General features: G+C 69.4%; 49 protein-coding genes (1 of these 49 cut by a window edge). 27 read left to right on the plus strand and 22 right to left on the minus strand.

Features of this window, described 5'->3' with window-relative positions; translation table 11 throughout:
* Positions 1–92 precede the first annotated feature (92 nt).
* From ACLARN_RS04595 to ACLARN_RS04610, 4 genes are all read right to left on the minus strand, one after another.
* Entirely contained in the window at positions 93–827 is a 735-nt protein-coding gene (locus ACLARN_RS04595) for a DUF2637 domain-containing protein (RefSeq protein WP_409490023.1), read from the minus strand.
* 1,134 nt (positions 828–1,961) lie between these two features.
* The gene (locus tag ACLARN_RS04600; protein WP_409490024.1) at positions 1,962–2,624 is read right to left on the minus strand and encodes a helix-turn-helix domain-containing protein; all 663 of its coding nucleotides are present in this window, start codon (positions 2,622–2,624) and stop codon (positions 1,962–1,964) included.
* A 79-nt stretch (positions 2,625–2,703) separates the two neighbouring features.
* Entirely contained in the window at positions 2,704–4,110 is a 1,407-nt protein-coding gene (locus ACLARN_RS04605) for a helix-turn-helix domain-containing protein (protein WP_409490025.1), read from the minus strand.
* A gap of 104 nt (positions 4,111–4,214) precedes the next feature.
* Positions 4,215–5,165, minus strand: coding sequence for a M28 family metallopeptidase (locus tag ACLARN_RS04610; protein ID WP_409490026.1), 951 nt, complete (start codon positions 5,163–5,165; stop codon positions 4,215–4,217).
* 151 nt (positions 5,166–5,316) lie between these two features.
* Here ACLARN_RS04610 and ACLARN_RS04615 point away from each other — a divergent pair, with 151 nt between their 5' ends.
* Together ACLARN_RS04615 and ACLARN_RS04620 are read left to right on the plus strand one after the other, a co-directional pair.
* Positions 5,317–6,150, plus strand: coding sequence for a trypsin-like serine peptidase (locus ACLARN_RS04615; protein WP_409490027.1), 834 nt, complete (start codon positions 5,317–5,319; stop codon positions 6,148–6,150).
* 13 nt (positions 6,151–6,163) lie between these two features.
* On the plus strand, positions 6,164–7,717 hold the full coding sequence (locus tag ACLARN_RS04620; RefSeq protein ID WP_409490028.1) for a M28 family peptidase: 1,554 nt from the start codon (positions 6,164–6,166) through the stop codon (positions 7,715–7,717).
* A gap of 1,034 nt (positions 7,718–8,751) precedes the next feature.
* Here the strand turns inward: ACLARN_RS04620 and ACLARN_RS04625 are convergent.
* Both ACLARN_RS04625 and ACLARN_RS04630 read right to left on the minus strand, forming a co-directional pair.
* Positions 8,752–9,045, minus strand: coding sequence for a hypothetical protein (locus tag ACLARN_RS04625; RefSeq protein WP_409490029.1), 294 nt, complete (start codon positions 9,043–9,045; stop codon positions 8,752–8,754).
* A gap of 32 nt (positions 9,046–9,077) precedes the next feature.
* The gene (locus tag ACLARN_RS04630; protein ID WP_409490030.1) at positions 9,078–9,344 is read right to left on the minus strand and encodes a hypothetical protein; all 267 of its coding nucleotides are present in this window, start codon (positions 9,342–9,344) and stop codon (positions 9,078–9,080) included.
* A 153-nt stretch (positions 9,345–9,497) separates the two neighbouring features.
* On the opposite strand from ACLARN_RS04630, the gene ACLARN_RS04635 reads away from it, so the two are divergent.
* The 5 genes from ACLARN_RS04635 to ACLARN_RS04655 all read left to right on the plus strand — a co-directional run bounded on the left by ACLARN_RS04635 (position 9,498) and on the right by ACLARN_RS04655 (position 12,612).
* Positions 9,498–9,923, plus strand: a complete 426-nt coding sequence (locus tag ACLARN_RS04635) for an XRE family transcriptional regulator (protein WP_409490031.1) — start codon at positions 9,498–9,500, stop codon at positions 9,921–9,923.
* A gap of 2 nt (positions 9,924–9,925) precedes the next feature.
* On the plus strand, positions 9,926–10,408 hold the full coding sequence (locus ACLARN_RS04640; protein WP_409490032.1) for an ImmA/IrrE family metallo-endopeptidase: 483 nt from the start codon (positions 9,926–9,928) through the stop codon (positions 10,406–10,408).
* Positions 10,405–11,487, plus strand: a complete 1,083-nt coding sequence (locus ACLARN_RS04645) for an MAB_1171c family putative transporter (protein ID WP_409490033.1) — start codon at positions 10,405–10,407, stop codon at positions 11,485–11,487. The genes ACLARN_RS04640 and ACLARN_RS04645 overlap by 4 nt, the downstream gene beginning before the upstream one ends.
* 97 nt (positions 11,488–11,584) lie before the next feature.
* Positions 11,585–12,358: an endonuclease I family protein gene (locus ACLARN_RS04650; protein ID WP_409490034.1), complete on the plus strand. Its 774-nt coding sequence runs from the start codon at positions 11,585–11,587 to the stop codon at positions 12,356–12,358.
* A gap of 110 nt (positions 12,359–12,468) precedes the next feature.
* Entirely contained in the window at positions 12,469–12,612 is a 144-nt protein-coding gene (locus ACLARN_RS04655) for a hypothetical protein (protein ID WP_409490035.1), read from the plus strand.
* Positions 12,613–12,753: 141 nt separating this feature from the next.
* On the opposite strand, the gene ACLARN_RS04660 is transcribed toward ACLARN_RS04655, so the two are convergent.
* Positions 12,754–15,060, minus strand: a complete 2,307-nt coding sequence (locus tag ACLARN_RS04660) for a PQQ-dependent sugar dehydrogenase (RefSeq protein WP_409490036.1) — start codon at positions 15,058–15,060, stop codon at positions 12,754–12,756.
* A gap of 415 nt (positions 15,061–15,475) precedes the next feature.
* Here ACLARN_RS04660 and ACLARN_RS04665 point away from each other — a divergent pair, with 415 nt between their 5' ends.
* Genes ACLARN_RS04665 through ACLARN_RS04680 form a run of 4 tightly spaced genes read left to right on the plus strand, consistent with a single transcriptional unit; the run spans position 15,476 to position 20,221 of the window.
* Entirely contained in the window at positions 15,476–16,459 is a 984-nt protein-coding gene (locus ACLARN_RS04665) for an ornithine cyclodeaminase (RefSeq protein ID WP_409490037.1), read from the plus strand.
* Entirely contained in the window at positions 16,450–17,796 is a 1,347-nt protein-coding gene (locus ACLARN_RS04670) for a Y4yA family PLP-dependent enzyme (RefSeq protein WP_409490038.1), read from the plus strand. The genes ACLARN_RS04665 and ACLARN_RS04670 overlap by 10 nt, the downstream gene beginning before the upstream one ends.
* On the plus strand, positions 17,793–18,851 hold the full coding sequence (locus ACLARN_RS04675; RefSeq protein WP_409490039.1) for a PLP-dependent cysteine synthase family protein: 1,059 nt from the start codon (positions 17,793–17,795) through the stop codon (positions 18,849–18,851). Before ACLARN_RS04670 ends, ACLARN_RS04675 begins: the two co-directional genes overlap by 4 nt.
* Entirely contained in the window at positions 18,848–20,221 is a 1,374-nt protein-coding gene (locus ACLARN_RS04680; RefSeq protein WP_409490040.1) for an MATE family efflux transporter, read from the plus strand. The genes ACLARN_RS04675 and ACLARN_RS04680 overlap by 4 nt, the downstream gene beginning before the upstream one ends.
* Positions 20,222–20,270: 49 nt before the next feature.
* Here the strand turns inward: ACLARN_RS04680 and ACLARN_RS04685 are convergent, their stop codons facing one another.
* From ACLARN_RS04685 to ACLARN_RS04695, 3 genes are all read right to left on the minus strand, one after another.
* Entirely contained in the window at positions 20,271–21,230 is a 960-nt protein-coding gene (locus ACLARN_RS04685) for a hypothetical protein (protein WP_409490041.1), read from the minus strand.
* 68 nt (positions 21,231–21,298) lie between these two features.
* A complete protein-coding gene (locus ACLARN_RS04690; RefSeq protein WP_409490042.1) occupies positions 21,299–22,048 on the minus strand; it encodes an ANTAR domain-containing protein in 750 nt (249 codons plus the stop codon).
* A 169-nt stretch (positions 22,049–22,217) separates the two neighbouring features.
* On the minus strand, positions 22,218–22,595 hold the full coding sequence (locus tag ACLARN_RS04695) for a VOC family protein (protein ID WP_409490043.1): 378 nt from the start codon (positions 22,593–22,595) through the stop codon (positions 22,218–22,220).
* A 98-nt stretch (positions 22,596–22,693) separates the two neighbouring features.
* Here ACLARN_RS04695 and ACLARN_RS04700 point away from each other — a divergent pair, with 98 nt between their 5' ends.
* The 3 genes from ACLARN_RS04700 (at position 22,694) to ACLARN_RS04710 (ending at position 24,528) form a co-directional block, all read left to right on the plus strand.
* Entirely contained in the window at positions 22,694–23,242 is a 549-nt protein-coding gene (locus tag ACLARN_RS04700; RefSeq protein WP_409490044.1) for a hemerythrin domain-containing protein, read from the plus strand.
* A 39-nt stretch (positions 23,243–23,281) separates the two neighbouring features.
* Positions 23,282–23,623, plus strand: a complete 342-nt coding sequence (locus tag ACLARN_RS04705; protein WP_409490045.1) for an STAS domain-containing protein — start codon at positions 23,282–23,284, stop codon at positions 23,621–23,623.
* 119 nt (positions 23,624–23,742) lie between these two features.
* Entirely contained in the window at positions 23,743–24,528 is a 786-nt protein-coding gene (locus ACLARN_RS04710) for a SigB/SigF/SigG family RNA polymerase sigma factor (RefSeq protein WP_409490366.1), read from the plus strand.
* On the opposite strand, the gene ACLARN_RS04715 is transcribed toward ACLARN_RS04710, so the two are convergent.
* Positions 24,525–24,920 (minus strand): DUF6292 family protein, encoded by a 396-nt coding sequence (locus ACLARN_RS04715; protein WP_409490367.1) that lies wholly within the window; start codon positions 24,918–24,920, stop codon positions 24,525–24,527. The genes ACLARN_RS04710 and ACLARN_RS04715 overlap by 4 nt on opposite strands.
* 86 nt (positions 24,921–25,006) lie before the next feature.
* Complete coding sequence (locus ACLARN_RS04720) at positions 25,007–25,447, minus strand: Hsp20/alpha crystallin family protein (protein WP_409490046.1); 441 nt, start codon at positions 25,445–25,447, stop codon at positions 25,007–25,009.
* 103 nt (positions 25,448–25,550) lie between these two features.
* Between ACLARN_RS04720 and ACLARN_RS04725 the strand changes: the two genes are divergently transcribed.
* Complete coding sequence (locus ACLARN_RS04725; RefSeq protein ID WP_409490047.1) at positions 25,551–26,168, plus strand: HSP18 transcriptional regulator; 618 nt, start codon at positions 25,551–25,553, stop codon at positions 26,166–26,168.
* Between the two features lie 358 nt (positions 26,169–26,526).
* On the opposite strand, the gene ACLARN_RS04730 is transcribed toward ACLARN_RS04725, so the two are convergent.
* Positions 26,527–26,652: a hypothetical protein gene (locus ACLARN_RS04730; protein WP_007031507.1), complete on the minus strand. Its 126-nt coding sequence runs from the start codon at positions 26,650–26,652 to the stop codon at positions 26,527–26,529.
* 134 nt (positions 26,653–26,786) lie between these two features.
* Positions 26,787–27,530, minus strand: a complete 744-nt coding sequence (locus tag ACLARN_RS04735) for a nucleotidyltransferase domain-containing protein (RefSeq protein ID WP_409490048.1) — start codon at positions 27,528–27,530, stop codon at positions 26,787–26,789.
* 75 nt (positions 27,531–27,605) lie between these two features.
* Here ACLARN_RS04735 and ACLARN_RS04740 point away from each other — a divergent pair, with 75 nt between their 5' ends.
* Complete coding sequence (locus tag ACLARN_RS04740) at positions 27,606–28,082, plus strand: TspO/MBR family protein (protein ID WP_409490049.1); 477 nt, start codon at positions 27,606–27,608, stop codon at positions 28,080–28,082.
* On the opposite strand, the gene ACLARN_RS04745 is transcribed toward ACLARN_RS04740, so the two are convergent.
* Positions 28,075–29,391 carry a type VII secretion protein EccE gene (locus tag ACLARN_RS04745; RefSeq protein ID WP_409490050.1) on the minus strand — a complete coding sequence of 439 codons (1,317 nt, stop codon included), beginning with the start codon at positions 29,389–29,391 and terminating at the stop codon, positions 28,075–28,077. The two genes, ACLARN_RS04740 and ACLARN_RS04745, sit on opposite strands and share 8 nt — an antisense overlap.
* Positions 29,392–29,694: 303 nt before the next feature.
* Here ACLARN_RS04745 and ACLARN_RS04750 point away from each other — a divergent pair, with 303 nt between their 5' ends.
* The 4 genes from ACLARN_RS04750 to ACLARN_RS04765 are packed head-to-tail and all read left to right on the plus strand — an operon-like array spanning position 29,695 to position 36,102.
* Positions 29,695–31,851 carry a fibronectin type III domain-containing protein gene (locus ACLARN_RS04750; RefSeq protein WP_409490051.1) on the plus strand — a complete coding sequence of 719 codons (2,157 nt, stop codon included), beginning with the start codon at positions 29,695–29,697 and terminating at the stop codon, positions 31,849–31,851.
* Entirely contained in the window at positions 31,848–32,801 is a 954-nt protein-coding gene (locus tag ACLARN_RS04755; RefSeq protein ID WP_409490052.1) for an AAA family ATPase, read from the plus strand. The genes ACLARN_RS04750 and ACLARN_RS04755 overlap by 4 nt, the downstream gene beginning before the upstream one ends.
* 2 nt (positions 32,802–32,803) lie before the next feature.
* Positions 32,804–33,931: a DUF58 domain-containing protein gene (locus ACLARN_RS04760; RefSeq protein ID WP_409490053.1), complete on the plus strand. Its 1,128-nt coding sequence runs from the start codon at positions 32,804–32,806 to the stop codon at positions 33,929–33,931.
* Entirely contained in the window at positions 33,928–36,102 is a 2,175-nt protein-coding gene (locus tag ACLARN_RS04765) for a DUF3488 and DUF4129 domain-containing transglutaminase family protein (RefSeq protein WP_409490054.1), read from the plus strand. Before ACLARN_RS04760 ends, ACLARN_RS04765 begins: the two co-directional genes overlap by 4 nt.
* A gap of 548 nt (positions 36,103–36,650) precedes the next feature.
* Here the strand turns inward: ACLARN_RS04765 and ACLARN_RS04770 are convergent.
* Positions 36,651–38,069 carry a serine/threonine protein kinase gene (locus ACLARN_RS04770; RefSeq protein ID WP_409490055.1) on the minus strand — a complete coding sequence of 473 codons (1,419 nt, stop codon included), beginning with the start codon at positions 38,067–38,069 and terminating at the stop codon, positions 36,651–36,653.
* Positions 38,070–38,171: 102 nt separating this feature from the next.
* Between ACLARN_RS04770 and eccD the strand changes: the two genes are divergently transcribed.
* Both eccD and eccB read left to right on the plus strand, forming a co-directional pair.
* A complete protein-coding gene (eccD, locus tag ACLARN_RS04775) occupies positions 38,172–39,554 on the plus strand; it encodes a type VII secretion integral membrane protein EccD (RefSeq protein WP_409490056.1) in 1,383 nt (460 codons plus the stop codon).
* Positions 39,555–39,558: 4 nt separating this feature from the next.
* The gene (gene eccB / locus ACLARN_RS04780; RefSeq protein ID WP_409490057.1) at positions 39,559–40,992 is read left to right on the plus strand and encodes a type VII secretion protein EccB; all 1,434 of its coding nucleotides are present in this window, start codon (positions 39,559–39,561) and stop codon (positions 40,990–40,992) included.
* Between the two features lie 348 nt (positions 40,993–41,340).
* Here the strand turns inward: eccB and ACLARN_RS04785 are convergent, their stop codons facing one another.
* The 5 genes from ACLARN_RS04785 to eccCa form a co-directional block, all read right to left on the minus strand.
* Positions 41,341–42,564 carry a hypothetical protein gene (locus ACLARN_RS04785; RefSeq protein WP_409490058.1) on the minus strand — a complete coding sequence of 408 codons (1,224 nt, stop codon included), beginning with the start codon at positions 42,562–42,564 and terminating at the stop codon, positions 41,341–41,343.
* Between the two features lie 10 nt (positions 42,565–42,574).
* Complete coding sequence (locus tag ACLARN_RS04790; protein ID WP_409490059.1) at positions 42,575–42,988, minus strand: hypothetical protein; 414 nt, start codon at positions 42,986–42,988, stop codon at positions 42,575–42,577.
* Between the two features lie 12 nt (positions 42,989–43,000).
* Positions 43,001–44,449, minus strand: a complete 1,449-nt coding sequence (locus tag ACLARN_RS04795; RefSeq protein WP_409490060.1) for a hypothetical protein — start codon at positions 44,447–44,449, stop codon at positions 43,001–43,003.
* 10 nt (positions 44,450–44,459) lie between these two features.
* Complete coding sequence (locus tag ACLARN_RS04800; protein ID WP_409490061.1) at positions 44,460–44,678, minus strand: hypothetical protein; 219 nt, start codon at positions 44,676–44,678, stop codon at positions 44,460–44,462.
* Between the two features lie 246 nt (positions 44,679–44,924).
* Complete coding sequence (gene eccCa, locus ACLARN_RS04805) at positions 44,925–48,899, minus strand: type VII secretion protein EccCa (RefSeq protein ID WP_409490062.1); 3,975 nt, start codon at positions 48,897–48,899, stop codon at positions 44,925–44,927.
* A 129-nt stretch (positions 48,900–49,028) separates the two neighbouring features.
* Here eccCa and ACLARN_RS04810 point away from each other — a divergent pair, with 129 nt between their 5' ends.
* Positions 49,029–49,358 carry a hypothetical protein gene (locus ACLARN_RS04810; RefSeq protein WP_409490063.1) on the plus strand — a complete coding sequence of 110 codons (330 nt, stop codon included), beginning with the start codon at positions 49,029–49,031 and terminating at the stop codon, positions 49,356–49,358.
* 19 nt (positions 49,359–49,377) lie between these two features.
* Positions 49,378–49,686, plus strand: coding sequence for a hypothetical protein (locus ACLARN_RS04815; protein ID WP_409490064.1), 309 nt, complete (start codon positions 49,378–49,380; stop codon positions 49,684–49,686).
* Positions 49,687–49,963: 277 nt separating this feature from the next.
* Here the strand turns inward: ACLARN_RS04815 and mycP are convergent, their stop codons facing one another.
* Positions 49,964–51,229: a type VII secretion-associated serine protease mycosin gene (mycP, locus tag ACLARN_RS04820; RefSeq protein WP_409490368.1), complete on the minus strand. Its 1,266-nt coding sequence runs from the start codon at positions 51,227–51,229 to the stop codon at positions 49,964–49,966.
* Between the two features lie 132 nt (positions 51,230–51,361).
* Between mycP and ACLARN_RS04825 the strand changes: the two genes are divergently transcribed.
* The 3 genes in view from ACLARN_RS04825 to ACLARN_RS04835 are tightly spaced (at most 15 nt apart) and all read left to right on the plus strand, a layout consistent with a single transcriptional unit that may run on beyond the window.
* Complete coding sequence (locus tag ACLARN_RS04825) at positions 51,362–51,745, plus strand: YbaB/EbfC family nucleoid-associated protein (RefSeq protein ID WP_409490065.1); 384 nt, start codon at positions 51,362–51,364, stop codon at positions 51,743–51,745.
* The gene (locus ACLARN_RS04830) at positions 51,742–52,095 is read left to right on the plus strand and encodes a hypothetical protein (RefSeq protein WP_409490066.1); all 354 of its coding nucleotides are present in this window, start codon (positions 51,742–51,744) and stop codon (positions 52,093–52,095) included. The genes ACLARN_RS04825 and ACLARN_RS04830 overlap by 4 nt, the downstream gene beginning before the upstream one ends.
* A 15-nt stretch (positions 52,096–52,110) precedes the next feature.
* Positions 52,111–56,623, plus strand: partial view of a toxin glutamine deamidase domain-containing protein gene (locus ACLARN_RS04835; protein WP_409490067.1) — the 5' end (the start) only. It continues 8,354 nt past the right edge of the window; only the first 4,513 of its 12,867 coding nucleotides appear in the window; the start codon lies at positions 52,111–52,113; the stop codon falls past the right edge of the window.

Genomic DNA, 56,623 nt, shown 5'->3' on the forward strand with positions numbered 1-56,623 from the left:
TCAGCGGCGCCTTCACTCAGGACTCGACTACAAGACACCCCACGAAGTCCACACCGAGTACCTGAAACACCACGTCGCAGCATGAGAAACCACTAAGCGACTGTCCGGAAGACGCGAGGCAGCTCAGTGTTTCGTGTGGCGGGGTGCGGTTCGGAGTTGGCTGGGGTTGTATGCGGGAGTGTGCCTTCTTTGCGCCATTTTCGGAGGATGCGGCGACCGTAGTTGTGGGTTCCGGCGATGCGGTCGAGTTCGGCGCCGGTGGGTGTTCGGCCTTGGGTGTGCTCGCGCTGGTAGTGGGTCCACATCAGTTGTTCGGCGGTGGGCCTAACCGGCTGGTCCGTCGGGTTTGGTGTAGTAGGCCGAAGGGTGACCGGAGTTGGGGCGAGGGGTTCGGATTCCTTGTGAATGCGGTCGGAGGGTGAGGGCATTGGTGGTTCGGTGCGGTGGCGTTTGAGTGCGCGGTTGAGCAGTTCGACGGCCAGCAGCAGAGCGAGCGGTGGGCAAGCGGCGACGGCGACGCCGAACGCGCTGGTCACGGGTGCCGAGGCGATGTTCGCGCAGAGTGACAGTGAGATGCCGAAGACTAACGCTGCCCAGGCCGGCCACCGGCTGGAGCCGTCGCGACTGGGTTTCCAGAGCTCGACGGTCGCGGTAGTGAGAAGGCCGTCGACGATGAGCGGCCAGATCGAGGCGGTCATCGTGTCGGCGCCGAAGCGGAGCGCGAACTGACGTCCATGGATGTAGGAGGCGTAGGCCGCGCCGAGCGCGACCAAGGCAGTACAGCCGCATTGAATCCAGAGGGCGAGGTCCCGGCGGACGCTGTTCATGACGCGTCGCCACCGCGGTCTCGGCGGAGCCGGTTGATCCTCAGTGTGGCGGAAAGTCGCAGCTCAGAGGGTTGAGATGATGCGTGGTTGCTGCCCGTACCTCGTCGGGGGTACTCGTAAGTAGTCGAAAGCGCTGATCATTTTGATCGGCGCTTTTTGCTATTTCTGTAGCCGATATGGCGTCGGTGATCCTTTCTCCTGCTTCCGCTATCGCTATCGCTATCGCTATCGCTATCGCTATCGCTATCGCTATCGCTATCGCTATCGCGGGCACTTGAGCTGCTGGCCGTTCAGCTTGCACGGTGAGCTGTGTTACCTCGAAGAGCGTCTGAAGCAGGGCTGCGGCGCCCTGGCCAAGTTGACCCGTAAGTAGGGGACAGCGTCCAGGAGGCTCAGGTCCGTTGGCGTGGGTGGTGCTGGAGTCTCGATGTCTCGCGCGTCCAGTTGAGCCACTTCGGCTTGAACAGTGTTCTTGTTTGCTGTCAGCTCGTTGTAGCTCTGCCTCAGCGCCTTGGCGGAGCAGGGCTTCCTGTTTGCGTTCGATGTCGGTGAGCTGTCGTTGTAGATGTTCTCTGTCTTCAGCGCGTGCTTGCGCGGCGCTGTCGTCCACAGTGGTCAGGTCTGCTTCCAGAATGGACGTACGGTCAGGTCCGAAGATCCGGTCGGCGAAGAAGCGTCCCGCTGCGTTCTTGCGGGGCCAGCACAGGTAGTACGTCGGCCGTCCCTTCCGGGAGTCCCCGATCATGCGTCGCCCGCAGCTATGGGTGACCTTGCCGCGGAACAGGTACGTGCGTTTGGTCTGCGGGTGTTGGTTGGTGGTCCCGTACTTCGAGGGTGTCGAGGACTTCGTACTCGGCGATGGACTGGTTGATGCGGCGCTCGAACGCGCGACGCGTGAGATGCCCTCGCAGATGACGACGTCGAATGTCCGAATGTTCCCTGGATCTTCCTTGAGCAGGTCGGTGACACCGCCCGCTCGCGGGATAGGAATGTCGAAGCGGTCGTAGTTCGCCCCGCGGCCTCGGTTGTCCAGGGCACGCGGCGGGCACACCCGCGCGAAAGTGCTCGCTCGACGGGGAATCAACTGCACGAGCCCGGCTTCACCGGCCCAACCACCGTCGGGGCGGCCGGAGTTCACCACGGCGCGGAGTCGCCCCTGTTTTCGTTGACGCTGGGGTCGGGATCCAGCAGCCGGAGCCTGCCGACTCGCAGCCCGGCCTGGAAGCGGGTCTGCGAGCGGAGCCCTTCGAGCAGTGCCCGGACCTGCCGCTGCACGGTGCGCTGGCCGATGCCGAGCTGGCGGGCGATCGACTTGTCGGTGAGGCCCGCGGCGAGCAGGATCATCAGCCGTGGGTCGCCGGGGCCCCGTCCGGATGAGTCCAGCGCGGCGAGCGGCACCGCGCCCTGCCACCACGTCTCGTACGCCGCGACCAGGGTGGCCACCAGGACAGGGCCGCGCACCAGCAGCACCTCGGACGACGGGCACGCGGTCAGCGGGAGCAGCGCCACGGCGCGGTCCACGATGACCATTTCGGACGGCAAATCGGCGACCACCCTGATCGTTTCGCCGCGTCTTGCCCGGCGCCGCAGTTCGGCCAGCCGGTCCGGGCAGCCAAGACTGCTCCGGTGCACGATGATCCGGCACGGCACGCTGGTGCCGTGGGTGGTGACGGTGAACCGCTTGCCGGAGCCGAGCAGCCAGATCTCCCTGCTGGCCGCGTGCAACATCCGCACCCAGCACTCCGTCGGGTGCCGGACCACCTGGACCGAGCCGTTCTCATCCATCGCGGGCCTCATGAGATGAAGGTGCGGACTATGTTCTGATCTGCACGGTAAGTCGCGCGCTGGTGCATCTCTTCGAATCGGGCTTCAACTGTCAAGTCGTGTCAACACGCGCGCGCTCGGCCCGGAGCAAGTCGTCGAACTCACGCACCTCCGCTAGCTCGCCCCACGTTCGCCACAGCCTGCCGCGCAGCCCGTGCAGCTCGGCGTTGATCAGCGTGGTGTCCAGTGCCACCGCCTCCGGCGCCGCGGCGGCGGCGATCTCCACGGCGGAATCCGGGACGCCGGAGCACGCGTAGGCGTCGGCCAGCCGCAGGGTGAGCAGTACCTCGCTCGGCCGCATCCGCGGCGACACGTTCGCCAGCGCCAGCTTGGCCGCGGTCAGCGCCGACCCGGCGGCACGCGCGTCGCCGCTGAGCGCCGCGATGTCCCGGAATCCGGCGGACACGCTCGATTCGACGAACGCGTGCCCCTTGCGCCCGCTGAGCCATGAGGGGTCGTCATCGGCGCGGTCCAGCAGGTTCCGAGCCGCGGAGACGTGCGCGGTCAGGCCTGCGAGGTCACCGGTCACCGCGCGGGCACGCAGCAGGTGGATCTCCGCGAGCACCTCGGCCCATAGCCTGCCTGCCCCGGCCGCGCGCAAGGCTTCGGCGTACCCGGCCGCGCACGGGCCGTCCCGTTCCAGCCTGGCCACCAGGCTCATCCGGCCGAGGCATTCGCACACCGCCGGGACGTTGCCCGCCGCGCGACCCCAGTCGACACCGCGGTCGAACCACAGCATGCCGAGCCCGCGCTGGCCGAGCTCGACCCGAAGCCAGCCGGCCAGGTGCGCGTACTGGGGGGCCAGGTACCGCAGGCCGGTCGCCGTCTTCCCGCCGGTATGCCCGGCCAGCCGGGTCAGCGCGCGCAGGCACCGTTCGGTGGAGGCGATCGTGCCCGCCGCCTTGGTCTCCACGTTGGCCTTGGTGAACGCGGCCAGCAGCACCGCGAAGCCGTGCACGACCTCGGCGCCCGCGCGGTGATGACCGGACGGTGCGCCGGCTCGCAGATGCGGGATCAGTGCGTCCTCCTCCAGCGCCGCCTGGCAGCCATCGGCGCCGTGCGCGGGACAGGTCACCCCGAACAGCGGCAGCCGGAGCCCGCGCAGACCTGCCAGCTCGGGGAAGCCGAGCCGCTCTCGCGGCGGGTCCGGCTCGGCCCCGCACGGCACCGGTGCCTCGAGTGGCGTGTCGTCCGGCGACCCGCTGCGGGCGGAGACCACCACCCGCCACAGCGCGCTCAGCTCTCCGTCGGCGCCGAGCACCTGGTCGGCGTGGCTGAGCAGCAGGGGCGGTGGCCAGCGCGCGCCGGACTCGATCTTGCTGATGAACGAATGGTGGTAGCCGAGCCGCCTGCCGAGCTGGTGCTGGCTCAGCCCGGCCGCCCGCCGCCAGTGGTGCAGGAGGGAGCCGATGTGGGCGCGCAGGGCGCAGGACGGGTCAGCATGCTCGGACATCGCCATGAATGCCTCCGTCGTCGCATCGTATTGGATGCGACGGAGGCGGGGCCAGGCGTGCGGAACCGTTGTGGTTAACCGTTTTCCCGCCCCTCGTCCCTAGCGGACCATCAAGGTGCGAACGGTGCAGCGGCGAGCGTCCATACGGCGTACGCGACCGCGTCGGTGTTGCGGTCCAGCGCGGTCGCGTGGATGTTGCCGGTCCGGTCGCAGGCACGGTGATAGCAGACGTCGTACGCGCGCCCGGCGGTGCCGCCCCATTTGTTCGCCTGCGCGGTGGTCTTGATCCCCTCCGCGCCGGTGAACGGGCCGCCGACGGCGATGCCGTAACGGGAGAAGGACGCGTGGTCGCCGCGCCCGCCCATGTCGATGTCCTCGGCAGGCACGCGGATCGAGGTGAAGTAGTCCTTCAGCGCCCGCTCGATGGCGACCGAGCCGGTGGGGTACCGGTCGCCGTCCAGCACGAAGTAGGCGGGGTTCGGCGAGCCGATCATGTCCACGTTGAGATAGGACTTGATCTTCGCGCGCTCGGTCTGCGGGAGTTTCTTCGTGTAGTGATCGGAGCCGATCAGCCACAGCTCCTCCGCACCCCACCAGGCGAAGCGCAGATGGCGGCGTGGCTGGAAGTTCTGCTTCGCCACGGTCAACGCGATCTCCAGCACGGCGCCGGAGCCGGACGCGTTGTCGTTGATGCCGGGCCCGGTGGTGACGCTGTCCAGGTGGCCGCCGACGAGCAGCACGTTGTCCTGGTCGCCGCCCGGCCAGTCCGCGATCACGTTCCAGCCAGTGGCGCCGTTGTACGTGAACGGCTGCAAGGTGGTGCGGAAGCCCGCCTCGTCCAGCTTCGCCCGCACGTAGTCGACCGAGGGGCGGTAGCCGGGACGGCCGTGCGCGCGGTTGCCGCCGTTCGCGTCCGCGATCCGCTGGAACTGCCCGAGGTGTGCCTGCACGGCGGCCAGGGAGATGTCCGGCGGCGCCGGCACCGCGTTCGAAAAGCCGCTGAGCAGGGTCATGGCTGTCAGCGCGAGCGCCGAAGTCAGCGCGGTCTTGGTGAACCTCATGGTTTCCTCCAGCAGGGATGCCCATGGAGTGTGCGGCGACCGCGCATCGTGACCGCCCGCACGGCGTAAATACGTCAGCTCGCCCGGTGTTGCGATGGAACGGAATACCTTGCCGTGGCACGATTCCCTGCCATCGAATGCGAGTTTTGTCATGAAAGCCACAAGAATCGTCCGCAGGGCACTCATCGTCGTTACAGGTCTGACCCTGCTTTCCCCGCCTGCCCTCGCCTCGGCGGACGAGCCCCTCCGTTACTGGACAACGGATCGGATGGCGGCCGCCGAGCCGGAGTCTTCGAGTTCCGCGCAGGTTCTCATAAGTGAGCCGGGAGTCGGCGCGGCACTGCCGCCGACCCCGTTGACCGCATCGCCACGGCCGTACACCGACCCTGGCGAACGTGCGCACGGAAAGGTGTTCTACACCAAGGGCGGGCGCAACACCTGGTGCTCGTCGGCCGTCGCGACCGCGCCGAACAAGAGTCTGGTGTGGACGGCGGCGCACTGTGTGTCCGGTGCGTCCAACGTGATTTTCGTACCCGCCTACAACTCCGCGGGCGGCAACGACGCGCCCTACGGCCGGTGGCCTGCCCGCCGGGTGCGGACCAGCGGCAACGACCACGCGGTGGTGGTGGTCGGACAGGTCGGCGGCCGGTCACTGGAGGAAGTGGTGGGTGCGAACGGGATCCGGTTCAACGGTCCGCTCGCGAACCGGACCACGATCTGGGGGTACCCCGGTGCCCGCCAGTGGACCGGACGTGACCTCACCTACTGCGACGTGCGTGCCCAGTCGTCCGGGTCGAGTGTCAGTACCTCCTGCGTGACCCAGCCGGGCAGCAGCGGTGGCGGATACGTGACCGGGGCCGCCACACCCGCCGGGCTCGGCTACCTGTGGGCCAACCACACCGCGGGCGACGGCGCGGGCCATGCCGTCGGCTCGGTGTTCGGCGCCACCGCGAAACAGCTCTACGACGCCAACTCTTCTCACTGATGGGAGAAAGACCATGAAACTCCGCAAGTTCTTCGTCCCGCTCGCCACCACCGCGGTCGCGGCCGCCGTCGTGGTCTCGGTCTCCGGGCAGGCGCAGGCCGTGCCCGCGTCCGCCGAGGCCGTGCCGCCGGACATCCCGGCCGCCAACGTGATGGCCCATCTGCAGGAGTTCCAGAACATCGCCGTCCGAAACGGCGGCAACCGCGCGCACGGCAGACCGGGCTATCGCGCGTCCGCGGACTACGTGAAGGCGAAGCTGGACGCCGCCGGATTCCAGACCACGTTGCAGCCGTTCAGCCACAACGGCGCCACCGGCTGGAACGTGATCGCGGACTGGCCGCGCGGCAACGCCAATGAGGTCGTCTTCCTCGGCGCACATCTGGACGGGGTGACCGCCGGCGCCGGGATCAACGACAACGCGTCCGGCTCGGCCGCCGCGCTGGAGACCGCGCTCGCGGTGTCCAGGGCCAACCTGCAGCCACAGAAGCGGCTTCGCTTCGGCTGGTGGGGCGCCGAGGAGCTTGGCCTCATCGGGTCCCGCTACTACACCACCAACCTGCCGTCCGCGGAGCGGGCCAAGATCAAGAGCTACCTGAACTTCGACATGGTCGGCGCCAAGAACACCACCACCTGGGGGGTGTACAACGACAACGCCAGCCTGCGCCAGATGTTCGAGACCTACTTCCGCGGCAAGGGAATCCCGACCAGGCCGATGAACATCGGCGGCCGTTCCGACCACGCCAGCTTCGCCAGGATCGGGATACCGGTGAGCGGGATCGCCAGCGGCAGCGACCCCTGCTACCACTCGGCGTGCGACAACATCAACAACGTCGGCTCGAACGTGATGGGGGTCAGCACGAACGCGGTCGCGTATGCCGCGTGGACGTTGTCCGGTGCCGCCAGCGAGAGCGCGGTGGAGGCGTCCATCGTCGGCGGCCGCACCGTGTCCGATGCCAAGCCGTGGGCGGCAGCGCTGCACCGCAACGGCAGGTTCACCTGCACCGCCGAGCACATCGCGCCGCAATGGGTGCTCACCGCCGCGCACTGCGTCGGTGGCTCCTCGGGCTACTCGGTGCGGATCGGCTCGCTCGACCGGTCCACCGGCGGCACGCTGGCCGACGTCACGCAGGTGATCCGGCATCCGAAGCACAGCGGGGCGAACGAGGACATCGCGCTGCTGAAGCTGGCGCGGTCGGTGGGGAACACCCACCCGACACTGGCCACTCCGCAGGACCTGAAGAATAGCCAGCAGGCGACGATCTACGGCTGGGGTTCGGAGAACGCCGACTGGAGCGGACCGCTGCCGCGGCGGCTCAAGTACGCCACCGGCAGGGTCAGCGACATCAGTTGTGCCAGCCGGACCGCGCCGCTGATCTGCACGCAGACCGAGGGCAGCGTGGCCGGTGGCGACTCGGGCGGGCCGGTGTTCGTGCGCGGTGCGGTCACCGGCGAGGAGGTCCTGGCCGGGGTCTGTTCGCTCGGCAGGCGACCGGCGGGTGATGGCTGGGCGGGCTACACCTCGGCCGCACGCAACCGCGACTGGATCCGCCAGCACACCGGAGTCTGATCCCAGGCCCCTGCCTTGCCCGCGTCCGCGACGCGGGCAAGGCAGCCTCGGCAGCAAACTTCCAATCCACTTAGGACGGTTTGGTTGCGCTATGACCCCCAGTCGTGCATCAGCTCCGATGTAATCCCCTGGCTGCCGGTGTTCGCCGGGCTTCTCCCCGAGTACGCAGCTCACATCAGCCAGGCGCTGAACGCACCGGACACGACTTTCCCGCCCGAGCCCACCCCAAGTTGATCCCCGGCAAGTGCGTGTACGGCAACTCGACGGCCCCAGGACTGCACAGGCTGCCCGACTCGGAGAAGAAACCCAACAGCGACGAAAAAGACAGGGCCTGCGCGTTGCCCGCCGGCTCGCCGACCTCTTCTTTGGTGAGGCCGGGCACTCCGGCCTTGGCGAGCCGGGTGCGGACCCCGGACACCAGGTGATCGGCCTTCTTGTACGTCCGGTGCGCCGGTACTGCTTCGAAGTGCAGGCGACCGACAGCCGGGTCATTTACACGAGCCCGCCCAGGTCGATCCGGGGAGCCGCTTGCCGCCCTTGAGGAGGTGACTCCGGGGGGCGTCCAGGGTGTCGTGAGTGGTTCTGATGGATCTGTATCTGCTTCCCCGCTCGGCTGTGCCGGGGGTGGCTTGAGCTTGATCGACGGAGGATTGGGGACGTCGAGTGTCCCCGATCCTCCGTTGATCAAGCTCCAAGACCGGCGCGACCTCGTGACGATGTAGGAATCTGGACGTTGAACGTCCCAATTCCCGCATCGTCTGAAGTACATGAAGCCCCTCTTCCTCCCCACTCGGCCCTTGCGGGCACTAGCGATGTCAAGCCCGGATTACCAAGAGCACCGCTGGCCAGCCAGCTCTGCGACTTTGCCGGGACCCTGGGCACTAGGCGCAAGGAAAGGGGCCTTCATGTACTTGGGGAAGGTGTGAAGGTCGCGTTTCCTCGGCTGAGCCGAGGGAAGGGGGCCTTCACGCGCGGCGCGGTGATTGCCGGAGCGGCGACCGGGTGGCCGGTCGCCGCTCCGGGCCGATCGCGATCTACGGTTTCGTGCAGTGGATCCCGGCTTCACCCCGGTACATCACGAAGCTGATCTTCACCGAGTAGAGGTGGATGGTCACGCACTGATCGGGCGTGTACCCGTAAACGGCCGCGTGGTCGTAGGCCTGCTGCAACGCCGTCCGTTTGGCCGACGCCGAGGTCTTCTCGACGGTCGTCCCGAGGAACGCACGGGTCTCCTGTGCGCTCGTCGCGGCACTCGCCACCGTCGGCGCGAGTGTCATGAGTCCGGCGAGGACCGCGGCCCCCGCGCCGCGGGCGATCATTCTGGTCATGTTCGTTTCCCTCCCTGGTTCTGGATGAGACGTCAGCGCTGGCAGTAGAGCCAGACGACCGCGCTGTAGTAGCTCGTGTGCGACCGGACGTCGCTGGCACGCACGTAGCACTGCGAGTCCAGCCAGCCCGTGTTGCGGGCGAAGGTGCGGGCGACCTTTTCCGCCGACGTGATGGCGGCCGACGGGCCCGGGCCGATGCCGCTGGCGTGGAACTCTCCGGTCTCCACCGCGAAAGCCGGCGACGCCGACATGGTCACCGCGGCCGCCGCCAGTGCCGCGGCGGTCAGGAACTTCTTCATGGGAACTCCCCCTCCAGGTCGTCAGCCAGCATTGACCGACTCCCATCAGTCATTCATCTCAGCTAACGTGGAAGACGTTAAGGGAGCGCCGTCACGGTTGTCAACTCATGTGAACAGACAGTCGAGATGCATTCATTTCAGCTAACGGAGGTGATGATGACCGAACCGCGGGCGACCACGCTCACCGACCGGATCGACCGCCTGTTCCAGGTGGTCCGGCGGCCCAACGGTGAGCAGCACAGTCACGAGGAGGTGGCGCGGGCCTGCCGGGAGAGCACCGGCGAGTCGTTCTCCGCGGTCTACCTCTGGCAACTGCGGACGGGCCGCCGGGACAACCCGACCAAACGGCACCTCGAAGCGCTCGCGGCGTTCTTCCAGGTGCCGCCCGCGTACTTCTTCGACGACGAACAGGGAAGGGCACTTGCCGAAGAGATCGAGTTGCTGGGAGCGTTGCGTAACAGCGCGGTGCGCGACCTGGCGTTGCGTGCGGTGACACTGTCCGAGGAGGGGCTCGGCACCGTGGCCGATATCGTCGAGGCGATCAAACGGCGCGAGGCCAAGCGTGATCAGGGGGAGTAGCCATGCTTGGCAGGAAGAGCGCGCTCTGGCTCAGATGTGAGCGCATCGCGTCCGCTGTGCGACTACCGGATCCGTTCGATGTCACCACGTTGTTCGGCGAGGTCGCGGCGATGCGGGGGCGGCCCATCGAACTGGTGGCGCTCGAGGCGCGGCCAGGAGCGCCGTGCGGTGTGCTCGCGGCCACCGAACGAGCGGACTACATCTTCTACACGCGAGACACGTCCCCGTTGCACCAGCGGCACATCCTGCTGCACGAACTCGGTCATCTGCTGTGCGGGCACGTCGAAGGCGATCTGCTGCCGGAGACGGTGGCCGCGATGGTCACGCCCTCCCTGTCGGTGGACCTGGTCCGCCGGGTCCTCGGCCGCACGACATACGCGCAGGAGCAAGAGAAAGAGGCCGAACTCGTCGCGTCGTTGCTCATGCGCCGCGCCGTGAGCACCGGTCCCGGATCCGATCGGCTGCGCCACGCCCTCGGTTCATGATCAGCTACCTGTCCGCGGGGCTGCTGGCGTTGATCGGCCTCGCCCGGCTGGTGGCGGTACGCGGCGGGCCGAGGCATCTGGTCACGTTCTTCCTCAGCATGGCGGCCGGTCTCGCCGTCTCCGCCGACGCCACGGTCCGGTTGCTCGGCGACGACCTGCTCCCGCGGCTGGTCACCAACGCGCTGCAACTGCTCGCGATGCGCGCGCTGGTGCAGTTGGTCCGCAGTACCCGGTCCCCGGAGAAGCCGACGGCGTTCTGGCCGATCCTGCTGTGCTGGGCCCTGATGATCCTGTGCTACCTGGACTTCGCCCCGCATCGGTTCGAGGTGGGCACATCCGGGTTCCAATGGCGCTCGAGTGTCGTGGTCTATCAGGTGAGCCTCGTGACGTACGGGGTCGCGTGCCTGGTGATGTTCACTTTCAGTCTGGCCCGCAGTGCCGCGGGCCGTCCACGGGGGACGTTCCGGACAGGACTGCGGATCCTCGTCTGCGCCGCCGTCATGACCATCGCGTGGGTGCTGTTCTCCGGGCTTCCCTCGCTGTGGCTGTCGATCACCGACCTCGCGGACCAGGACTTCCTGCCCCGCGCCCGTCTTGTCGGACTCTGCGCGATGGTGCTGTGGGTCGTCGGCGGACTGTTCACCACCTGGGACGGCGCTCTCCGGCTGGTGCGCGCGTGGCAAGGGATCCGGGCGGTGACACCGCTGTGGAAAGAACTCGTCGCCGCCCATCCGCAGATCGCCCTGCCCGTGCGCCACGACATCGAGTTCACGTTGTACCGCCGGGTGATCGAGATCCGCGACGGCCTGCTGGCGTTGCGGGCACACGTCCCGCCGCATCTCGGGGACTGGCTGCGCACCCCGGTCGACGAACCGACGCGCGCCGCCGCCGAACTCGCGGCGGCGCTGGTGATGCGTGAGGCAGGCCGTAGCTGGCCGCACCATCCGGCAGGGCCGGATGACGCGCACCCCAGCATGCGGGAGGAAAGTGCCTGGCTGAGTGCCGTGTCGTCCGCGTTCACGAACTCCCTTGTCGTGCGGGAAGTGCGGGAGCGCGCGGTGGCGGACGTCCGTCCATAGTGGACTGGAGACTTCTCGCAAGTGGCCTATTGACAGGTATGACAGTATTTTTCCAACTGCACGGCTAGTGCGTTGACTCTGGGGAGAGGACCGGATCATGCTCACAGCTCGCCGGACATCGTTCGTGGCCGCGCTCGGCGCCGCCGTCGGCCTGGTCTGCGCCGTACCCGCCGCGGCAGGCCCGGTCGATGACTACTACCAGGACGCGCTGGGCAAGACCGGTGCCGAGCTGAAAACCGCTCTGCACGGGATCATCAGCACCAACACCAAGCTGTCGTACGAGCAGGTGTGGGACGGAATCAAGGCCACTGACGAAGATCCCGCCAACCCGGCGAACGTGATCTTGCTTTACAGCGGTCGTTCGCAGGCGAAGTCGACGAACGGCGGCGGTACGGACGACTGGAACCGTGAGCATGTCTGGGCCAAGTCGCACGGTGACTTCGGCACCGCGATCGGGCCCGGCACCGACCTGCATCATCTCCGGGCCGAGGACGTGTCGGTGAACAGTACCCGGGGGAACAAGGACTTCGACGCCGGCGGTTCCCCGGTCGACGAGGCGCCCGGGAGCCTGACCGACGACGATTCGTTCGAACCGCGGGACGAGGTCAAGGGCGACGTGGCCCGCATGATCCTCTACATGGCCGTCCGGTACGACGGCGGTGAGGGGTATCCGGACCTCGAACCGAACGACGCCGTCGACAACGGCTCCAAACCCAACATCGGACGTCTCTCGGTCCTGTTGTCCTGGAACACCCAGGACCCGCCCGACGCCGGGGAGCAACGCCGTAACCAGGTCATCTACGACCAGTTCCAGCACAACCGCAACCCGTTCATCGACCACCCGGAATGGGCTGCCTCCATCTACGGCTAGGACGGTTTCGTCGTAGCCTCGCACGAAAACTCTGAATACGGCCCGTCACCGTGGCTCGGCCGTTAGTGTGAACGACCGATGTAGTCGTCACTCTTGAGGAGTAGCAGGCCATGATCGCCGAGAGCGCGCACCAGCAGGGGGATTCCTTCCCGAAGGAGGCGACGCCGATTTTCGACCTGGTCACGATGATGGTCTCGCGGACGCGGCAGGAGGACGAGCGCGACCTCGAAACCGGCCTCGTGACCTCGGCCTAGGTGAGACCGCGACGTCGCTCGGTCACCGGCGCCCTGGTCGCTTGCAGTACATGAAGGCCCCCTTACTTGCGCTAGGCGCAAATAAGGGGGCCTTCGCGCGCTGCCGTTACGGACACTCGGCTCAGCGTCCACAAAGGACTGTCAGCAGGGGTTCAACAGCCAGCAGAGCCGGTAGTTCGCCCGGTAGGTCGTGGACGTGCCCGGCGCGACGATGTTCTGCGTCCGCGCGCCGCCGTGCGCCCAGCTGGTGAAGGCGTGCTTCAGGTTGAGCGGTGGCAGGTTCTGCGGGCTGTCCGCGCTGATCGAGTTGGTGGAGCCGGCGATCACCGTCCGGGAGAACGGGGTGCGCTGCTGGGTCCCGCCGACGGTGAGCATCGCCTGATTGGGACTGGAGGTGAAGTCCAGTGACACCGTTTTCGGCTGTAGGTCGACGGTTTTGGTGCCGGTGCGGCCGCTCGAGTCGGTCGCGGTGAGGGTCAGTTGCAGGTACGACGGGTAGTCGTGGTCCGGTGCGACGAACGAGCCGGACGCGACGCCGGGGAAGTCCTGGACGTTGTGCGTATGGCAGGTGCCGTTGGTCGCGCAGTGCCGGATCGCGAGCCGCCACGACAGCGCCGACGCCGGGAGTTGCCCGTCCTGGGCGTCGACCGCGCGCCCGGAGAACGGCACGGTCTGGCCGACCGACCACGTCAGCGTGCCGGTCGGGGTGTCGATGACCGGTACCGGATCGAGGCCAACCGGGTTCCCGACGGTCACCCGAACCGTCGTGGTCGCGCTCACGCCGTGGGAGTCCGTCACCCGCAGTCCGGCGTCGACGGCGGCGACCGCCGTGTAGGTCCAGGTGGGGCGGGAGACCGACGAGTCGTCGTACGCGCCGTCGGCGTCGAGGTCCCAGGCGTAGGTCAGGGTGTCCCCGGCGTCCGGGTCGGTGGAGCCGGTGCCGTCGAACTGGACTGACAGGGGTGCGGGGCCGCTCGACGGGGTCGCCGTGGCCACCGCGACCGGCGGCCGGTTGGTGCCGCTGGGGTGGCTCACGCGATGGAGTTCACCGCTGCCCAATGCGACGTAGAACAGGTCGCCGCCCGGGCCGGTGAGTACCTGCACCGGAACGTTGACGCCGGTCACGAAGGGCACCAGACGGCTCGGGCTCGGCTGGCCGGCGACGGTCTGCATGGCCCAGATGCATCCTCGCGAGGAGTCGGAGAAGAACAGCGCGCCGGAGTATTCGGCGGGGTAGTTGCTCCCGGACTCGAAGGTGATGCCGCTGATCGAAGAGCCGCCGGTGGGGCACGCGTCGCCCGCCACGACCTTGGCGTTGTGGTTGTAGGCGTAGTACGGCGCGGACTGCCCGCCCGAGGTGTACAGGGATTCGCACGTGTTGAGGTTCGCGCCGTCGTAACCGGCCTGCCGGGCACCGCCCTCGAAGCAGGGCCAGCCGAAGTTCTCGGCCGCACTGTCACCGACGTCGGCGACGCGGTTGATCTCCTCCCAGGTGTCCCAGCCGACGTCGCCCGCCCACAGCTCGCGGGTGCCCGGCCGGAAGTCGAACCGGAACTGGTTCCGTCCGCCGTAGGCGATCACGCGCCGGGCGTTGGCGTCGGTGCTGTTCGCGAACGGGTTGCCGGGCGCGCCTTCGCCGGTGTCGGGGTCGAGGCGCAGCAGTGCGCCGTTGAGCAGCACCGGTTCCCCGGCGGCACGTCGCGGTGACTGCGAACGCAGCGCGCCGCCTTCGGCCGTCGGCGGGGTGAGGTTCGTCCCGGCGAGGGAGGGCGGGTCGGCGCAGGGGTTCCCGACCTGGCCGTAGTCGGCGAAGGTGAAGCTGGCGCCGTCGCCGCCGCCCGCGTAAAGGGCGCCGTCCGGCCCGAAGGTGAGTGCGCCGATCGAGTGGCTGGGGTACTGCTGGCACCAGCCCGTGACCAGCGGTTTCTCGCTGACGGCCGTACCGGCCGAGCCCATCGTCAGCTGGGAGACGCGGCCGGTGACGACACAGCCCTTGTCGGTGGCGCCTGGCGGGGTCGGGCAGGTGTCACCCCACCGTGGCGGGGTGCCGCCGGGCACCGCGTCGAGCGTGTAGGACACGTAGACGTACGGCCTGGCAGGAAAGGCGGGGTCGACGGCCAGCCCGAGCAGACCGCGATCCCAGAAGTCCTGTGTCTGCGGGCGCAGATCGGCGAAGACCGTCGGGGTGGTGTCGGAGAGTGAGTCGAAGACCTTGACCAGGCCGCTCTTCTCCGCGATGAACACGCGGCCGTCCGGTGCGAACGCGGCGGTCGTCGGCGAGCTGAGCCCGCCGATCGCCACTGTGTCGGTGAAACCGGCGGGCACCGCGGCCTGGGCGGGCGCCGCGGTGACGAGCGCGACCGCGAGGGCGCCGACGAGCGGCGCGATCACGCCCACCGCCAACGTGCGTCGTGATCTTCGAGGGAACAGCGAACGACGAGAACCCATCACACGAACTCCTCCTGCGCAGGGACCGGAAAGAACGCGATAGCTCTCGGTATGGCGCCAGGAAGCCGAAAGTTGTTACGGCTCTGAGGGAAAATGCGCACAAAACGCTAAAGACACGCCGAAGGAGACGCGCTGGCGGCGGCTTGGGGGATCCCCGCCAGGAGGTGACGCCCCTCACAGTTGATGATAAAGACTATCATTTTCATTAAGCTGCGGCCGTGCTTTTCCTTCATCGGCGCCTGCTCGCCACTTCGCTCATCGCCATCTCCGCCGCCCTCGTGGGCTGGGGCGCACCGGGCACGGCGGGACGTCCTTCGGGCCCGAGGATGTCGCCGCGAACTTCGATTTCCCGCGTACCGCGCGGATGACCGGTCCGGACACCGTCCACCACCCTGTCCACAAGAAAGGTCGACCGATGAACACCGGCCCCTCGCTGCACATCCTCACGCGAACGGATTTGCAGAACCTCGAACTCGCCCCGGACGAGGCGATCACCATGGTCGAAGACGGCTACCTGGCCTATGCGTCGGGAGCGTCGCGTAACCCGGCGAAACTGATGGTGCCGATGCCGGATCCCGCGCGGGACGCCGTCGCGTACTCGATGCTCGGCTACGACGGCTCGCTCGAGCAGGCCGCGTTCAAGACGAGCTACCGGCAGGGCAGCACGTCGGCCGAGAAGTACTACACGACGATCACCCTCTACGACGACAGCACCGGCCTGCCGTTCGCGCTCATGGACTGCCACCGCGTCGGCGCCACCCGCACGCCCGCCAGCACCGCGCTGATCGCGCGCACCTGTGCCCGGCCGGGCGCGCGCACCGCGCTCATGGTCGGCACCGGCGCGCAGGGGATCCGGACGCTGCCGTACCTCCTCACCGCCTTGCCGGGCCTCGAACGGCTGCGGCTGTTCGGCACGCATCCCGACGGCCTCCGCGACAGCGTCGCCGCGCTCAAGGACCGGTTCCCGGACCGCGAGGTCGAACTCGTGGACGACGTCGAGGCCGCGGCGCGCGAGGCCGACATCGTGGTCGCCGCGTCGGGCCGGGCCGCGCACCCGAAGATCCGTCTCGGCTGGCTGCCGCCGGGCGGGCTGCTGATCTCCGTGGCCAGCAAGGGAGTCCAGGAAGGCACCCTCGCCGAAGCCGACTACACCGTGGCCACCAACGGCGCGCAGGTCGAGGTGACCGGGCAGCGGATGGCGGGCCCGGACGGCGTCTTCCGCATCGACGCCGAACTGCCCGACATCCTCGCCGGCCGCGCGCCGGGTCGTCGCAGTGACGAAGACCGGGTGTTCGCCTTCAGTAGCGGCATGATCATCACCGACATCCCGGTGGCGCACGCGCTGGCCGCCCGCGCCATCGCGGCGGGCCGCGGCCGCGAGGTGGCCCTGTGGACCTGATCGACACCCTGTCCCCGCCCCTGCCCGCGCTCGAACGCCCTTGGGCACACCGGTTGCGTGACTCGGAGACGCTCTGGGAGATCGCCCGCGGTGTCGGTGGCGGCCCGTTCCACGTGATCCATCCCGCGTCCTTCGCCGAAAACCTCGACGCGATGGTCGCGGCGCTCGCCGCCGAACGCGTCGAGGGCACCGTTTACTACGGCAAGAAGGCGAACAAGGCGTCGGCGTGGCTGCGGGAATGCACCCGTCCCGGCACCGGGGTCGACGTCGCGAGTGTGCCCGAACTGGTGCACGCCCTCGGAAACGGCCTGCGCGGCGAGTCGATCGGGGTGACCGGCGCCGCCAAACCGGACGGCTTGCTCTGGCTCGCCCTGCGGCATCGCTGTCTCATCGCGGTGGACGCGGCCGACGAACTGGAACGCGTCACGCGGCTGGCCACGGAGATCGGGGAAACCGCCGAGGTGCTGCTGCGGGTGCGTCCGCCGTCGGCGCCGGGCAGCCGGTTCGGCTTCGCCTCCGACGCGCTGACAGCGGCCGTGCGGCAGTGTTCGGGCCCGGTCGTGTTGCGGGGGTTCTCGTTCCACCTGGACGGTTACGACCCGGTGGCGAGGGCGGAACTCGCCGCGTATCTGATCGATCTCTGCCGGGACGCCCGCGCGCTCGGGCATCCCGCGTCCAAGATCAGCATCGGCGGCGGGATCGCTGTGTCCTATGTGGACGCCGAGGATTGGGCGCGGTTCGAGTCCGGCAGGCACGACGGCTGGTTCCACAGTGGACGGAACCCGGCGCGGACCTATCCGTATCACCAATCGCCGACGGGCGCGGCCATGGTCACCGCCATCCTCCGGCACGAGATCGCCGGGAAACCGCTGGCGGAGCTCCTGCGCGCGTCCGGGATCGAGCTGCTGCTCGAACCGGGCCGGGCGCTGGTCGACGGCGCCGGATTCTCGGTGTTCCCGGTGGTGGGCTGCAAACCCGCCGAAGACCACCTGATCACCACGGTCGCGGGTCTGTCCATGAGCCTGTCGGAACAGTGGAAGGGCAGCGAATTCCTGCCCGACCCGGTCCTCGTCCGCCAGGACGGTCCGGGCGGCGCGCCGGTGCGCACCATCGTCGGGGGTTCCAGCTGCATGGAGTACGACGTGCTGACCTGGCGCGCGGTGGAACTGCCCGCGCGGCCGAAGACCGGCGATCTGCTCGTATACCCCAACACGGCCGGCTATCAGATGGACAAGAACGAGAGCGGTTTCCACCAGCTTCCCTTGCCGCCCAAGGTCGTGCTCGACGGCGACCGCTGGCATCTCGACACCGAACACCCGATGCAGGAGATCCGATGACGATCGTCCAGCGCGCGTCCGATCTGATCGGGAACACGCCGCTGCTGGAGCTCGCGTGCACCGGTACCGGGACGCGCCTGCTGCTCAAGCTCGACCACCTCAACCCGACCGGCTCCTGCAAGGTACGCATGGCCCGGCAGATGATCGACGAGGCGGAACTCGACGGCCGTCTGCGGCCCGGCGGGCATATCGTCGAGCCCACCTCCGGCAACACCGGGAACGGGCTCGCGCTGATCGCGCTGGAGCGCGGCTACCGGTTCACCGCCGTGGTCGATCATCACGCCGCCCGGGAGAAACTCCGGATGCTGCGGGCGCTGGGCGCGGAACTGGTGTTCGTCGACGGCCCGCCGGACGGCGGGGTTAGCTCGGTTCAGCGGAGGCAGATCGCGGCCCGTATCGCCGCCGAAACCGGTGCCTACCATCCCGACCAGCACAACCATCCCGGCAACGGCAACGGATATGCCGGGCTGGCGCGGGAACTGGTGCGGCAACTCGGCGACGTCGACGTGCTCGTCGCGGCGATCGGCACCGGTGGTTCCCTGTGCGGGACGGCCCGCGCCTTGCGCGCGGCGGGAGCGGAGACCCACGCGGTGGCGGTCGAACCCGTCGGCTCGATCATCTTCGGTGGCGCGCCGGGGATCTATCACCAGACCGGGGCGGGCAGCCCGGCAGGTTTCCCGGTGGGGGACAACGTGGACCGGTCCGTGATCGGCGAAGCCCACCGTGTGTCCGACAGCGACGCCTTCGCGGGCGCCCGCGTCGTCGCGCGGCGCACCGGCGTGCTGGTCGGCGGGACCACCGGCGGCGCGATCCACGTCGCGCTCCGGCGGCTTTACTCCTACCGTGCCGGGAGCACTGTCGTGGTGCTGTGCAACGACTCCGGGGAGAAGTATCTCGACTCGGTCTACGACGACGAGTGGCTGCGTGCCAGGGGAGTGCTCGACGAATTGGCCCACCGCCGGATGGACCGCTGGTTCACCACGTACGCCGAGTCCGTGCGGGTGGCCACGCGTGACAGGCGGGCTCGGTCGGCGCCGGTGGCGGTGAGCGCGTGAGCACGGAGGTGAAGGCGCCGGTGGCGACGCGCGGATACCGGGCGCTCGTCGCGCTGGCGGCGCCGATCGCGGGAATCCAGCTGGCGCAGGTGGCGCTCACCAGTGTCGACCTGGCGATGCTCGGGCTGCTCGGCGTGACCGCGGTGGCGGCGGGCGGACTGGCGATCCTGCTGTACAACCAGATCCGCACCATGTGCGTCGGAATGGTCACCGGCGTCGGGAACCTCGTGGCGACGGCGGCCGGGGCGGGTGAACTCCGCACCGGCACGGACGAACTCGACGATCGGGCCAGGGACGAGATCCGGTCGCTCCTGCGATCGGCGCTGCTCGTCGCGACCCTGACCGCGGCGATCGGCGCGGCCGTCCTTTGTGGACTCGCGGCCGCTTTGCCGTTGCTCGGCCAGAAGCCGGAGATCGTCTCGCTCGCCAGAGCGATGATGTTCGCGCTGGCCGGCGGGTTGTTTCCCATGGTGTGGCTGAACGTGTTGCGCCAGTTCGCCGTCGGGCTGCGGCGTCCGGGTTCCCTCCTCGCGGTGACGTGCGTGTCGATCGCGGTCAACGCCGCCCTCAACGGCGCCTTCATCTACGGCTGGGCGGGCCTGCCCGAACTGGGTGTCACCGGGATCGGCCTGGCGACGACGCTGGTCCAGTTCTTCACCCTCGCCGTGTTCGCTTCGGCCGTCCGCCGGGACCCGCGGCTGCGCCCCATGGTGTCGCTCGCGCTGTGGCGCGCCGATCCGGCGGTGGTCCGGCACATCGTCCGGCACGGGACGCCGATCTGTTTCACCTACGGATCGGAAGCCGCGATCACCTCGATCGCGACGGTGCTGATGGGGGCTTTCGGCCCGGCGATGCTCGCCGCGTCGAACGTCGCGAACCAGCTCGCCTACATCGTCTACCAGGTCAACATCGGGCTGTCGCAGGGATCGTCCATTTTGGTCAGCCGCGCGGTGGCCCACGGTGAACGACAGCAGACGTCGGCGATCGCGCGCCAGGCACTCACTCTTTCGTGGAGTTTCATGGCGGTGGTGAGCCTGGCATACCTGGTGGTGCCTCAGGTCCTGTTGTGGCCCTTCCTGCACGGCGAGGCGGACGCGGTGGTGCTCGGCACCGCGTCGACCCTGCTGCTGTTCGCCATCGCGCAGCAGTACAGCAAGGGAACCCAGAACATCCTCGTCGGCCTGCTGCGCGGGCTCGGCGACACCGCTTCCGGACTCCGCTGCACCCTCATCGGGTACTGGGTGGTCGGAGTGCCCGCCATGGTGCTGTGCGCCTACGTCTTCGCTTGGGGAGGCTGGGGTGTCTGGGCGGGTCTGTGCCTCGGTTTCGCGGCGACCGCGGTCCTGCTCGGGCGGCGTTTAGCCCTCTAGTTGCGGCGCGATCACGCGAGATCGCCTGACGGAGGGTGCAAGGCAAGGACTACGGGGCTGGTTCGGCTCGGTAACGGTCGATCCGGTCCAGCAGGTCGCGGGAGCCGGAATCGGTCGCGTTTTCGCGCAGTAGGTCCGCCAGCGGGGCGAGCCGGTCCTTGGGCCGGGTGGAACCCAGGTCGTGCGCCAGGTCCACCGCCTCGGTGCCGGTGCGCACCGCCTCGTCGAAATCGCCTTGGAGCGCGTGGTTCTGCGCGAGCATGATCAGGGTGAGCACCAGGCTGCGGGACATTTCCGTGCCGTAGCGGCCGGTGGCCTCACGAAGCCGGTCGATCGCCTCGTCACTGTGCCGCGGGGCGACCACCTGTGCCAGTTCGGTCAGGACGGTACCCCGCATCGCGGTCATGTCCGTGGTACCGAAGAAGGCTTCCCAAGGGCGTGCGGCGGCCCAGGTGTCCGCGGCTTCGAACTGGGTCTCCGCCCGCACCAGACTCGCGAGGGCGGCCCGCTCGTCACCCGCTTTGGCCAGCGCCCACGCCTCGTTGACGGTGAGGATCGCCTGTGCCCGCCGGGAACCGGACCGGTGCGCGGCGGCCTGTCCCCGGCGGAGATGGGCCAGACCGCCCTCGACGTCGTGATGGTGCAGGGCGAGCCTGGCGAGGCGATAGCAGATGTTGGCCACGAGACTGTCGTTCCCCGCCTCGGCGGCGAGTTCGAGCGCGCGGCCGAACCTGATCCGCGCCGGTGCCCGGCGGCCGATGTCGAATTCCGTCCAGCCCAGCAGATTGTGCAGATCGGCGAGCACGGTCAGCAGACGCGAACGGAGCGCGGCGGGGACCGCGCCCCAATGGAGCAGGAGACTGACCGTTTTCACGACGTGCACCGCGTCCCGGCTGAAGGCCCCGCCTTGCCGGTAGTCCAGCGCCCGCAGGACGTCGACCGCTGTTTCCAGCCGTTCCACGTCTGCGGTGTCGATGCGGTCCTGTTTGGCTCTTCCGGTCGTTGTCATGAACTCACCTCGCGTAAGTCATGCCCCGGTCACCGGCTACCCGGAGTTGATCCTTCCGAAACCGGTTGTCACATGGTTCGAGGCGCCGCGTCGCTTTCGCCGGCGATGATCCCCTCGACGAAGCGGGCGGCGACGTCGTGGAGTTTCGTGTTGCTGTGCTGCGATTCGGTGACCAGCCGTTCGAAGGCGTCGTCGGCCGAGATCCGGTGGACGGCCATGAGGATGCCCTTCGCCTGCTCGATCACCCCTCGCGTTCGCATGGCTTCCTTGAGTTGCGAGGTGAGCGAGCGCGCGTCGCGGTAGCGCTGATCGCTGCGCAGCCCGAAGGTGACGACCGAGGTGTACAGGTTCAGGAGGTGCGCGTCACTGTCGCGGAATCCGTGGTCGCCGAAGCCGAAGAGATTCAGCGCGCCGCTGAGCCGGTCGTCGACGTGCAAGGGCGCGGCGAGGTAGCTGCCCACCCCCAGCTCCCGTGCCGAAGCGGTGAAGTTCGGCCACATCCGCTGGGCGGGGCCGACCGACAGGCGGACGATCTTCCCGCTGCGGGCCGCTTGCAGACAGGGTCCGTCGCCCTCGTCGTACTGGATCCGGTCGATCGCGGCGGCGCGTTCGTCGGTGAAGGCGACGGTCTCCGCCGTCCCGGAATCGATAGCGGTGATACTGGCCATGTCCGCCCCCGGCACGACACGCACGGCTTCCGCGCATACGGTCGCCAGGATCTCCCCGTCGTGGGTATCTGTTTCGAACGTGCGCGTCAGTTCCGCCATGGCGGCGGCCAGCTCGTCCAGCTGCCCGTTCCGCGGGGCCTCTTCGGTCATCGTGGTCCGCTCCGTTCCCTGCGCCGGTTTGAGCGGGCCGGCCACCGGCGGTCGTCCCGCGACGAACCGCTCGGGCTCAACGGATCGCGTCGAGCTTAGCGGCTGGAAGGCGAGGACAGAACCGGCCGTTGTCCAGGACTACCCCGGGGAGTCCGATGTGGACGGTGCGTCACGGGTCGACTCGTTTGCGGAGAAGGCAGAACACGTTTCCTTCGGGGTCCGCGAGCACGTGCCACGACTCCGTCCCGGTCTGGCCGACGTCGGCGGGCCGCGCGCCGGCGGCGAGCAGGCGCTCCAGTTCCGCGTCCTGATCACGATCGGTGGGGTTCACGTCCAGGTGCAGGGGCAGTTTTCCGGGCTTCGGGTCGTCGCTGCGGCTCAGGATCAGGGTGGGCTGCGGGCCGCCGAAGCCGGTTCCGGGCGGGCCGATCTCGATGTCGTCGTCCTCTTTGCCGAGTTCGACGTATCCGAGCACCTCGCACCAGAACGTCGCCATCCGGACGGGATCGGCGCAGTCGAGGACGAGTTCGGTGATCCGGCAGGCCATGCGGCGAGGATAACCGGTTCTCCCGAATCCGGGAGGAGTGAACCGGCCGGGCGTGGGTATCCCCTGGCGAAGAGCGATCCCGAACCGAGGAGGCGACCGTGACCGGCGATGTCGTGGATTTGATCATGCAGGACCACCGCGAGGTGGAGCGGCTGTTCGACGAACTCGAGAAGCATCCGGAGAAACGGCGACTGCTCGTTCCGGTGCTTTCGTCGCTGCTCACGGCGCACAGCCGGGCCGAGGAGGCCCAGGTGTACCCGGCCGCGAAAAGCGAGGCGTCCGAAGACGAAGACGTCGCGCACGGCCAGAAGGAGCACGCCGAAGCCGAGCAACTGCTCGCGAAGCTGAACAACGCCGATCCTGCCTCGAAGCATTTCGAAAAGGTGCTTTCCGACCTCGTCGAGGCCGTCACCCATCACGTCAAGGAAGAGGAGTCCACGATCCTGCCGAAGATGCGGCGGGAACTCGACGAGCCGCGGCGACGCGAGCTGGGTGACGCGTTCGTGGCCAGCCGGACCCTGCACCTCGGCGACAGGCCCGGCGAAGCCACCAGGGAAGAGCTGCTGACCCAGGCTCGCAACGCGGGTGTGGCGGGTACGTCGAAGATGGACAAGGCGGAGATCACCAAGCAGGTTCTCAAGTCGTGAGCGGTTGCGGTCCGGGCCGAGGACTCCTACCTTCGTTGAATGGCGTTCAACACCGAAATCGGGCAACCTGCTCCACTTGCCGTGATCGAGGCGGGGCGCTCCCACGATGCCGTCACCATCGAAGTGGTCGGAGATATCGACATCTCGACCAGTCCTCGGCTCCTGACGGAGACCCGCGCGCTGCTGGCGGGCTGGGCGGGCGTCGCGGTGATCGACATGACCGGTGTCGGCTTTTGTGATTCTTCAGGTTTGTCGGTGCTGGTCCAGCTGAACCGGTCTTGTACGGAGTCGGGTATCGAGCTGCGCATCACGCCCTCGAAGGTCTTGCACCGGGCCATCGAACTCACCGGCCTGCTGTCGACGCTGAAGATCACCGAGTAGGGATCCGGCCTCCCCGTCGATGTTTGCCGTCCCGGACCCCCGGGTATCCGCGATAGGACGACGGGAGTGGAGGCATGTCTGCGGTGAGCACTGCATCCCTGGTGAAGGATCAGGGCGTCGTGCCCGCCCCTCGGGGCGGAAGGACGCGGCGGACTGACGACTATTCGCACTGCCGTCCCCTCTTCGACGAGCTGGCCGCCTTGCCCGCCGATCATCCGGACCGGCGACCTGTGCGCGAACGCCTGATCCTCGAACTCCTGCCGATCGCCGAGCACATCGCGGTCCGGTTCAGTGGCCGAGGCCAGCCGAGGGAAGATCTGATCCAGGTGGCCCGCATCGGGCTGATTAAGGCCGTGGACCGGTTCGACCCCGGCCAGGGCGCGGATTTCGTGGCTTACGCGGTGCCGACGGTCATGGGCGAAGTGCGTCGCTTCTTTCGCGACACCGGCTGGGCGGTGCACGTCCCGCGCGGGATGCAGGAGCTGCGGGCCCGGCTTTCGCGGGGAACCACGGAACTCACGCAGATCCTTGGTCGCGCCCCGACTCCGAGTGAACTCGCCGGTCACCTGGACGTGGCCGTCGACACCGTCCGAGAGGGTCTGCTCGCCGCGAACAGCTACCAGACGTCGTCCCTCGACCGGTCGGTCAACGACGGGGAGGGCTCGGCTCCCTTGGCGGACGTGGTGGGGGAGCTGGATGCCCGCTTCGAGCGCATCGAGGACCGCCACACCGTGGTCCCGTTGCTGAAACGGCTGCCGGAACGGGAGCGGGCGATCGTCACGATGCGGTTCTTCGACGGCCTGACCCAGTCGCAGATCGCCGAACGGGTCGGCCTTTCCCAGATGCACGTCTCCCGGCTGCTCACGAAGATCCTGCACGACCTGCGTGGGCGGCTCGACGCTTAAGCCGTTTGTTCGACCCGGTACGAGGCCGATCCACCCGCGAAGTCCGGCGGAGTGAGCTGTCCGGCGCGGTCGTCGTTCTCACGCAAGGCCGTGACGAAGCGCGCGACCCGAGCCGGTGGCGGGGTCGCGGTTTCCCCGCCGAGATAACGGAGGACGATGAGGTCCTCGCCGGAGTGGGTCTCGATCGCCGCGGCCCAGCCGTGGACTTCGTCCCACAGCAGGGCGACGTCACGCCCGGGGTGACGGGGGAGCCGCTCGTCAAGGGCGACGTAGGCCGAGACCGGGCTGTCGTGGTCGACGGTGCAGGATTCGAGGCCGACCCCGAGGGCGGCGGTGACTTCGGCGAGATAGCCCCACACGTCGTCGAGGGGGCGGGTGCGGTGGGCAGGCATGACGAGTGTCGCGATCAACGAGGATTCCCCTTCTTCCCCGGTCTCGTCCGGTGCGGGGCCCGCCGGCCCCGCACCGGACGAGACACTCAGGCCTGGATCTCCCTGCGGTCGGACTCGGCGCCGGTGATCTCGATACGCCGTGGTTTGGCCTTTTCGGCGACCGGGATGCGCAGCGTCAGCACCCCGGCTTCGTACTCGGCCGCGATGCGGTCCGTGTCGAGGGCGTCGCCGAGGAACAGCTGACGGGAGAAGACACCCAGCGGACGTTCGGAGACCTGCATCTGGACGTCTTTACCGGGGGCAGGCCGCCGCTCCGCCTTGACCGTCAGGACGTTGCGTTCGATGTCCAGTTCGATCGCGTCGGCGGCGACGCCGGGAAGGTCGAAGCTGACGACGAACTCGTCGCCGTCGCGATAGGCGTCCATCGGCATCGTGGCCGGTTTGGACCAGGTTCCCGGGTTCGCGGCGCCGAACACCTGCTGGGTGAGGCGGTCCAGCTCGCGGAACGGGTCTGTGCGCATCAACATCGGGTTCCACCTCCTGGGTTCGTTGTCTCTGGTGTCAACACGCCCCACTGTTCTAACATGTCATCGGAAAGATGACAACTGTCGAGTCGTCGATGGGATGACAATGAACGACGCAGACCCTTCGCGAATGGTCCGGACCGTGCATGACGTCGTGGCCGAGGCCCGGTCCGGCGCCGCCGAACCGGACCGGCTCTTGACGGCCTTGGCCGCGCTGAGGGCGGTGCGTGAAGAACTGGCCGCGTGGGAGCCGGAGCTGATCGCGGCGGCCCGGGCGGGCGGAACCAGCTGGACCTCGCTCGCTCCGGCGCTGGGAGTCGCGAGCCGTCAGGCGGCGGAGCGGCGGTTCCTGCGGTTGCGGCCGTCCGTCACCGGGGAGAACACGGGTGAGGCGCGCGTCGACGCGGAACGCGAGCGGCGCGCGGGAGATCGCGCCGTGGCGGACTGGGCCCGGCGCAATTCGGCGATCCTGCGGCAACTGGCCGGGCAGGCCGGTGCGCTGGACGGACTGGACGCCCGGGCGAGGAAAAGCGCCGACAGGCTCAGCACGGCGCTGGGCGAGAACGACGTGACCGGACTCCTGGCGCCACTCGCCGACCTGCGCGCCCGCCTTCCCCGCGAGCACACCGGTTTCGCCGAGCGGCTCGGGGAGATCGGCGCGCATACCGAGCAGGTGCGGCGGGACGCCGTCGACCATCGCCGGGATCGCCAGTCCCCGTCGTGAGGTCACGATCGCCCGCGAAGACCCCTTTACTGCGCTAGTGTCCTGCGCCGGAGGTTCGTGCGTCCAGCGGGAACCTGGATCAAACCCCGCACTCACGTGCTCAGAGCTGTATTTCACGTGCTCAGAGGCGGATCTCGCGTGCTTGGAGACCGCACACGCGAGTTACGGCTACAAGCACGTGAGTCACGTTTCTGAGCACGTGAGTTCGGCGAACGGGGTCACCGTGCTTGCCCGCGTACTTACGACAGGGACTTCGGACGCAGGACACTAGGCGCCAGGGTCCCGGCAAGGTCGAGATCTTGCAGCTCGGCCCTTTCGGGCACTAGCGCTAGACGCAGTGAAGGGGGCCTTTAGGTGCTTACTGGCAGGCTTCGCAGTCGGGGTCGTCGATGCGGCAAGCGGCTCCGTCGGTGAGCGGGAAGTCGAAGTCGTCGAGCGCGGGGACGGCCAGAGCGGTCTCTTCCGGCGTGGCGGTAGCGGACATGTCACTCCCTTGGGTAAGTACGGGTCTTACCTCTCTGTAGCGCTGAAGATCGACGGTCATTCCGTGACGCCCGCCACACGTCCTTGCTGTGATTGAACGGCGAACACCCGTGACTGGATGGCGAACACGCGTGATTAGAGGCGGAACAGGGCTTCCGCCTCGTCGACGGCCTTGGCGAGGACGTCGGGGTCCGCGCGCAGACCGGCGACGATCGCGTCGATCTCGCGCAAGCCCGCTCGCCGCAACAGCCGCTTCTCGTTGGTGACCCATTCGCCGCGGGCCGCCAGTACCGCGTGCGCGGTCTCCATGGCGGCGACGGCCAGCGCGCCCGCGACCTCCGTGGCCTGCCCGCGCGGGACGAACGCGCCCCGCGTGTACCGCAGCGTCAGCTCCGCGCGGCCCCGCCACATCGCCGGAGCCGTCTCCCGCAACGCTTCCGGGTAGTCCGGCCGCGGCAGGTCACCACGCAGCACCCGGTTGACGGCGAGTTCGGCGACCACCAGGTAGCTCGGGATCCCGGCGAGATGGAACATCAACGGCTCCCAGTGGAACCGGCCCTGCCGCGCTTCGGCGAGGTGGTGGTCGACGGAGTCGAGGTCGCGGTAATGGACGTCGACCTGCCTGCCGTCGATCGTCAGCCAGGCGCCGCCGTTGAACACGCCGCCGCCCCAGGCGCCGATTTCGGAGACCTCGCCATCCCAGCCGACGGCGCGCAGCTCCGCCGGGTCGAACCCGCCGCGGTAGTAGACGGCGAAATCCCAGTCGCTGCCGGGATCATGCGTGTTCTGGGCGCGGGATCCGCCGAGGGTGACGGCGTGCACGGCGGGAAGCGCGGCCAGGCTGTCGGCCACCTGGGCAAGGAAAGTCTCGTCATTCATCGCGCAGTCGATCTTACGGGCGTACGTCAAGGGTTTGAGCGCGCGAGACCCTGGCCACGGCCTTACGCTCGATCCATGACCACGATCCCAGGACGGCTCCGCGCGCCACTGGCCTTTCTGCCGTTCCTGGCCGCCGTGGCGGTGGCCGCGGTCGTCGGCGGGCTGGCCGCCGCGAACGCCCGATCCGTCTACAGTGGACTTGACTTGCCGCCGTTCGCGCCGCCCGCGTGGCTGTTCGGTCCGGTGTGGACGGTCCTGTATCTCGGGATCGCGGTTTCGGGCTGGCTGTACTGGAAATCCGGCGGCGAGCGTCGCGGGCTGGTCTGGTACGCGGCGCAACTGGTCCTGAACGCCGCGTGGACTCCGTTGTTCTTCGCCGCCGGTGCCTACACGCTGGCGTTGGCCGACATCGTCCTGCTCGACGTCGCGATCGTCGTCACCGCGCTCCACTTCCGCCGGTCTTCCCGGGTTTCGGCCGCTTTGCTGCTGCCGTACCTCGTCTGGACGTTGTACGCGACGGCGCTCAACGTCGCGATCGTCGTGCTCAACTGACCCCGATCGGCAGTGTGGCGGCCACCCCTTTGGCGTGCCTGCCGTCGAGACGTTCCAGGGTGAGCCCGCCCCGGCGCGCGGCGAGTTCCAGATCGCGCACCGCGTGCTCCACCGCCTGAGCGCCCGCGGCGGCGACGCGGATCGCCGCACTGACCCGGGGTTCGGTCTCGGCGGCGCTGCGGCGCGCGGTCACGGCGAGCGTCACCGCTGTCCGGGGCGCGGCGGCGAGCAGACGGCGTGAAAGCTGGGCCGCGAGCACCGGGGACAGCGCGGCCCAGCCGTCGAGGCGGAAGGTCGCTTGGCAGATCGGGCCGCTGTGCCAGAACCGCCATTCCTCCCGGATGCGGGCCCGGCCCGCCGTGACGTGCGCCAGCGACGCGAGCGCGCCGAGGACCTCGTTTTCGGCGAGTGCCCGTACCGGAAGCCCGTCGCGACGGAGCTGCCGCCGCACGCGCCGGACCGTGTTCCCGAGTGCCTGCCGCACATCGGCGTCGCGATGGACGTCGACCGTGCGCAGGGCCTGCAGCGCGACCCAGCCACGCGGCGGCCGCGAGCGGTCCGCGCCGACGTGGTGGATGACCTGCGCGGCGACGTCCAAGGCCTGTTCCCGCGACGGCGGCAGCAACGTCAGCGGCGACGGCATCGGCTGCTCCCGCGCGGCCGATTTCGGTTGCAGCACAGCGGTGATCCCGTCGGCGCGGCTGACCATGAACACCGTTTCGTCACCGATCTCGCCGGTGGACCCGGCCGCTTCCGGTGACAGCAGGCGCAGCAGCGCCCGGCCGGCCTCGCCCGCGTTCCGGAGGTCCCGGTCGCGGTCGCGCGCCAGGTACCCCGACGCCGAACCGAGCCATTCGTAGAGCCAGCGCCCCCGGATCCGCACGGCGGTCAGCGCCACGACCACCACGGCCGCGGTGACCACGGCGGCCGCCAACGGCCATGGCCGTCCCGCCACCAGGACGAGCGAGACGAGGACGAGCTGCCAGCAGACGATTTGCAGCACCCCGATCCCGCCGAACCGGCCAGGACGCCGTCCTGGAGCAGGCACCGGTGGATTCGACGGCGGCGGGCTGGGCACCGGGGTGGGGCTGGGCACCGTCGCGGACCATCGCGGCTGTTGCTCCGCCTGGCGAGCGGCGGTCAGGGCCGCGAGCGCCGCCTCACGTGCGGCGGCTCGCGCGGCGGGCGCGGCGTAGGCGAGCGGGTCGGGCAGGGCCCCGGCCCGCGGTACGGCCGGTGCCGCCTGGGGAAGCGGCGGGGGCGGCGCGGGGAACCGCCCGCCCGTCCTGGCCGCGCCGAGATCGGTCATCGTCGTGCCTCCTCGATATCTGGTGGTGAACCCGCGACCGCGATCGACGTCGGCAGGGCGCTGCTTGGTCAGCCACGTCAAGCCCGCCGACAAGGCGCCCTGCCACCGCGATAGCGGGGCCTGCGGCCGGGCGGGTTCACGCGTGTGGTCACTTTCCGCATCCCATCTCAGCTCCGCCGATAGGCTCTCCTCCGTGTCCCCCGCAGCGTGCCGAGGCCAACATGAGGTTTCGATGACACGGGCCGTCAAGCCAGGGACAGGGTGTTTCATCGAAATTTCATGGTCACTCTCTAGGTTGATCGCGTGAACACCGACGAGCGGGGCACGAAGCGATTCAGCGTGGTTGCCAGGACCAGGATGGCCGTGGCGCTGGTGGTCACGGGCTGCCTCGCGCTGGTCGGCCTGGCCGTGACCGGGCAGGCGTCGACCCCGGAAGGGCTGGAGTTCGTCCAGGTCGGCCACTGGGTCTACAACGACGCCGCCCAGTCGGCCTTCCACGTCGACGGCTCGACGAACCGCGTCGACGCGCGCGCGAACGTGCCCGGCGCCGAACGCGGCAGCCAGGTCGTGCAGGGGGACGATTCGGGTTACGTGGTCGAGCGGAACCGCATCACGGAGTTCGACAAGGCGACGTTGAGCGTGGAGGAGTCCACTCCGCCGCCCGCGCCGGAAACCCCGTTCGTGATGGAGATCGCGGGCGGGCCGTACCTGGTCTACCGCAACGCCGGTCAGATCGTGCGCCTCGGTGACCCGGCGGCGACAGTGCCCGCAGGGGGGCCACTGTCCAGGCCGGTCGCGACCGTCGACGGCACGGTGTGGGTGCACCGCGTCGACAACGGCGCGATCTGCGAGCTGCCCAAGGGCGCCGCCGTCCTGACCTGCACCGCGCACCTCCCGCCGTCGCACGGCGGAGGGCTCACGCTGGTCGGCGACCGGCCGGTCGTGCTCGACACCACCGGCGACAGCCTCCACCGGGTCGGCCTGGACGGGCTCGGCGAAGGCCTCCCGCTCGGCATCAAGCTTTCGCCGTCGGCCCAGGTGGCCAACAGCGCCGTCGGTGACCGGCTGGCCATCGCCGACCCGGAGCGCAACCAGCTCCACCTGATCGACATCAGCGGCCTCGATCAGGACCGCCCGTCCGCGAAGCCGATTTCGGTCGAGCTGACCAAGGGCAGCCGGTTCAACGGCCCGGTCTCCTCGTCGAACGTCGTCGCCATGGTCGACGAAACCCGCGGTGAGGTGCTGACCTACGACCTCGCGGGCACGCTCAAGTCCACCGCGAAGGTGCCCGGTGAGGGGACTCCGCCGAGGCTGGCCAAGGGCGAGGACAACCGGATCTACGTCGACAGCGCCGACGGTTCGCACGTGCTGGTCGTCAACGGCGAGAACGGCGCGGTGCTCGACGTCGACGTCGACAAGGCGGCCAACAGCCAGACCGCGGGCGCGCCGTCGTCCGCCCCGGAACCGCCGCCCGGTGCGGAACCCCCGCCCCAGCAGCAACAACAGCAGCAGCAGCAACAGCAACAGCAGCAGGCGCCCCCGAACACCCAGAAGAAGGCCCCGCCGCCGGTGGCGAGGGCGACTCCACCCGGCGCGCCGAGGAACGTGGGCGCGAGCTCGGGGGACGGCTCGGTCAAGGTCTCGTGGAGCCCGGCCGCCGACAACGGCGCACGGGTCACCGGCTACCGGCTGACCTGGTCCGGCGGTTCCACGCGGGTCGGCGGGTCGGCACGGGGGACCACCGTTTCCGGGCTGAAGAACGGAACGCCGTACGTGATCACCGTGGTCGCGGAGAACTCGGCGGGAGTCGGGGCGGGTGCCAGTGCCAAGGCGGTCGTCCCGGGACCGTCGTCGCGACCCGCCACGGCCCCGGTCGTCACCGCGAACGCCAGCGCCGCTGGGAAGGTCTCGGTGAGCTGGACCCAGCCCGACCTCCGTGGCGGCACGCTGGTGCACTACCTGGTGAGCGCGACGGGCCAGGGCGAGCGCAAGCTTTCGGCCACGTCCACGGAATTCACCGGGGTCACCGGCGCCATCACCATCACGGTCCGCGCGGTCACGAAGTTCGGTTCGGGATCCGCGCTCACCGGGGCCGCCGGGAGCAGGAAGGTCACCGTGCCGGTAGCGTCGGGCCCGCCGACGGTGACGATCACCAAAGTGGTGAGCAAGGATGGCGACCTGCTCGTTTCGGTCAAGGCCGACGGTAAGGGCGCCCCGGCGACCTGCACCCCGGAATTCTTGAGCCCGAGCAAGCCTGCCCCGTGTTCCGGATCGACGACGCTGACCATCGCGGACGTCAGCTGGGTCGGCGCCATCACGATCACCGTCACCATCAAGACCTCCGCGGGCACTGCGGAGGACAGCTGGCGGGGCGTGCCCACGATGGGCGGCGCGCTGGTCTGGCTCGCCCCGATGGCGCTGGTGGGACTGCGCCGACGAAAAGACAAGGAAGTTCTGTGACGCTCACACCCAGGGTCGCCTACGAGCAGATCGCCGAGAACGTGCAATCGGTGGTGCGCGGCAAACCGGAGGTCGTCCGGCTCACCGTGGCGGCACTGTTCGCCGAAGGGCACCTGCTGATGGAGGACGTCCCCGGTGTCGGGAAGACGACGATCGCGCGCTGCCTCGCCGCCAGCATCGGCGGCAAGTGGAGCCGGATCCAGTTCACGCCCGACCTGCTGCCCGGTGACATCACCGGCGTGATGGTCTACCACCAGAACGCCGAGCGTTTCCAGTTCCACCCCGGCGGGATCTTCGCGAACGTCGTGCTGGCGGACGAGATCAACCGGGGGACACCGAAGACGCAGGCCGCGCTGCTGGAGGTGATGGCCGAGCGCCGGGTGACCGTCGATTCGGTCGGCCAGGCGGTGCCGAGGCCGTTCCTCGTGGTGGCGACGCAGAACCCGATCGAGCTGGAAGGCACCTACCGGCTGCCCGAAGCGCAGCTGGACCGGTTCCTCATGCGCATTTCGGTCGGTTATCCGGATCTCGAGTCCGAGATGCGGGTGGTGATGGGTGACTGCGCCGGCGTGACCCCGGACGAACTGAAGCCGGTGCTGGGCATCGCCGACGTCCAGCAGGTGATCAGCGAGGTCCGGAAGTCCCATCTGGCACCGGAGATCGTCAACTACGCGGTCCGGCTGGCCGCGGCGAGCCGGTCGCATCCGGACGTCCGCTACGGCGCGAGCCCGCGCGGCAGTATCGCGCTGATCCGGGCGGCACAGGGGCTCGCTGCCACCTTCGGCCGCGACTTCGTGACGCCGGACGACGTCAAGGACGTCGCGCATCCGGTGCTGGACCACCGTCTCGTGCTGACCCCCGACGCCGAACTCAACCAGCGGCGGACCGCCGACATCGTCGACGAACTCCTGGGCGCGACGGCCGCTCCCATGGCCGCGATGGGGAGGTAGGCGTGCGGCTCACCCGCCGCGGCGTCATCGTGCTCGCCTTCGCCGTCGGGTTCTACGCCCTCGGCGAGTTCGCCGGATACACGTTTTTCCGTGCCTTCGCGGGGATCGCGGCGGGCGCGGTGCTGATCGCCTTGGCCACCACCAGGTTCCGGCCGAAGGTGGAGATCGGCCGGACCGTCCAGCCGGACCGAGTCGAATGCGGCAAGCCCGCGCTGGCCTCGCTCGTCGTGCGCAACACCGGTTCGCGCCGTCACGGCGGTTTCTCCGCGGGCGACGGCATCGGGACCGAAACGCATCACCTGCGCGTGCGCCCGCTCGCCCCCGGCGCGGAAGCGATTTACCACTACGAACTGCCGACGACGACCCGGGGGAAGCTGCGGGTCGGCCCGCTCGTGGTGCACCGGCCGGACCTTTTCGACCTCGCCCGCGGCGACCAGACCGTCGGGGGCACCGCGTGGTTGTGGGTGCATCCGCGACGGCACGCGGTGCGCGCGGCACAGGCGGGGCATCCGCGGCACCACCACGAAGGCCCGATCACCGACCCGCCGCTGCGCGGGTCGGCGGATCTGCGCGCGGTGCGGGAGTACGTGGTCGGCGACGAGGTCCGGCATCTGCACTGGAAAGCGACCGCCAGGACCGGACGGCTCATGGTGCGCGAGTACGCCGACCCGGCCCAGCCGCGGTTCACCGCCGTGCTCGACACGCGGCGCGCGTCGATGAACGTGGGCGTTTTCGAGGAGGCCGTCGAAGTGGCGGCCTCGCTGTTCTACGCGTCGGCGTCGGCGGGGCAGCATTGTCGCCTCATCACCGCCACCGGCGCGGACACCCTGACCGACAGCGGGGTGCGTGCGGCGAGGACGTTGCTGGACGAACTCGCGCTCGTCACCCAGGACGCGGCGGACGACGCGCCGCTGCTGCCCTCGGCACTGGCCGCCGCGTCGCGTCCCGGCGGCGTGCTCGTCGTGATCACCGGGCCGGACGCCGATCTCGGCCACGCCGCGCGCTGGCAGCCCGACACCGTGTTCCGGCTCGGCGACCTCAGGCCGTCGGCTGGGGCGAACGGCCTGATCATCGCGGTCGACGCGGCCGGTGCCGCGGCACGGTGGAATTCCTTGGCGGGCAAGGCATGAGCGCAGGATTCGACCGGATCGCGGTCGCCGCGCTGCTCGTCGCGTCCGGGGTCGCCGGACTGCTGTTCACGCCGGTGTTCGGCTGGGAACCGCTGCTCGTTCCGGTGCTCGTGGTCGTCCTCGTCGGCTACGGCTGCGTCGAGCTGACCGCCAAGTTCCCCAAACTGACTCCCTTCAGGCCGTTGCTCGTGGCGCTTGCCGGTCTGCTCGGCCTGGTCGAGACGGTGCTGACGTCGACCACGCTCGCCTTCCTCCCCACCGGGGCGTCGTTGCAGGGGGTGGCACGCGGACTCACCGAGGGCTGGCGGCTCACCCTGCAGTCCACCTGGCCCGCGCGACCGGTCCCCGACCAGTTGCTGTTCGTTCCGCTGACGGTGCTGCTCGCCGTCGTGCTCGGGCTGGAACTGGTGCTGCGCCTGAAGAAACCGCTCGTGGCGCTCGTGCCGAGCCTGGTCGTCGCCGGACTCGCGCAGGCGTATCAGGCGTTGACGGGTATCGGCGCGGTGGCGGCGGCGCTGGCCTACGCGCTGCCCGCCGGACTCCTGCTCTGGACCGGCCGTCGCACCCGATCGGTGAGTAGGACGCCCGGTGGGCCGCGGTTCTCCTGGCGGGTGACGGGATCGGCGGTGTGGCCCGCACTGTCCACTGTGGTCGCGCTCGTCGCCGGTGCGGTCGCGCTCGCCGTGCTCGACCCGGTCGGCCGCGATCCGCTGACACTCAAGGACACCCAGGCCGCACCGCCGCCTCGGAGCAGGTTGGCCAATCCGCTGGACGAGATCGCGCAGCGGCTGACACAGCCGGACGAAGAGGTCTTCCGCTACCGGAGTGACACGCCGGTCGACCAGTGGCGCTTGATCGTGCTGAACGGTTTCGACGGCTCCAACTGGCTGGCCGATTCCCGGCTCCGGCGGCTCGGCGCGGGTCTCGACGGCGCGCCGGACGGTGCGAGTGGCACCGCCGAGCTGCGGGTGCGCGGACTCGCGGGACCGTGGCTGCCGAGTCATCCGGGTCTCACCGGTGTGGACGGGTTGACGCCGCTGGTGGACGAGACCGCCGGCACGCTGCTGATGGATTCGCCGTCGGCGGGGCCGGTGCGGGACTACCGGCTCACCTGGTCCTCACCCGACGTCGATCTCGGTACCGGTGAGGTCGACGCACGGGCGCCGGGCGGTCTCAGCGGTCTCGGCGCGGTGCCGCCCGAGATCGAGCAGGTGGCCAAGGACGCCGTGCGCGGACTGCGCCCGACGTTCCAGTCCGCGTTGCAACTGGAACGCTTCCTCAGCACGAACTATCAGGTCGCGGTGGGCAAAGAGGATCTGCCGACCGGGCACGGCTGGCCGCAGCTGCGGCATTTCCTGCTGGAGAGCAAGCGGGGGACGAGCGAGCAGTTCGCCGCCGCGTACGTGGCCTTGGCGCGGATGAGCGGCATCCCGGCGCGGCTGGTCGTCGGGTTCCGCGGTTCGGCCGAGACCGACGGCGGGATGAACGTCGTCCACAACCGCGATGTCCTGGCGTGGCCCGAAGTCGCGGTCGCCGGGGCGGGCTGGGTGGCGCTCGACCCGACCGCCAGGGCGGGCAAGGCGAAGCAGGATCAAGCCGGTCCCGGCAAGGCTGTCGCGCGGGCGAGGGCTCAGCTGCCCGCCGAGCAGGAGTTGCGTCCGCCGCAGCTTCCGCCGGGCACGCCCCCGGACGCCGCCGAGGACCAGAGCGCCGACGTGGGTGCGAGCTGGTGGTGGCTGGCGCTCGCCGCTTTTGTTGTCCTTTTTGGACTTCTCTGGCTTTTCGGGGTCCCGATGGCGAAGGTCGTCAGGGCTCGGCGGCGGCGTCGCCGCTCTGGTGCCGAAGGGGTGCTCGGTGCCTGGGACGAGATCCGCGACCGGTTGCGCGCGCACGGTGTGCCGTTCCGGATCGGGATGACCCCGCGCGATCTCGCCGAGTCGGCGGGTTCGCTTGCCGGGGAAGGGATCCGCGAGCCGGTCGCGCGGCTGGCCAAGGTGCTGGACGTGACGCTGTGGTCCGGTGTCCCGGTGGGCGACGGCGCCGTCCGGCGGGCCTGGCAAGAGGTCGGCGAGGTGCGCAAGGGGCTCGCCGCCAGACCGTTCGCGGCTCGGGTGCTGGCGGCACTCGAGCCGCGGACCCTGGTCCCGATCAAGTCTCGCGACGGGAGCTGAAGCGCCCTTCGCCGCGGGGGCAGGCTCCGCCTGAAGTACATGAAGGCCCCCTTCCTTGCGCTAGGCGCAGGGTCCCGGCAAAGTCGATTGTTGCAGCTCGCAGTAGTTGCCTGAAGGGCACGGCGAACGCGTCATGGACGTGTTCCGGCTTGGTCGTGGTGTCCCCAATGTGGCATTGGTGGCGCTGAGCGCCTCCAATGCCGCATTGGGGACACCAAACGAACCGGGAGATTTGCGCCAAGCGTCTCTGATCAGCGTGAACACGACTTTGCCGGGACCCTGGCGCTAGGCGCAAGGAAGGGGGCCTTCAGTACTTGGGCAAGGCGTGAAGGCCTCCTTGCCTACCCTGAAGGTAGGGAAGGAGGCCTTCACGGACCACCGCTTCGCCACGTAAGTCTCAGTGACCCCAGGCGTCACAGCCGTCGTCCGTGAAGGCTCCCTTCCTGTACCTAGGCGCAAGCAAGGGGGCCTTCATGTACTTGAGAAAAGCGTCAAACACGCAATTCCCGCCAGCGTGGTACCGGCCCTTTCCTGCCGGACGCGCCACCTCACGGGTTGCAGCGGGCGCCGCGGATCGGGATCGGGTCGGTGGTGTAGACGTGACGGCCGTCGGTCGCCCTGAGCTGGAAGCAGTACCGGCGCGCCGGGTCGACCGGGACGTCCAGGCTGCGCTGGCGGTGGGCCACGAGCTGTTTCGTCTCGAGCCGCTCGCCCGCCATGACCACGACGAAGTCCAGTTCGCCTTCCGCGGTCCAGGTCAGCTGCACGTGATCGCTCTGATCCCGCGGCGGCGCGAGGGCCAGCTTGACGTCCGGTGCCGGTGCGGAAGCCGGTGACGGCGGCGGGATCGCGGCCGCCACCGGGACGGCCTGCCCGCCGATCTCCGCCGGGCCGAGGAACAGCGGCACCACGGCCAGCCCGGCGACGAGCACTACCGCGCCCGCCAACGCGATGGGCCGCCAGGGAACCTCGCGCTCGGATTTGAGCGGGCCGCTGAACTCGCGGATCAGGGTGCGTCCCCTCGCCGGCGGCGCCTGCACCACCTGGACCGGCGCCGGGAGCGCCGGGGCCGGAGCGGCGGGCCGGTGGACCTCGGCGAAGTCGTCGAACTCGACGTCGACGTCCTCTTCTTCGCCTGGCACGTCAGGGGATTCCCCGGTGACGACCTCGCCGCCGGGCTGGCGCAGCTTCGTGAACAAGCGGGCAAGTGACGCGACGTCCTGCGGCCGGTCGGCCGGTTCCTTGGCCAGCAACCGGAGGATCGTGCCGGAAAGTTCCCTCGGGACACTCGCGTCCTGGATCGGCGCCACCGGTTCCCGCAGCACTTGCAGGATCCGCTCGCCAGGCTGTTGCCCGGTGTGCCGGGGGAAGGGCGGCGCGCCGGTCAACGCGGTGTAGAGCACCGCGCCGAGTCCATAAAGGTCGGACGCGGGGGAAAGCGTGTCGTCACGCAGGGTTTCCGGCGCGGTGTACTCGACCGCGTACATCGGGTCGCGCGGGAATCGCCGCCGCAGGGCCACGCCGAAATCGGCGAGCACGAACTCGCCGGACGCGCGGTACAGCACGTTGTGCGGGCTCACCCCGCCGTGCAGGACGTCTGCTCCGTGCGCCGCGGCGAGCGCCGACGCGACCGCGGCGCCGAGGGCGAGCACGTCGGAAACCCCCAGGCGGGTACCGGAATCCAGGAGTCCGGCGAGCGAGCCCGGGCACAGTTCACGGCGGAGACCGGAGCGGCCGTCGGGGTACGCGGTGACGTCGTCGATCTGCAGGACCGACCGCGTCGACCGCACGGTGGCCAGCGCCTTGCGTTCGCGCTCGAGCCAGGCCGACGTCTCGCGGTCGAAGGAACCGGGGAACATTTTGACCGCGAAGTCGTTGCCCGTGGCGGGATCCCGGCCCGCGTACACGGTGGCGATGGGGCCCTGGGCGAGCAGACTCGGTCTGCCGACGCCTGCCTCGATGCTCATGCGTCCATTGTCGCGCAAGAAGGCCGGATCCGGCGTACTTTCCCGGCGGCAGGTTCCTGCCGTGGCTGCCCGGCGGCCCGGTCGCTGGCAGACCCTTTTCCCATGCAGACTGCCGGCCTGGTCAGGGTCACCATCACCACTCCGCACCGGCGCATCGACATGGCGCTGCCGGAACACGCCTCCGTCGCCGAAATCCTCCCCGGCCTGCTCGCGCGGGCGGGTGAGGGGATGGCCGACGACGGGGTCGCCGGCGGCGGCTGGCAGTTGCGCCGCGCCGACGGGACGGCCTTCGATCTGGACCGGACGCTGGGCGCGCACCGGGTCCGGGACGGGGAGATCCTCCACCTCACGCCGCGCCGCGCCGAATGGCCGGAACCCGAGTACGACGACCTCGTGGACGCGATCGCCACGGGTTCCGGCCGCACCGGCAAGGCGTGGGGACCACGCCACACGCGGCAGGCCGGGCTGGCGGTCGGTGCGGTGGCGCTGTCGTTCGGCCTGGTCGCGGTCCTGCGCGCCGGACCGTCGTGGACGTCGCCCGCGGTGTGGGCCCTGGCGGCTTCCGCGCTGCTGCTGGCCGCGGGCGTACTGCTCGCGCGGGCGCTCCGCGACGCCGGGGCCGGCGCGGTTCTCGCCGCTGTCGCGCTTCCGTTCGCCTTCACCGGCGGCGGCCTGCTGCTGGCCGGTGATGATCCGATCGGCGCGCTCTCCGCCGGTCACTTGTTGCTGGCGAGCGCGGCCCTGTTGCTCGCGGCCGTCGTCGGCCATCTCGGGGTGACCGCCGCGCCCGAACTGTTCGCGGGCGCCGCCACCGTCGGCCTGCTCGGGGTGCTCGGCGGCTGGCTGGCCACCTTCGACGATCTGGCGGGCTACCGGTCGGCGGCCGTGATCGGCGGTGGCGTGCTCGCGCTCTCGACCACGTTCGCGCCGCTGGCGCTGCGGCTCGGCAGGGTGCCGATGCCGGTACTGCCACGCTCGACCGCGGACCTCGTCCGCGACGATCCCCAGCCACCGCTCGACCTCGTGCACGCCGCCGTGGCCAGAGCGGACGCGCTGCTCACCGGGATGCTCGGCGGCGCGGCGATCGTCGTCATGTACTGCCAGCTACAGCTGATCCGCAGTGACAGCGAGGCGGCGGTCATCCTCGTCGCCCTGCTCGCGGCCGGTTTCCTGGTGCGGGCGCGGCTGTATCCGATCCTGCGTCAGCGGCTCTTGGTGCTGGCGACCGGGATCTTCGGCGCCGGCTGCCTGCTGGCGGGACCGCTCATGACGGACCGCTCGCTGCTGCTCGTCCTCGCCGGACCGTTGTCCCTGGCGGTGGCCGCGAGCGTGGTCGCCGCCGGAATCGTGCTGAGCACTCGCGCCGCCAACCCATACCTCGGCCGGATCGCCGAATACTTCGAGATCCTGGTGATGATCGCCGTCGTCCCGGTGGCGTGCTCGGTGCTCGGCCTGTACGGCTACGTCCGCGGACTGGGGGGCTGAAACCATGGCGTCCAAACGAGATCAACTACAGGCGTACCAATTCCTGGTGCAGCGCGCGATTTCCGCGTTGGTGACGAGGGAGACCGATCCGGAGCAGCCGCCGTTCCGTCGTCCGTCCGGTGCCGCGTTCGCGAGTGTCGCGCTGGCGATCGTGGCGCTGGCGTGCGTCGGGGTGTACGGGATGATCGTGCCCGGCGGGAACAACGCCTGGCGCAAGGACTCCGCGGTCATCGTGGAAAAGGAGACCGGCACCAGGTACGTCTACCTGGACGGCAGGCTGCACCCCGTCGCGAACTACGCGTCGGCGTTGTTGCTGCTCGGCGATCACCGCACCACGGAACGGGTTTCGCGCGACTCGCTCACCGGAGTCCCGCGCGGGCCCCGGATCGGCATCGCCGACGCGCCGGACGCCTTGCCCGGCACGGAAAAGCTGCTGACCGGCTCGTGGTCGCTGTGCTCGGCACCCGCCAGCGACCTCGCGGGCAGCCGGATCGAGGAGTCGGTCCTGCTGGCGGGCGCGTCGCCGTCGGGCGGTGCGGACCTGGCGGATCAGGCGCTGCTGGTGGAATCGACGTCGACCGGCGACCGGTTCCTGGTGTGGCGCGGGCACCGGCACAAGATCAACGACTACGGTGCCGTCGGCACCGGGCTCGCGCTCACCGCCGAGCCGTGGGCCAGGGTCGGCAGGGCATGGCTCGACGTGCTGCCGGAAGGCACGCCGATCGGCCCGCTTCCCGTCGCGGCGGCGGGGGAGGTGTCCACCGCGGTGCCGGGCCGGACCGACATCCGGAACGGGATGCTGCTGATGGTGCAGACTTCCGGCGGCGGCAGGCAGCACTACCTGGCCGAACGGGACGCCCTGCGGCCGATCACCGAACTGCAGTACGACGTCCAGCGCGCGAGCTCCCAGATGCTCGCCGCCTACCCCGGTGCCGAACCGAAAACCGTGCCGCTGCCGCCTTCGCTGGCGACCATGTCCCGGCAACTGGACCCGATCCAGGCCGAGGCGGGCGCGGCACCTGCCGCTCGTCCGGCCATCGCACGCCTGCGCGACCAGGACGCCACCGTGTGCGCCACCTTCCTCGATGGATCGGCGGCCCCTTCGCTGACCGTCGATCCCGCGCTACCCGCCGCGGATCCGATGTCCACCACGGCCCGCCGGACCGCCGCCGGGACGCCACTCGCGGACCGCGTCCACGTGCCGCCGGGCAGCGCGATCGTCGTCGAGGCGATGCCGTCGGCGCAGGCCCCGGCCGGGACGCTGACCGTGGTGACCGACATGGGGCGCCGCTATCCGCTGGCTTCACCGGATGTGCTGAAGATGCTCGGGTACCCGTCGGCGCGTCCGGTGCGGCTGCCCGCCGGTCTGGTGGCGCGGTTGCCCGAGGGACCGAGCCTGGATCCTTCGGCCGCTCGGCGCCAGACCCTGGGTGGCTGACGCGCGGCCTGGTGCCCCGCGCCGGAGGTTCGGGCGTCCAGCGGGAACCTGAGTCAAACCCCGCACTCGCGTGCTCAGAGACGTATCTCACGTGCTCAGAGGCGGATCTCGCGTGTGTGGAGACCGCATACGCGAGATCGGTCTCCAGGCACGCGAGTTACGGCTCCAGGCACGTGGGTCACGTCTCTGATCACGTGAGTTCGGCGAACAGGGCACCGTGCTTGCCCGCGTACCTACAACACGAACTTCGGACTCAAGACACCAGTTCTCCAGCGCGTGAAGGCCCCCTTCCCTCGGCTGGTCATTCAAACCATGGCCGAGGGAAGGGGGCCTTCACGCGCTCGTGGCTCAGCGGGAGGTCGGCCGCCACAGGTCTTCGTCGAGCATCTGCACGGAACCCGACTCCGTCTCACCCGACCGGCGATCACGCGCCAGCGTGAACCCGGCGTCCGGACTGCCGTTGGCGGCCCGGCCACGCAACTTCGCCGGAACGCCGTCGCTCCCACCGGACGACGCCCTCTTGGCCGCTCCGTTCCGGCCCGTCGGCTGGTCGCTCGTTCCTGGCCGGAGGGTGCCCGCCGTGGCCTGTCCTCCGCCACCTTGGGGCGACATCATCGGCGGAACCCCGGTCCCCGCGGACTTCGCGGCGGCCGGGTTGGTGGCACCCGGCTGGATTTCCGACGCCAGGCTGGGTGCCCGCTTCCCGACGACTGGCTTCGCCGCTCCCGAGAGACCACCGAGGCCACCCGCCGCGCCGATCCCGCCCATCAGCCCCGAAGGCATGGGCGGGAGGCCGGAGCCACCGGGCAGCCCACCGAGACCGCCGAGCGACGGGAGCGAGCCCGCCCCGGAAGGCAGGGGAGCGAGCCCAGCCAGCGAAATCCCGGAGGAACCGTTCTGGCCGCCAAGCCCGCTCAAGCCCTCGGTCGCCGGTAGCTCGGAACCTGTTCCGCCGCCCAAGGAACCCGCCGTTTCGGCGAGGCTCTGCAGTTCGGTGAGCGCGGTCATCCCTGCCTCGGCGGCGGCGAGGAAGTCGGTCGGGGAGTTACCCTCCGCGGACACGGTTTCCTGCGACGTCACCAGGTCGGCGGGCGACTCGATGCCCGCGGCCGCGCAAACGCTGAGCATCGAGGTGTCGAAGTTCCCGCCCAGTTCGGTCATTTTCATGCCCGACGCCTGTTGAAGGGCGAAAGCCGCCGGCGCGCCGAACGGGGTGAGGGTGGCGATGCGGTACTCCGCGTAAAGCCCCGCCACCGCCGCCGCTGTCGCCGAGACGTCGGAAGCGAGCGTCGTCAGCTTTTCGGCGGGCTGGGCCGCGTCGATCCGGTCTCCCCAGAACTTGAGTTCCGCGAGCGTGCGCTGGGCCTTTTCTTCGTGCTGTCGCCCGGCTTCGTCCGTCCATTCCGGAGAGAGTTCGCCGACCCGGGTGCTGACCTCCGCCGCGGTGGCGTCGATCCAGCGGCGTACCTCGGTCCACATTCCCGCCGCCTCGAGCAGGACCGGGACCTTGCCCGCCTCGGCACGGGCCATCTCGAAATGCATCTCGATGGGAAGTAGCTGGTAGGGAATCATCGTCAGCTCCTCAGACGCTCGCCTGCGAGCCGTCGGCCGCCGGCGCGTCAGTGGTTTCTTGGGACTTCGGGGCTTGGCTGATCGAGCTCGATGCCTGTTTGAGCAGGCTCAAACCCTGCTGGGCCACCTTGAAGGACGACGTGGCCAAGGTCAGCGCACTGGCCGCGTCCGCGGCGGTGTAACCGGCGGCGATGGTCTTGACCTTCGCCGAATCCGTGACGAGATCTTCGGTGATCTTCGCCAGGAACGCCGTCATCTCCGCGGTCGCGGCCTTGTCCAGCAAGGTCATCGCGATGCCCTCGAACAACCCGGTCGCATTCAGGCCGTTCCCCAGCCTGTGTAGTGAACCGGGCATGTCCGGCGCTTTGAGTTGCCCCGAGTAGGCGGCCATCGCCTCGGGGTCACCGTCGACGTAATCGGGCATGAGGCCCCTCCTTTACTGTCCACTGCGGTATTTCGGTTCGTCGTGCCCGGTCGGGCCGACCTGCCACAGTTCCTCGTCGAGCAACTGGACGGTGTTTTCGCCGTCCCATCGCCGTTCGGCGGCGGGTGGCGGCGTGGTGGCGTTCGCCCGCCCGGTCCGGCCCCGCAGCGACACACCGGGTGTGCTGTCGGGTTTCCGCGAACGGACGGCGTTGACCTGTTCGGCGGCTCCAGGCCGGACGCCGCCCGACGAACTTCCCCCGCCGGCCTGCGGCGAGTGCATGGCGGGCATCATGCCCGGCCCGGCCATTCCGCTGCCCGCCGCGCGCGACGTCCCCGCGGCCCCTGCCGTCGTTCCGATGCTGGGAAGTGGTGCTCCCGGCATCGAAGCGCCGAGGCCTGCCGTACCGGACATCGGTACCGAGCCCGTTGCCGAGGGCACGCCGCCTCCCGCGCCACCGCCGATTCCGGCCGCGCCCGCGTCGAGACCCGCCAAGCTGGGAAGTCCCGAGGAATCACTCGGCAAGCCAACGGAACCCAGAGGATCGGGCAAGGGGGCCAGCGGAGACAACTTGCCTGGTTCGAGGCGGCCGAGTTCTCCGCCGATATCCGTGCCGCTGCCGCCGAGTTGCCCCAGCAGTCCACTCGCCGCCTCGATGGCCTTCGAACCGCTGTCCAGCAACGATGAAGCGGCGTTCATGAGGGATTGCGGGGAATCCTGTTCCTCGGTGGTATCCGGGGAAACGGGGGTGACCGGCTCCGCGGGCGTCGCGGGCTCGGCGGGCGTCCCGGCTCCGTCCGTGCCGGTTCCGGACGTGCTCGTTCCGTCGCCGGTCGAGGAGGGGGCGGGTGAGGTCGTCGATGGCAGGTGAGCCCGGGGGCCGGACCAGTCCGCGCCGGTCGCTTGGGGGAGCACCCAGGTGTACAAGGCGACGTAGCTGATCCCGAGCAGATTCAGCTCCGTGGCCATCTTTTGCCGGTAGAGCGGTTCGTTCTCGACCTTCAGCCGGTTATCGCCGTCATATTTCTGGTGGAAATCGTCGCGCAACAATTTCAGGTTGTTGTACGTGGTCCGGATATCGCCTGCCAGTGTTCGCAGCCGGTCGGCCACGTTGGACCGGGTTATTCCGAGGGTATAGGCGACATTCGACTTCACTTCCCCGTTGATCAAGCCGGCCTGCGTGTAGGGAGCGCCCTGGACCTCCGCCGTCGCCTGGGTCCACGAGCGCAGCGACTCGAGGTCCTTTTCCGTTCGTGCGGCGAAGAGGTCGCCGGCGCCGTCCTTCCACCCTTGCTGGTCTCGGAGATCCTGCACCTCGCCGCGGAAACGGGCGATCTTGTCGTCGATCCATACGCGAGCCTCATCCCACATCTTCGCCGCGTCTTCGAACTTGCTGGCGTGGGGTAATTCCGCTTCGATCTTCGCGAACAGCTGGTCGACCGACAAGTCTTCGTACGACATGTGAGCACTCCTACTTCGGCTGGACGACCGGGGGCGGGAACTGGGGAGAGACCACCGGTAGCCCGGCGTCCTGCCGTTGGGGCAGATTCTTGAGAATCTCCTTTTTGGCGTCCTCGGCGGCTGCGAGATACTTCGCGCCTTCGTCCCGGACGAACAGTGCGTAGGCGGTGAGCCCGTACTGGACGTCGGTGATGAACTTCTGGAGGCTCTCGGTCACAATGGCGTCCATTCTGACCACCTCTTTACATTGATCAAGGCCATTGGCGCAGGCAGGTTCCACAACGCGGTTGAGTGCCCCGCCGGGGAATTCGGACCCGAGAGCCAGTACTCGTTGTGAGAACACCTCCATCGCCTCGGTGTCCCCGTCGATGTAATCGCCAAGCCCCATCGCGCACCCCTGAATTCGAGTCTTTTACCGAAAGGCAATCACTTCCCCCGCCTTGGCGGATCGCCGCGACAGGAACCGGCCAGCGGCCTACTCCTTCGGCGGCAGCCAGGCCAGCTGTACCAATCCCTTGGTGCCGCGGCGGTCGATCAGCCAGCCGCGGCCCGGCGGCAGCACCTGTGCCCGCATCCCGCCGAGCAACGGGCCCTCGTCCCGGTCGCCGGACATCATCAGGCCGGGCGCGCCGACTTCCCTGACGCGGCCGAAGAACGGTTCGAAGATTCCTCGCCCGGCGCCGCCCGACCGGCGGGCCAGCACGAGGTGCAGACCGACGTCCGAGCCCTGTGCGACCAGATTCAGCAGCGGGAGCAGCGGATGTTCCTTGTGGGTTGCCACCATGTCGTAGTCGTCGATCAGGACGAAGATCTCCGGACCCTGCCACCAGTTCCGCGCCCGCAGTTCCTCTGGCGTGATGTCCGGCCCGGGTAGCCGTTTTTCGAAGATGCCCGCCAGCTCGGTCAGGAGACCGCGACTGTGCGTGTCACCGGTGCCGTAGGCGAGCAGGTGTTCGTCCCCGACCTCACCGAGCAGGCTCCGCCGATGATCGATGAGCACGATCTTGGCCTGCGCGGGGGTGTAGGCCCGGGTGATCCGGCGGGCCAGCAGCCGGAGGAACGCAGTCTTGCCGGACTCGGTGTCGGCCAGCAGGAGGAAATGCGGGTCCGCGGCGAAGTCGAGCCGGAACGGGGAGAGATCTTTTTCGTGGATCCCGACGGTGAGCCCGGCGCCCGCCCCGCTGATTTCGTCGGACTCGGGGAGTTCCTCGTACGGCAGGATCGTCGGCAGGAGGCGGACCGAGGGCGCGGGTTCGCCCGGCCACGCCTTGCGGACCGTCTCGACCAGCGCGGCCAGGCCGTCGGCCAGGTCGTCGGCGCCGGGCCTGCCGTCGATCCGGGGGAGGGCGATCAGCATCTGGTGCCCCTGCATGGCGAGCCCCCGGCCCGGCGCGCCGGACGGCACGCTCATCGCGGCGCGGCGGTCGATGGCCGAGTCGATCGGGTCGCCGATCTTCAGTTCGAGCCTGCTGGCGAACAGATCCCGCACGTTCATCCGCAGGTCGAACGAGCGCGTGCACGAGGCGACCACGTGCACGCCGAAGGACAGGCCGCGCGCGGTGACGTCGTTGACGATCTCTTCCAGTTCGGGGAAATCGTTCCGCAGGGTCAGCCAGCCGTCGACCACCAGGAACACGTCGCCGTGCGGGTCCTCGGGGAATTTGCCTTCGGCCCGCAGCCGCCGGTAAGTGACGATGCCGTCGATCCGGTGCTCGGCGAACATCCGCTCCCGCTGGGCCAGCAGGGAGGCCACCTCGGCGATCGTCCGGCGGACCGCGCCGGTGTCGAGCCGCCCGGAGACGCCGGAGACATGGGGGAGGCCACTGATCGAAGCGAGGGTGCCACCGCCGAAGTCGAGGCAATAGAACTGCACCTCGCGTGGCGTGTGGGTGAGCGCGAGGCTGGTGATCAGCGTGCGCACGGCGGTGCTCTTGCCGGTCTGTGGCGCGCCGAGCACCATCAGATGGCCGGCCGCGCCGGAAAGGTCGAGCACCAGCGGATCGCGCCGTTGCTCGAACGGCCGGTCGACGATGCCGAGCACCGGCCGGAGCGCGCCGGCCTGCTCGGGCGAGCCGGTGGTCAGCCCGCGCCGTGGGTGGACGACCAGACCGGGCAGCAGCGCGTCGAGGGTCGGCGACTCGTCCAGCGGCGGCAGCCAGACCTGGTGCGCCGGGGTGCCCTGGCCTTCCAGCCGGTCGACCAGGATGTCGAGGAGCGTCTCGCCGACGGCCGTGTCCTGGTCCTCCGCCGGGGAAGCCTCCTCTTCTTCGTCGAAGCCGACTTCTGGCGCGACATAGGACGTCGTGTACTCGTGCAGTTCCAGCTGGTCACGTCCGGTCGACGGCAACGGGATCCCGGTGTCGCGCTGGTAGACGCCGGAGACGTAGGCGGCGCGGAACCGGTCCATCGGCTCGGTGCCGACCTTGAGGAACCCGTGTCCCGGCGCGCGCGGCAGGTGGAACGCGTCGGCCACCCCGAGTACCGCGCGACTGTCCATTTCGGAGAAGGTCCGCAAGCCGACGCGATAGGACAGATGGGCCTCCAGGCCGCGCAGCCTGCCCTCGTCGAGTCGTTGTGAGGCAAGGAGCAGGTGCACCCCGAGCGATCGGCCCACGCGGCCGATCTGGACGAACATGTCGATGAAGTCGGGTTTGGCGGACAGCAGTTCCGAGAATTCGTCGCAGATCACCAGCAGTGTCGGAACTTCGGGCAGTGGCGCTCCGGCGGCCCGCGCCTTCTCGTAGTCGCGCAACGAGGAGAAGTTCCCCGCCGCGCGCAACAGTTCCTGACGGCGGATGAGCTCACCGTTGATCGCGTCGGTCATCCGGTCGACCAGATGTAGTTCGTCGGCGAGGTTGGTGATCACCGCGCTGGTGTGCGGAAGCGCGTCCAGTCGGGCGAAAGTGGCCCCACCCTTGAAGTCGACGAGAGCGAAGTTCAACGAGTTCGGCGGGTGCGTGACGGCCAGCGCCAGCACCAGTGTCCGCAACAGCTCGGATTTACCGGAACCGGTCGCGCCGATCAGCAGACCGTGCGGCCCCATCCCCTCCTGGGCGGACTCCTTCAGATCGATCTCGATCGGGGCGCCGTCCTCCTGGATACCGAGCTTCACCCGTAGCCGGTCCCGGTTCGGCCGGGGCAGCCAGGTGTCGGCCGGGTCGAAGTCGTAGGGATCGCCCAGCTGCAGCAGTTCGGCGAGGCCCAGCTCCGAGGTCAGCGGAGCCTCGCCTCGCAGGCCCGCCGTCAGGCGAAGCGGGGCCAGTTGCCTGGCCAGTCCTTCCGCCGCCACCGGCCCCAGCGTGTCCGCCCGACCGAGCGGGGCTTCGCCGTCGATGGTCTCGCTGACCAGCGCGCCGTCGGCATCCACCGCCAGCACCACCGACGTCCGGTCCAGTGCGCGCGGCGGCATCGTGGTGAGGTCCACCACTGTCACTCCTTCGACGCCACCGCCGGTCATCAGATGGTCGGAGCCGGCGATCGAGCCGCCGTCGAGCACGACGACCACGTGCGGACCGGGAACGCGAACGTCCACCTCCGGATCGAAGCGCGGACGTTTGACCAGTTCCTCCTCCAGCATCGATTCCAGACCCTGGATGCCGGGCGCCACCAGCCGCAGCGGGCCGAGCGCGTCGGTGCGCTCCGGGTGCAGCGCGTGTGGCAGCCATTTGATCCAGTCCCAGTCGGTGCGCCGGTCCTCGCCGACACAGACCGCCACGCGCAGATCGTCCGGGGAATGCAAGGTGGCCAGCTGGGCCAACATGGCGCGCAGGACGCCGAGCGACGTGGCGCGGTCGCCGCGCAGGAAGATCCGGCTGAAGCCGTTGACCGCGATCGCGATCGGCAGCCCGCCCACCGCGGTGTACGTGGTGATGAACCGGCGCAACGCCAGTGCCGACAACGGTTCCAGCTCTTCGAGTGGTTTGGTGTCGGGCGCGATCAGGGTGAGCGTCGGAGCCTGTGGGCCCTGACCGATCCGCGCGATGCCGAAGTCCGGGTCGTTCTTACGCCGCTCCCACAGCCGGTAACTCGACGCCAGCGACCACAGCGTGGCGGGGTCCGGGTGCAGGTATTCCATCGCCTCGCGCTGCTTGCGCACCGAACGGCGCAGCCGCAACCGATGCTGGGACAGATGGCGCAGGTATTTGCGCCGCGCGTAAGCCATTTCCCGTTTGCTCGGGCCGCCGCCCTGCAGGAATCCGGCAACGACCATGCCGAGCATGCCGACGCCCATCAGGCCGTAGATGACGAACCGGATCTGTCCGGTCATGCTGCCCGAGTACATCAGCAGCATCGCCGCCATCATGGCGACCATCGGGAGCACCATGAAGATCTGCGTCCACTGCCGCGACGGCGGCGGCGGGATTTCCGGCGGCGGCTGCAGGATCAGCTCGCCGGCGGGCATTTCCGGGGCAGGCCGACGGCTCGGCCGTTTCACCATGATTGTCGCCACGTCACCGATCGTCCGCGAAATCGAGCTCCGTCCGGCGGCGATGGCAGGAACTTGCCGCAGGCCCGAGTACGGCGTCCTGGTGACCTAGCCTCTCGGAAGAGTGCGAGAGCACGGAAAGGAGAACCGAGCATGTCGTATTGGGATTTGATCGACGACAACACCGCCGCGTTGCGCGCCCAGTCGTCGCGTTTCTCGGAATTCGGCCAGACCATGGCGGACGGTTCCAAGAGGGTCGCGAGCGCGGTCGATGAGGGGGCGGCCGCTAGCAGCGGGACGTTCGTCCCGGCCATGTGCGATGTGGATTCGTCGCGTCAGGGCTCGACCGGCATCCATGTCGGGCAGACGACCGACACTTCGGACGGGATGGTGACCGCGGCAGGCATCATCGTCGACCACGACTCGGAAGCGTCGCGGCTGGTGCAGGCACCGGCGGTCTACGACCTCGCGGCCAAGCTGTAATTCGGAAAGGAGACTGGTAATGGCGATGGATTCCGAACGCGTCACCGCGCGCCGGGAAACCGGCGACAGTATGGTGACCGCCCTCACCAACGACGCGAACACCCAGATCGACAACGTCGACCAGCAGCGACAGGAATTCGGCTTCCTGTACGACTCGGAGGTCCGTTCCGGGTTCGGTCACGAGCTGTACCAGCAGGTGCAGGGCGATATGGCGAAGGCGAACGAGAACTTCCAGACCCAGATCGGGCAGGCAAAGGGCGTGCGCGACGCGCACGAAACCTTGCTGGACGCACCCCGCGTGGCGGCCCAGTTGCTCAGGGGACTCTGAGTGCGTTGACCGGTGAGGACACGAGGCCCCGGCGAGCTGAGCTCGCCGGGGCCTCGTGTCGTCCCGCTCGAGTGCTACGGCTTGCGCGTGAAGGCCCCCTTCCCTCGGCTCAGCCGAGGGAAGGGGGCCTTCACGCGCCACCGATGTGATCCCTGGTGACGCTGGACGAACATGGCGGCAGTGCTTGCCGCCTCAGTCCGTGAAGGCCTCCTTCGCTGCGTGCCATGCGGGGAAAGCTCCCTTCATCGCATCAGATGCGGGGAAAGTCCCTTTCAGCTCACCGTTTGGAAAGCAGGAAAATCTGCTCCGGTGGTTCTTCGACGGCGGGCTCGGCGGGCAGTGGTGCCGCCCGGCCGGGACGCCAGCGACGTCGGCGGCCTCGTAGCACAAGGGCCACCCCTAGTGCGGCCACCACGATTCCGGCGACCGCGGCAGCGGTCAGCCATTTCGCGGCCGCCCCGGTTTCCCGTAGCCGTTCGGCCCGGTCGAGACCTGCCTGGTCGACCGGACCAGGTACATACGACGGCAGAGCCGCGGGCTTCGCCGGGTCGAGGCCGTCGGTCACCGCGCGGTAGGGATCGGCCAGTCCCGCGCCGTACGCGTCGCTCGCCCGGCCTCCCCGTGCCGGGCTGGCCGTCGCCTTCAGCCGCTGGATCACTTGTGCCGCCGACAACTGTGGCCACGCGGAGCGCACCAGCGCGACCGTCGCGGAAACGAACGGCGCGGCGAAACTGGTGCCGTCGACGTAGGTGTGGCCGCCCACCCGGGTCGTGGCGAGCACCTTCGCGCCCGGCGCCGTGATACCGACGTAGGGGCCGATCTGCGAAGCGGTCATCCGGGCGCCGTCGATGTCCACCGCGCCCACCCCCAGCACGCCGGGGTAGCCCGCCGGGAAGGACGGCAGCCCGGAGTTCGCGTCCCGCTGCGAGTTGCCCGCCGCGGCGACCACCACCGCGTCCTTCCAGACGGCGTAGGCGACCGCGTCGCGGATGACGGGGAAGTCGCTTAGCCCCGCCAGGGAAAGGTTGATCACCTTCGCGTTCTGGTCCGCCGCGTACCGGATCCCGTTGGCCACCACCTGCGGGTCGATCCGCAGCGAACCGCCCTGGTCGCCCAGATCCCGGTCGGTGATCCGCACGGGAAGGATCTCCGCGTCCGGGGCGATGCCGTGGAAACCGATGCCGGGCACCGGATCGGCGGCGATGACGCCGGCCACCCCGGTGCCGTGCGAGACGCAGTCGAACGAGCCAGGCAGCCCGCCCGGCAGGTAGAAATCCCTGCCTGGGCGCACTTTTCCGGGTCTGCTGAGCTGCGGGTGGTCGGCGTCGACCCCGGAGTCCACCACCGCCACCAGCACGCCGCCGCCTCGGCTGTGCGGCCAGACCCGTTCCGGGGAGAGCAGGCGCTGCGCCCAGGGCTCCGCCTGGACTTCCGCGTGCGCGGGCTCCGGATCACGGCAGGCCCCCGCGGGTGGGGCCGCGTACGCCGGGAGCGCGACGGTGCCGCAGTGGAGCGCGGCCAGCACCGTCGCGGCGGCGAGCATCCGATGTCTCTTCACCCTGGCAATCGTCGGACGGCGACTGGCGAACCGGCGTCGGCTGGCCGCAACCTGCCACGGACCCTCGGCGGGTGCGAGGCGGCCGCAGACTGGGCCGGAGACGAGGTGGGAGGCATCGTGGAGACGTCCGTCAACAGGTACGACGACTACCGGCGAATGGCCGAGGAACTCCGTACGGCCCAAGACCGGATCGCGGAGCTGCGGGCCACCGCCGAATCCGGCGACGGGTTGATCAGCGCGACCGTCGGCGGCTATGGCGAACTGGTGGAGCTGCATCTCGATCCCCGCATCTACCGCGTTCCCGACTCCGCCGAGCTGGCACGGTCCATCAAGGACACGATCCACCGCGCCACCGAAAGCGCACAGGAGCAGTGCTCGGCGCTCGTCGCGGGCCATCTGCCGGAGGACACCACGACCACGACCACACGCGAACCGGCCGAACTGCGGTTCGGGCCGGCTTTGCACGTACTCGACCGGCAGATCGCGGGGGAACTCCGATGACCTGGCTGAGCCTGAACGGTGACGACGTCGCCGACATGGATCCGGACGCGACCGGTTCCTTCATGGGGAATCTTCGTGGCGCGTCCGACGACCTCCGCGACGCCTGGACCCGCGACAACAACCGGATGGTCGCCGCCAATCAGATCGGCCGTGGCCCGTTGGGCGAGGCGTTCACCAGCCTGCTCAAGGACGAGAAGGGGGAACTCGCGCCGGACAAGGCCCGAGCGGCCGCGGCCTCGGTTCCCGGCTTCTACGTCAAGGTCGCGGAACTCGGCGAGCTGCTGGTGCCGGTCTATGTGGCCCATGACGCCGAGGCCGCCAGTGCCATCTGGTCGTCGGTTCGCAGCTGATCGGCGCTCGCGGTCATGGAGGACAAAGGCCCGCCGTCGGGCGATTTCTGGAACCTGATCCTTTCCGAAGGCGGCGAGTCCGCCGACGTTTACTACCCGCCGGACAGCGCGGTCCACTCGCACGAGAAGGCTGAGGCGTTCAAAGCCGCCGCGGGACACGTGCGGCAAGCCGTGACGCGCACGAACGACATCGTGACCCAGTTGCACAGCACCGCTTGGCGGGACAGGGGCGGCGCGAGCATGCGCGAGCTCGTCCAGACCAACAACAACGGCGAGAACGGCATCGGCCAGATCGCCGCCGGCCTGGATTCCCTCGGCGGCGCCTACGAGTCCTACGCGAACCTCCTCGTCGAGATGAAGGACAAGATCCACGACACCTACGACCGCAACCACCTGATCTATATCGCGCTGGGGTGCAACCTTCCGGGAGTACGGAGTTACTACCGGCGGAAGCTGGCGGAGGGGGTGGCCGACGACATCGCCGACATGATCCGCGAAACCGCGGCGAACATGCTGAACCCGACGACGCCGGACGTGACCCCGCACGACGGGTTCTTCGGTGGTCTTTGGGATTCGGCCGTCGTGCAGTTCAAGGCGATCGTCGGGCTCGCCGGTTTCGGCGAAGGGTTCTGGTCCCTCTACAACGCGCAGCAGGCATGGGGAAATCTCGGCTTGCTGGTCGGCGGGGCGGTGTTGTACACCCTCGACCCGAACGTGGGAAAGTTCGTCGACGACAAGCTGTTCAATGGCGTGTTCGGCGACGTGCTCACCGAATTCGGCAAGAACTTCGTCGACCACCAGGCCTGGGGGAAGGACTGGTGGCACGTCGCTGGCTACACCACCGGCAACCTCGTCGGCCTGATCGGCACCCGCGGCGCCGGGGCGGGTATCGCCCGTGGGGCGCGTGCCTTGGGGAAAGGCGCGAGGGCGGTCGACCTCACCGGATTCCCGAAGGGCGTCCACAAGGTCGGTGAAGTGGTCAGCAAGGCGAATCTCACCGGCTTGACCAAGTACGGCCTCGGCAAGGCGTCTCATGTCGTCGACAACGTCCGGAACTTCTCCCGCGAAGATCGCGTCGGAGTGCACGAAGCCCCGCGTGCCAAGGAAACCCCGGCACCCCCGCGGCCGGGAGAGCCGGGGCAGGGCGGCACCCGCCCGACGGGCGATCCTGGCGGGACCCCACCGCCACCCGGTCCCAAGGAACCTGTCACGCCTTCGGGAGGTACCCCTCCGGAGGCCCCCGGGCGAGGGCCGGGAGGGCCCGAGAACCACCACCCCAGCGGCGAGCGCACGCCCACCGTGCCGGAACGGGAGAGCCCGTCGGGACAACACCGGCCCGAACAGCAGGCCCAGCATCCCGCCGAGGCACCGGCCCGGAAACCACCCGAGGTGGACACGCCACCGAAAGACGTGCAGGGTGGCAGGCCGCCGTCGCATGGGCCGGAGGAGATCCAGCGTTCGCCGAACGGTCCCGTTCCCGAACACGGTCCTGAGCGGGTGGCGCCGGCCGCGGACGCGGCCAAGAACGAAGGCCTGTCACACAATCCGCGTGGCGGAGAGAGCACGTCGCCGTCCACGAGCGGCCGGGGCGAGGGTGCGCAGGCCCCGATGTCGCGTGAGGTGTTCAGCCAGACCGATGTCATGAACGCGGCGCGGGGTTCGGACCCGTTGATGTATCGGATCGCGGAGCGTGACCTGCAGAATTCCGCGCGCCCCGCGACCCGGCAGGCCGCCGATTCCTGGTTCGGGAAGGAAGGTGGAGCGGGTACGGCTCCACATCGTGGGGACACGCCGCCGCCCGGACCACCGTCCGGAGTGGACAAAGCGGCCAAAGCCGAACCGGTCGCCAAGGCCGAACCGTGGGCCGAGGCGGCCAAGCACCGCCAGGGCATGCGGGAGATGCGGGAACAGCTGGACGCGATGGCCAGGCAGGAGGCCCGAGCCGCCGAAGGCGCCCGGGCGGGCGAGGCCGAAAAGTCAGGCGGGACGGCGAACGGACCGGTGCCCTCGCGCGAGATCAGCGGGGCCGAGCGTCTCCGGGGGGAGCGGCTGTTGGCCCAACTGGACGAGGTGCGGCCTCGGCTCGATGAGTTGCGGGATCGGCAAGGAGGGGTGCCGAGCGAGGCTTCGAAGTCTCTCAAACTGCTGGACGAGCTGCTTTCGGGCCGGGTCACCGAATCCGCGAACAAGATGGGCTGGGCCGCTTTCGGGGAGCGGATGCGAGAGGGCACCGGACCGATGGCGGCGGTGCACGGTGGGGAGTCGGCCGGCCCGAGGGGCGGCCACGCCGAGCGTCAGCGGTTCGACGCGATGTGGCGTGACCTGGAGGGGATGAAGGCCGAGCTGGACGGGTTGCTGGAGAAGGCGCCTGCTCCGGGTGCGCGGGCCGAGCCGATGATCGGGCCGAGGGAAAGCGCCGCACCGCAACGGAGTCCGGACGCCGGGCCGTCGCCAAGGTCTTCCGACCTGCCGAGCCGGCCCGGTCCGGAGCCGACGGCGAAGCCTAGTGGCGGTGGGCCACCGGTGTTGTCCCCACCGCGGGAGCCGGTCGGTTTGGTGGACGTCGCCGCCAAGGCCGATGCGCTCGACCTGGCCAGGGGGGAGCGGCTGATGAAGGCGGACATAGAGGCCGCCTTGAAGCATCCGGGTGAGCCTGTGGCCTCGCGTCCGGTCAGCGCGGCGGAGCGCGCCCGAGGGGAGAAGGTGCTGGCCGGGCTCGACGAACTGCGCCCGCGCCTGGATGAGTTGCGGGACAGGCAGGGCGGGTTGCCGAAGGAGGCTTCGGAGTCCGTTCGGCTGCTGGAGAAGTTGTTGTTCGGCGAGAAAGCCGAAGGGCTCGCGGGCTGGCGTTCCCTTGACGAGTGGATCAAAGGGGAAACGCGGTCCGCCGGGGTCTCGCGCGGTGTCGAATCTTCGGCGAAGCGGTTCGACGATCTGTGGTCCAAACTGGACGGAGTCAAGGCCGAGCTGGACGGGTTGCTGGAGAAGGCACCCGCTCCGGGGGCGCGAGCCGAGCCGACGTTGGGGCCGAGGGAAAGCGCCGCACCGGAGCGGAGTCCGGACGCCGGGCCGACCCACCGGTACGTCGACGCACCGCCCCGGCCCGCTCCCGAACCGACGGGGAAGCCTCGTGGCGGTGGGCCGCCGGTGCTGTCCCCGCCTCGGGACCCGCTGGGGATCGTCGACGCCGTCGACAAGGCCCGCACGCTCGAACGAGCGGAAGCCGACCGGATCATCAAGGAGCAGATCGCCGCGGCCAACGAAACTCCGCGTGGCCGTGAGGTGCGACCGGACGAGTCCGTGCCGCAGCGCCCGCTCAGTGCGGAGGAACGCCTTCGGTGGGAGTCCGCGCGGACGACGTTGGACGAGATGAAGCCCCGCTTCGGCGAACTGCGGGACAAAGGGGGCGAGCTGCCGAAGGCGGCGTCGGATTCCCTTCGGTTGCTGGACGAGTGGTCGGCCGGTGGCTTGTCGGAGACCGCGCGTGAGACCGGTCGCCATTCTCTGGTGGATTGGGTCCGAAACGAAGCGAAGCCCGCTGATGTCGGGTCTCTGCGGAGGCGGTTCGACGAGCTGTGGCCCAACCTGGACGGGCTGAAGGCCGAACTCACCGGTCTGCTGGAGAAGGCGCCGACGCCTGTCCACGGCCCGCGACCCGAGGGTGTGGCCGGGCCGAGGATCGTCGGTTCCGAAACCGGTTTGCGGCAGGCCGTGGGCGATGGTGTCGCTCCGCCGACGGCACGAGGACTTCATGACTCCGCCGGACCGCGGGGAGAGGCCAAACCGGACCGGCCCCTCGTCGGTCTGCCCTCGACCAAGGGGGAACTGAAGTTCGACCCGCTGACCGAGCTCGGCCAGTTGAGGTCGTTCCTTGGCGAAGCACTGGCAGGGCGTCTTGACCGGGCGTCGGAGCCTTTCGTGATCGCCAAGATCGAAAGAGTGGGCACCGAGTTGGGCAAGCTGCTCGATGTCGGTCCGCCGACCAGGGCGGCGCACCACATGATCGTGCAGTCACGGCACTTGATAGACGAGATGACGGCCGAGGTCCGCGGTACCCCGAGCACTCCCCGGCCGGAGCCAGAGAAGGCGCCGGGGACGCTGTCTTCTCAGCTTCGTGCGGCGCGGGTCGCGCTGGAGGAGCTCAAGGCGGGCACCACGAAGTTCCTGTACGACAACCGGGCCCGGTTCGACACGGACCTGCCCGCACCCTGGTCGCCCGAGGCGCTGTCCACCCTCATCGGCGAAGAACGCGTGCCCCCGGCCAGAACCGAGCCTCCGACCGCGCAACCCCTCCCGAACAAGGCGATCATCGCTCACCCCGACGGCGCGATCGAGCCGCTGCGGGAAAGTCCGGTGCGCCCGCGGCATTACGTCGGCCCGGATCAGGGAGCGCGGCCGGTGCCCGGCTGGACCGAGGCCCCGGTGGTCGGCCGCCCCGTGACGCCGGACGTCGGCCGTCCGGTGGAGACGGTTCCGGGTGACCCCGAGATCCCGGTGCCTGGCAGGCCCGTGGAGCCGGGGCCCGGCT

The sequence above is a fragment of the Amycolatopsis sp. cmx-11-12 genome, assembly GCF_046269425.1.
GTDB lineage: Bacteria > Actinomycetota > Actinomycetes > Mycobacteriales > Pseudonocardiaceae > Amycolatopsis.

Coding starts and splice junctions, on each gene's coding strand:
- ACLARN_RS04685 (WP_409490041.1), bottom strand. CDS start 21,230: ATGACAACGACCGGAAGAGCCAAACAGGACCGCATCGACACCGCAGAC.
- eccB (WP_409490057.1), top strand. CDS start 39,559: ATGGCGTCCAAACGAGATCAACTACAGGCGTACCAATTCCTGGTGCAG.
- ACLARN_RS04785 (WP_409490058.1), bottom strand. CDS start 42,564: ATGATTCCCTACCAGCTACTTCCCATCGAGATGCATTTCGAGATGGCC.
- ACLARN_RS04645 (WP_409490033.1), top strand. CDS start 10,405: ATGATCAGCTACCTGTCCGCGGGGCTGCTGGCGTTGATCGGCCTCGCC.
- ACLARN_RS04655 (WP_409490035.1), top strand. CDS start 12,469: ATGATCGCCGAGAGCGCGCACCAGCAGGGGGATTCCTTCCCGAAGGAG.
- mycP (WP_409490368.1), bottom strand. CDS start 51,229: ATGCTCGCCGCCGCGACGGTGCTGGCCGCGCTCCACTGCGGCACCGTC.
- ACLARN_RS04800 (WP_409490061.1), bottom strand. CDS start 44,678: ATGGACGCCATTGTGACCGAGAGCCTCCAGAAGTTCATCACCGACGTC.
- eccD (WP_409490056.1), top strand. CDS start 38,172: ATGCAGACTGCCGGCCTGGTCAGGGTCACCATCACCACTCCGCACCGG.
- ACLARN_RS04665 (WP_409490037.1), top strand. CDS start 15,476: ATGAACACCGGCCCCTCGCTGCACATCCTCACGCGAACGGATTTGCAG.
- ACLARN_RS04615 (WP_409490027.1), top strand. CDS start 5,317: ATGAAAGCCACAAGAATCGTCCGCAGGGCACTCATCGTCGTTACAGGT.
- ACLARN_RS04810 (WP_409490063.1), top strand. CDS start 49,029: ATGTCGTATTGGGATTTGATCGACGACAACACCGCCGCGTTGCGCGCC.
- ACLARN_RS04635 (WP_409490031.1), top strand. CDS start 9,498: ATGATGACCGAACCGCGGGCGACCACGCTCACCGACCGGATCGACCGC.
- ACLARN_RS04735 (WP_409490048.1), bottom strand. CDS start 27,530: ATGAATGACGAGACTTTCCTTGCCCAGGTGGCCGACAGCCTGGCCGCG.
- ACLARN_RS04625 (WP_409490029.1), bottom strand. CDS start 9,045: ATGACCAGAATGATCGCCCGCGGCGCGGGGGCCGCGGTCCTCGCCGGA.
- ACLARN_RS04790 (WP_409490059.1), bottom strand. CDS start 42,988: ATGCCCGATTACGTCGACGGTGACCCCGAGGCGATGGCCGCCTACTCG.
- ACLARN_RS04730 (WP_007031507.1), bottom strand. CDS start 26,652: ATGTCCGCTACCGCCACGCCGGAAGAGACCGCTCTGGCCGTCCCCGCG.
- ACLARN_RS04815 (WP_409490064.1), top strand. CDS start 49,378: ATGGCGATGGATTCCGAACGCGTCACCGCGCGCCGGGAAACCGGCGAC.
- ACLARN_RS04675 (WP_409490039.1), top strand. CDS start 17,793: ATGACGATCGTCCAGCGCGCGTCCGATCTGATCGGGAACACGCCGCTG.
- ACLARN_RS04620 (WP_409490028.1), top strand. CDS start 6,164: ATGAAACTCCGCAAGTTCTTCGTCCCGCTCGCCACCACCGCGGTCGCG.
- ACLARN_RS04595 (WP_409490023.1), bottom strand. CDS start 827: ATGAACAGCGTCCGCCGGGACCTCGCCCTCTGGATTCAATGCGGCTGT.
- ACLARN_RS04605 (WP_409490025.1), bottom strand. CDS start 4,110: ATGGCGATGTCCGAGCATGCTGACCCGTCCTGCGCCCTGCGCGCCCAC.
- ACLARN_RS04795 (WP_409490060.1), bottom strand. CDS start 44,449: ATGTCGTACGAAGACTTGTCGGTCGACCAGCTGTTCGCGAAGATCGAA.
- ACLARN_RS04725 (WP_409490047.1), top strand. CDS start 25,551: ATGAACGACGCAGACCCTTCGCGAATGGTCCGGACCGTGCATGACGTC.
- ACLARN_RS04770 (WP_409490055.1), bottom strand. CDS start 38,069: ATGAGCATCGAGGCAGGCGTCGGCAGACCGAGTCTGCTCGCCCAGGGC.
- ACLARN_RS04765 (WP_409490054.1), top strand. CDS start 33,928: ATGAGCGCAGGATTCGACCGGATCGCGGTCGCCGCGCTGCTCGTCGCG.
- ACLARN_RS04610 (WP_409490026.1), bottom strand. CDS start 5,165: ATGAGGTTCACCAAGACCGCGCTGACTTCGGCGCTCGCGCTGACAGCC.
- ACLARN_RS04630 (WP_409490030.1), bottom strand. CDS start 9,344: ATGAAGAAGTTCCTGACCGCCGCGGCACTGGCGGCGGCCGCGGTGACC.
- ACLARN_RS04830 (WP_409490066.1), top strand. CDS start 51,742: ATGACCTGGCTGAGCCTGAACGGTGACGACGTCGCCGACATGGATCCG.
- ACLARN_RS04740 (WP_409490049.1), top strand. CDS start 27,606: ATGACCACGATCCCAGGACGGCTCCGCGCGCCACTGGCCTTTCTGCCG.
- ACLARN_RS04640 (WP_409490032.1), top strand. CDS start 9,926: ATGCTTGGCAGGAAGAGCGCGCTCTGGCTCAGATGTGAGCGCATCGCG.
- ACLARN_RS04695 (WP_409490043.1), bottom strand. CDS start 22,595: ATGGCCTGCCGGATCACCGAACTCGTCCTCGACTGCGCCGATCCCGTC.
- ACLARN_RS04720 (WP_409490046.1), bottom strand. CDS start 25,447: ATGTTGATGCGCACAGACCCGTTCCGCGAGCTGGACCGCCTCACCCAG.
- ACLARN_RS04690 (WP_409490042.1), bottom strand. CDS start 22,048: ATGACCGAAGAGGCCCCGCGGAACGGGCAGCTGGACGAGCTGGCCGCC.
- ACLARN_RS04650 (WP_409490034.1), top strand. CDS start 11,585: ATGCTCACAGCTCGCCGGACATCGTTCGTGGCCGCGCTCGGCGCCGCC.
- ACLARN_RS04705 (WP_409490045.1), top strand. CDS start 23,282: ATGGCGTTCAACACCGAAATCGGGCAACCTGCTCCACTTGCCGTGATC.
- ACLARN_RS04715 (WP_409490367.1), bottom strand. CDS start 24,920: ATGCCTGCCCACCGCACCCGCCCCCTCGACGACGTGTGGGGCTATCTC.
- ACLARN_RS04660 (WP_409490036.1), bottom strand. CDS start 15,060: ATGGGTTCTCGTCGTTCGCTGTTCCCTCGAAGATCACGACGCACGTTG.
- ACLARN_RS04600 (WP_409490024.1), bottom strand. CDS start 2,624: ATGAGGCCCGCGATGGATGAGAACGGCTCGGTCCAGGTGGTCCGGCAC.
- ACLARN_RS04745 (WP_409490050.1), bottom strand. CDS start 29,391: ATGACCGATCTCGGCGCGGCCAGGACGGGCGGGCGGTTCCCCGCGCCG.